Source organism: Paenarthrobacter sp. NPDC090517 (assembly GCF_044769165.1).
Classification (GTDB): Bacteria; Actinomycetota; Actinomycetes; order Actinomycetales; family Micrococcaceae; genus Arthrobacter.
Genome location: NZ_JBIVXN010000002.1, coordinates 346030 through 402333, shown reverse-complemented (window position 1 = coordinate 402333; position 56304 = coordinate 346030). Strand labels below are relative to the sequence as shown.

The 56304-nt window shown below is 62.7% G+C and carries 56 protein-coding genes (2 of these 56 cut by a window edge); 41 read left to right on the top strand and 15 right to left on the bottom strand.

From position 1 onward, the window contains the following. The 14 genes from mmsB to ACIQTW_RS10610 all read left to right on the top strand — a co-directional run. Nucleotides 1-973, top strand: partial view of a multiple monosaccharide ABC transporter permease gene (mmsB, locus tag ACIQTW_RS10675; protein WP_402936777.1) — the 3' portion only. The gene continues 311 nt to the left of window position 1, outside the view; the window shows 973 of its 1284 coding nt (coding positions 312-1284); its start codon lies beyond the left edge, outside the window; it ends in the stop codon at nt 971-973. 99 nt (nt 974-1072) lie between these two features. Further along, the gene (locus ACIQTW_RS10670; protein WP_402936776.1) at nt 1073-2056 is read left to right on the top strand and encodes a LacI family DNA-binding transcriptional regulator; all 984 of its coding nucleotides are present in this window, start codon (nt 1073-1075) and stop codon (nt 2054-2056) included. 5 nt (nt 2057-2061) lie between these two features. Next, entirely contained in the window at nt 2062-2634 is a 573-nt protein-coding gene (pyrE, locus tag ACIQTW_RS10665; RefSeq protein ID WP_091465032.1) for an orotate phosphoribosyltransferase, read from the top strand. A gap of 47 nt (nt 2635-2681) precedes the next feature. Continuing rightward, nucleotides 2682-3806 carry a thioesterase domain-containing protein gene (locus ACIQTW_RS10660; RefSeq protein ID WP_402936775.1) on the top strand — a complete coding sequence of 375 codons (1125 nt, stop codon included), beginning with the start codon at nt 2682-2684 and terminating at the stop codon, nt 3804-3806. A gap of 109 nt (nt 3807-3915) precedes the next feature. Beyond that, the gene (locus ACIQTW_RS10655; protein WP_402936774.1) at nt 3916-4890 is read left to right on the top strand and encodes an ABC transporter ATP-binding protein; all 975 of its coding nucleotides are present in this window, start codon (nt 3916-3918) and stop codon (nt 4888-4890) included. Then, complete coding sequence (locus tag ACIQTW_RS10650; RefSeq protein ID WP_402936773.1) at nt 4887-5801, top strand: ABC transporter permease; 915 nt, start codon at nt 4887-4889, stop codon at nt 5799-5801. The genes ACIQTW_RS10655 and ACIQTW_RS10650 overlap by 4 nt, the downstream gene beginning before the upstream one ends. Before the next feature lie 185 nt (nt 5802-5986). Beyond that, entirely contained in the window at nt 5987-7096 is a 1110-nt protein-coding gene (lxmK, locus tag ACIQTW_RS10645; protein WP_402936772.1) for a class V lanthionine synthetase subunit LxmK, read from the top strand. Continuing rightward, nucleotides 7093-8052 (top strand): T3SS effector HopA1 family protein, encoded by a 960-nt coding sequence (locus tag ACIQTW_RS10640; RefSeq protein WP_402936771.1) that lies wholly within the window; start codon nt 7093-7095, stop codon nt 8050-8052. Before lxmK ends, ACIQTW_RS10640 begins: the two co-directional genes overlap by 4 nt. 113 nt (nt 8053-8165) lie before the next feature. After that, nucleotides 8166-8339, top strand: coding sequence for a hypothetical protein (locus ACIQTW_RS10635; protein WP_166660211.1), 174 nt, complete (start codon nt 8166-8168; stop codon nt 8337-8339). Between the two features lie 104 nt (nt 8340-8443). After that, on the top strand, nt 8444-8617 hold the full coding sequence (locus ACIQTW_RS10630; protein WP_402936770.1) for a hypothetical protein: 174 nt from the start codon (nt 8444-8446) through the stop codon (nt 8615-8617). Between the two features lie 109 nt (nt 8618-8726). Next, nucleotides 8727-9365, top strand: a complete 639-nt coding sequence (locus ACIQTW_RS10625) for a flavoprotein (protein ID WP_402936769.1) — start codon at nt 8727-8729, stop codon at nt 9363-9365. Next, the gene (locus ACIQTW_RS10620; protein WP_402936768.1) at nt 9362-10225 is read left to right on the top strand and encodes a hypothetical protein; all 864 of its coding nucleotides are present in this window, start codon (nt 9362-9364) and stop codon (nt 10223-10225) included. The genes ACIQTW_RS10625 and ACIQTW_RS10620 overlap by 4 nt, the downstream gene beginning before the upstream one ends. Beyond that, nucleotides 10222-11475: a M16 family metallopeptidase gene (locus ACIQTW_RS10615; RefSeq protein WP_402936767.1), complete on the top strand. Its 1254-nt coding sequence runs from the start codon at nt 10222-10224 to the stop codon at nt 11473-11475. The genes ACIQTW_RS10620 and ACIQTW_RS10615 overlap by 4 nt, the downstream gene beginning before the upstream one ends. Next, nucleotides 11472-12389: a hypothetical protein gene (locus ACIQTW_RS10610; RefSeq protein ID WP_402936766.1), complete on the top strand. Its 918-nt coding sequence runs from the start codon at nt 11472-11474 to the stop codon at nt 12387-12389. The genes ACIQTW_RS10615 and ACIQTW_RS10610 overlap by 4 nt, the downstream gene beginning before the upstream one ends. A gap of 13 nt (nt 12390-12402) precedes the next feature. On the opposite strand, the gene ACIQTW_RS10605 is transcribed toward ACIQTW_RS10610, so the two are convergent. From ACIQTW_RS10605 to ACIQTW_RS10590, 4 genes are read right to left on the bottom strand one after another with little or no spacing between them, the layout of a single operon-like run. Further along, nucleotides 12403-13086: a response regulator gene (locus ACIQTW_RS10605; RefSeq protein ID WP_402936765.1), complete on the bottom strand. Its 684-nt coding sequence runs from the start codon at nt 13084-13086 to the stop codon at nt 12403-12405. Nucleotides 13087-13134: 48 nt separating this feature from the next. Beyond that, nucleotides 13135-14373, bottom strand: coding sequence for a sensor histidine kinase (locus ACIQTW_RS10600; protein WP_402936764.1), 1239 nt, complete (start codon nt 14371-14373; stop codon nt 13135-13137). 11 nt (nt 14374-14384) lie between these two features. After that, nucleotides 14385-15098 carry a tyrosine-protein phosphatase gene (locus ACIQTW_RS10595; RefSeq protein ID WP_402936763.1) on the bottom strand — a complete coding sequence of 238 codons (714 nt, stop codon included), beginning with the start codon at nt 15096-15098 and terminating at the stop codon, nt 14385-14387. Nucleotides 15099-15111: 13 nt separating this feature from the next. Then, nucleotides 15112-15933: an HAD-IIA family hydrolase gene (locus tag ACIQTW_RS10590; RefSeq protein ID WP_035761154.1), complete on the bottom strand. Its 822-nt coding sequence runs from the start codon at nt 15931-15933 to the stop codon at nt 15112-15114. Between the two features lie 117 nt (nt 15934-16050). Between ACIQTW_RS10590 and ACIQTW_RS10585 the strand changes: the two genes are divergently transcribed. The 9 genes from ACIQTW_RS10585 to ACIQTW_RS10545 all read left to right on the top strand — a co-directional run bounded on the left by ACIQTW_RS10585 (nt 16051) and on the right by ACIQTW_RS10545 (nt 25792). Beyond that, entirely contained in the window at nt 16051-16578 is a 528-nt protein-coding gene (locus tag ACIQTW_RS10585; protein ID WP_402936762.1) for a PadR family transcriptional regulator, read from the top strand. Beyond that, complete coding sequence (locus ACIQTW_RS10580; protein ID WP_402936761.1) at nt 16575-17288, top strand: ABC transporter ATP-binding protein; 714 nt, start codon at nt 16575-16577, stop codon at nt 17286-17288. The genes ACIQTW_RS10585 and ACIQTW_RS10580 overlap by 4 nt, the downstream gene beginning before the upstream one ends. Nucleotides 17289-17533: 245 nt before the next feature. Further along, nucleotides 17534-19504 carry an FtsX-like permease family protein gene (locus ACIQTW_RS10575; protein ID WP_402936760.1) on the top strand — a complete coding sequence of 657 codons (1971 nt, stop codon included), beginning with the start codon at nt 17534-17536 and terminating at the stop codon, nt 19502-19504. A 231-nt stretch (nt 19505-19735) separates the two neighbouring features. Further along, nucleotides 19736-21013 carry a hypothetical protein gene (locus tag ACIQTW_RS10570; protein ID WP_402936759.1) on the top strand — a complete coding sequence of 426 codons (1278 nt, stop codon included), beginning with the start codon at nt 19736-19738 and terminating at the stop codon, nt 21011-21013. Nucleotides 21014-21069: 56 nt separating this feature from the next. Further along, entirely contained in the window at nt 21070-21756 is a 687-nt protein-coding gene (locus ACIQTW_RS10565; protein ID WP_402936758.1) for a TrmH family RNA methyltransferase, read from the top strand. A gap of 129 nt (nt 21757-21885) precedes the next feature. After that, a complete protein-coding gene (locus ACIQTW_RS10560) occupies nt 21886-23112 on the top strand; it encodes a lipase family protein (protein WP_402936757.1) in 1227 nt (408 codons plus the stop codon). A gap of 136 nt (nt 23113-23248) precedes the next feature. Continuing rightward, the gene (locus ACIQTW_RS10555) at nt 23249-24178 is read left to right on the top strand and encodes a hypothetical protein (RefSeq protein WP_402936756.1); all 930 of its coding nucleotides are present in this window, start codon (nt 23249-23251) and stop codon (nt 24176-24178) included. Nucleotides 24179-24350: 172 nt separating this feature from the next. Further along, a complete protein-coding gene (gene fbaA / locus ACIQTW_RS10550; protein WP_402936755.1) occupies nt 24351-25370 on the top strand; it encodes a class II fructose-bisphosphate aldolase in 1020 nt (339 codons plus the stop codon). Continuing rightward, a complete protein-coding gene (locus ACIQTW_RS10545; RefSeq protein WP_011773312.1) occupies nt 25370-25792 on the top strand; it encodes a DUF3151 domain-containing protein in 423 nt (140 codons plus the stop codon). The genes fbaA and ACIQTW_RS10545 overlap by 1 nt, the downstream gene beginning before the upstream one ends. 118 nt (nt 25793-25910) lie before the next feature. Here ACIQTW_RS10545 and ACIQTW_RS10540 read toward each other — a convergent pair whose 3' ends face one another. Genes ACIQTW_RS10540 through ACIQTW_RS10530 form a run of 3 tightly spaced genes read right to left on the bottom strand, consistent with a single transcriptional unit; the run spans nt 25911 to nt 28872 of the window. Continuing rightward, complete coding sequence (locus tag ACIQTW_RS10540; RefSeq protein ID WP_402936754.1) at nt 25911-26723, bottom strand: ABC transporter ATP-binding protein; 813 nt, start codon at nt 26721-26723, stop codon at nt 25911-25913. Beyond that, entirely contained in the window at nt 26720-27784 is a 1065-nt protein-coding gene (gene fepG / locus ACIQTW_RS10535) for an iron-enterobactin ABC transporter permease (protein ID WP_402936753.1), read from the bottom strand. The genes ACIQTW_RS10540 and fepG overlap by 4 nt, the downstream gene beginning before the upstream one ends. Continuing rightward, nucleotides 27781-28872, bottom strand: coding sequence for an iron chelate uptake ABC transporter family permease subunit (locus tag ACIQTW_RS10530; protein ID WP_402936971.1), 1092 nt, complete (start codon nt 28870-28872; stop codon nt 27781-27783). The genes fepG and ACIQTW_RS10530 overlap by 4 nt, the downstream gene beginning before the upstream one ends. Nucleotides 28873-29020: 148 nt before the next feature. Between ACIQTW_RS10530 and ACIQTW_RS10525 the strand changes: the two genes are divergently transcribed. Continuing rightward, complete coding sequence (locus ACIQTW_RS10525; RefSeq protein ID WP_402936970.1) at nt 29021-30013, top strand: ABC transporter substrate-binding protein; 993 nt, start codon at nt 29021-29023, stop codon at nt 30011-30013. An 87-nt stretch (nt 30014-30100) separates the two neighbouring features. Here the strand turns inward: ACIQTW_RS10525 and ACIQTW_RS10520 are convergent, their stop codons facing one another. Next, a complete protein-coding gene (locus ACIQTW_RS10520; protein WP_402936752.1) occupies nt 30101-30733 on the bottom strand; it encodes a uracil-DNA glycosylase in 633 nt (210 codons plus the stop codon). A gap of 348 nt (nt 30734-31081) precedes the next feature. Between ACIQTW_RS10520 and ACIQTW_RS10515 the strand changes: the two genes are divergently transcribed. The 6 genes from ACIQTW_RS10515 to ACIQTW_RS10490 all read left to right on the top strand — a co-directional run bounded on the left by ACIQTW_RS10515 (nt 31082) and on the right by ACIQTW_RS10490 (nt 35613). Next, nucleotides 31082-31696 (top strand): SipW-dependent-type signal peptide-containing protein, encoded by a 615-nt coding sequence (locus ACIQTW_RS10515; protein WP_402936751.1) that lies wholly within the window; start codon nt 31082-31084, stop codon nt 31694-31696. 3 nt (nt 31697-31699) lie between these two features. Then, complete coding sequence (locus ACIQTW_RS10510; protein ID WP_402936750.1) at nt 31700-32356, top strand: SipW-dependent-type signal peptide-containing protein; 657 nt, start codon at nt 31700-31702, stop codon at nt 32354-32356. Further along, nucleotides 32353-32916, top strand: coding sequence for a signal peptidase I (locus tag ACIQTW_RS10505; RefSeq protein WP_402936749.1), 564 nt, complete (start codon nt 32353-32355; stop codon nt 32914-32916). Before ACIQTW_RS10510 ends, ACIQTW_RS10505 begins: the two co-directional genes overlap by 4 nt. Beyond that, entirely contained in the window at nt 32903-33580 is a 678-nt protein-coding gene (locus ACIQTW_RS10500; protein WP_402936748.1) for a hypothetical protein, read from the top strand. Before ACIQTW_RS10505 ends, ACIQTW_RS10500 begins: the two co-directional genes overlap by 14 nt. Beyond that, nucleotides 33577-34095, top strand: a complete 519-nt coding sequence (locus ACIQTW_RS10495; protein ID WP_402936747.1) for a hypothetical protein — start codon at nt 33577-33579, stop codon at nt 34093-34095. Before ACIQTW_RS10500 ends, ACIQTW_RS10495 begins: the two co-directional genes overlap by 4 nt. 228 nt (nt 34096-34323) lie before the next feature. Continuing rightward, entirely contained in the window at nt 34324-35613 is a 1290-nt protein-coding gene (locus tag ACIQTW_RS10490; RefSeq protein WP_402936746.1) for an adenylosuccinate synthase, read from the top strand. Between the two features lie 28 nt (nt 35614-35641). Here the strand turns inward: ACIQTW_RS10490 and ACIQTW_RS10485 are convergent, their stop codons facing one another. Further along, a complete protein-coding gene (locus tag ACIQTW_RS10485) occupies nt 35642-36346 on the bottom strand; it encodes a DUF2306 domain-containing protein (RefSeq protein WP_402936745.1) in 705 nt (234 codons plus the stop codon). 152 nt (nt 36347-36498) lie between these two features. On the opposite strand from ACIQTW_RS10485, the gene ACIQTW_RS10480 reads away from it, so the two are divergent. The 7 genes from ACIQTW_RS10480 (at nt 36499) to ACIQTW_RS10450 (ending at nt 45217) form a co-directional block, all read left to right on the top strand. Next, complete coding sequence (locus ACIQTW_RS10480; protein ID WP_402936744.1) at nt 36499-37224, top strand: TetR/AcrR family transcriptional regulator; 726 nt, start codon at nt 36499-36501, stop codon at nt 37222-37224. Continuing rightward, nucleotides 37221-38681, top strand: coding sequence for an MFS transporter (locus tag ACIQTW_RS10475; RefSeq protein WP_402936743.1), 1461 nt, complete (start codon nt 37221-37223; stop codon nt 38679-38681). The genes ACIQTW_RS10480 and ACIQTW_RS10475 overlap by 4 nt, the downstream gene beginning before the upstream one ends. A gap of 10 nt (nt 38682-38691) precedes the next feature. After that, nucleotides 38692-39567 (top strand): SMP-30/gluconolactonase/LRE family protein, encoded by an 876-nt coding sequence (locus ACIQTW_RS10470; protein WP_402936742.1) that lies wholly within the window; start codon nt 38692-38694, stop codon nt 39565-39567. Nucleotides 39568-39601: 34 nt separating this feature from the next. Further along, entirely contained in the window at nt 39602-39835 is a 234-nt protein-coding gene (locus ACIQTW_RS10465) for a DUF6480 family protein (RefSeq protein WP_402936741.1), read from the top strand. Nucleotides 39836-39896: 61 nt separating this feature from the next. Further along, complete coding sequence (locus tag ACIQTW_RS10460; protein WP_402936740.1) at nt 39897-40817, top strand: NADP-dependent oxidoreductase; 921 nt, start codon at nt 39897-39899, stop codon at nt 40815-40817. Between the two features lie 59 nt (nt 40818-40876). Continuing rightward, nucleotides 40877-43705 carry an FAD-binding and (Fe-S)-binding domain-containing protein gene (locus ACIQTW_RS10455; RefSeq protein ID WP_402936739.1) on the top strand — a complete coding sequence of 943 codons (2829 nt, stop codon included), beginning with the start codon at nt 40877-40879 and terminating at the stop codon, nt 43703-43705. A 234-nt stretch (nt 43706-43939) separates the two neighbouring features. Next, nucleotides 43940-45217 carry a flavin-containing monooxygenase gene (locus tag ACIQTW_RS10450; RefSeq protein ID WP_402936738.1) on the top strand — a complete coding sequence of 426 codons (1278 nt, stop codon included), beginning with the start codon at nt 43940-43942 and terminating at the stop codon, nt 45215-45217. 62 nt (nt 45218-45279) lie between these two features. Here the strand turns inward: ACIQTW_RS10450 and ACIQTW_RS10445 are convergent, their stop codons facing one another. Genes ACIQTW_RS10445 through ACIQTW_RS10430 form a run of 4 tightly spaced genes read right to left on the bottom strand, consistent with a single transcriptional unit; the run spans nt 45280 to nt 48986 of the window. Continuing rightward, nucleotides 45280-46698, bottom strand: coding sequence for an aspartate ammonia-lyase (locus ACIQTW_RS10445; protein ID WP_402936737.1), 1419 nt, complete (start codon nt 46696-46698; stop codon nt 45280-45282). 41 nt (nt 46699-46739) lie between these two features. Then, the gene (locus tag ACIQTW_RS10440; RefSeq protein ID WP_402936736.1) at nt 46740-47897 is read right to left on the bottom strand and encodes a M20 family metallopeptidase; all 1158 of its coding nucleotides are present in this window, start codon (nt 47895-47897) and stop codon (nt 46740-46742) included. Then, entirely contained in the window at nt 47887-48558 is a 672-nt protein-coding gene (locus ACIQTW_RS10435) for a DUF1028 domain-containing protein (protein ID WP_402936735.1), read from the bottom strand. Before ACIQTW_RS10435 ends, ACIQTW_RS10440 begins: the two co-directional genes overlap by 11 nt. Continuing rightward, nucleotides 48555-48986, bottom strand: coding sequence for a RidA family protein (locus tag ACIQTW_RS10430; RefSeq protein ID WP_402936734.1), 432 nt, complete (start codon nt 48984-48986; stop codon nt 48555-48557). Before ACIQTW_RS10430 ends, ACIQTW_RS10435 begins: the two co-directional genes overlap by 4 nt. A gap of 130 nt (nt 48987-49116) precedes the next feature. Between ACIQTW_RS10430 and ACIQTW_RS10425 the strand changes: the two genes are divergently transcribed. Then, nucleotides 49117-50031, top strand: a complete 915-nt coding sequence (locus tag ACIQTW_RS10425; RefSeq protein ID WP_402936733.1) for a LysR substrate-binding domain-containing protein — start codon at nt 49117-49119, stop codon at nt 50029-50031. On the opposite strand, the gene ACIQTW_RS10420 is transcribed toward ACIQTW_RS10425, so the two are convergent. Both ACIQTW_RS10420 and ACIQTW_RS10415 read right to left on the bottom strand, forming a co-directional pair. Then, entirely contained in the window at nt 50028-50636 is a 609-nt protein-coding gene (locus ACIQTW_RS10420; RefSeq protein ID WP_402936732.1) for a TetR/AcrR family transcriptional regulator, read from the bottom strand. The two genes, ACIQTW_RS10425 and ACIQTW_RS10420, sit on opposite strands and share 4 nt — an antisense overlap. Before the next feature lie 105 nt (nt 50637-50741). Continuing rightward, nucleotides 50742-52712 (bottom strand): primary-amine oxidase, encoded by a 1971-nt coding sequence (locus ACIQTW_RS10415; protein ID WP_402936731.1) that lies wholly within the window; start codon nt 52710-52712, stop codon nt 50742-50744. Nucleotides 52713-52830: 118 nt separating this feature from the next. Between ACIQTW_RS10415 and ACIQTW_RS10410 the strand changes: the two genes are divergently transcribed. The 3 genes from ACIQTW_RS10410 to ACIQTW_RS10400 all read left to right on the top strand — a co-directional run. Next, nucleotides 52831-53304, top strand: coding sequence for a hypothetical protein (locus ACIQTW_RS10410; protein ID WP_402936730.1), 474 nt, complete (start codon nt 52831-52833; stop codon nt 53302-53304). A 20-nt stretch (nt 53305-53324) separates the two neighbouring features. Next, complete coding sequence (locus ACIQTW_RS10405; RefSeq protein ID WP_402936729.1) at nt 53325-54821, top strand: aldehyde dehydrogenase family protein; 1497 nt, start codon at nt 53325-53327, stop codon at nt 54819-54821. Nucleotides 54822-55037: 216 nt separating this feature from the next. Beyond that, nucleotides 55038-56304: the 5' portion of an APC family permease gene (locus ACIQTW_RS10400; protein WP_402936728.1), read on the top strand. 242 nt of this gene lie beyond the right edge of the window; only the first 1267 of its 1509 coding nucleotides appear in the window; the start codon lies at nt 55038-55040; the stop codon falls past the right edge of the window.

Genomic DNA, 56304 nt, shown 5'->3' with positions numbered 1-56304 from the left:
CCTCCTGGTGGGCGCGCTGGTGGGAGCGTGGCAAGGCTACTGGATTGCCTATGTGGGCATCCCTGCCTTCATCGTCACCCTCGCGGGTATGTTGATCTTCCGTGGCCTGACTCTCATTACCCTAAAGAACCAGCAGATCACCCCGTTCCCGAACGAATTGCGCGCCCTCGGTGGCGGCTTCCTCCCGGACATTTCCGGCGGCACGTCCGTCCTGGAATGGTTGACGGTCATCCTCGGCGTCGGTGGTACGGCTGCCATTCTGTTCCAAGCCATCAAGGAACGTCGGGTTCGCCGCAAGTTCAACCTGGAAAATGAACCGATGGCATGGTTTGCCGTCAAGAACGGGTTCATCGCAGTGCTGATGCTCATCATTACCTTCCTCCTGGCCAGCTACCGTGGCACCCCGATTGTCCTGATCGTCCTGGCTGTCCTGGTGATTGTGTATTCGGCCCTGATGAACAACAGCATCTTCGGCCGGCACACGTATGCGATCGGCGGCAACCTCCACGCGGCCGAGCTCTCGGGCATCAAGACCAAAAAGGTCACCTTCCGGCTCTTCGTCAACATGGGTGTCCTCGCCGCCCTGGCCGGGCTGGTCTTCACAGCTCGCCTTAACTCGGCACAGCCTGCAGGCGGCACCGGCTTCGAACTCGACTCCATCGCTGCCGCCTTCATTGGTGGCGCTGCAGTCCAGGGCGGCATCGGAACAGTAGCAGGGGCCATGATCGGCGGCCTGATCATGGGCGTCCTCAACAACGGAATGTCCATCCTTGGCCTGGGAACGGATTACCAGCAGCTCATCAAGGGCTTGGTGCTGCTGCTCGCCGTCGGCTTCGACATCTTCAACAAGAACCGCACCGGTTCCGGTGGAGGTTCTTCCGTGGGCCGTCGCTTCAAGTGGAAGACCACCCCTCCGGCAACCGAAACGTCTACCCCAGCCAAGTCTGAGCCCGTCGTCGTCGACGCGAAATAGTCGCTGATGTCCAGAGGGGGAGCGCCCCGGCCCAGGGCAACGCCCGGGGCCGGGGCGGACACAGCTGCGAGGCCTGACGAAAAGGCGAGGCCTCCAGTCATGGGTGACGTCGCAAAGATGGCAGGAGTCTCGCACCAAACCGTTTCCCGCGTACTGAACAACCATCCGAACGTCAGCGGCAAGACCAAGGAGCGCGTGGAGTCAGCCATCGCGCAGCTTGGGTATCGCCGCAACACTGCTGCCCGCAGCCTGGTCACCCGGCGGTCCCGGACCATTGGCGTGCTTGCCTGCGAAACAGGTCAATTCGGACCCGCGAACACTCTCTTGGGAGTCGAACAAGCGGGACGTGAAGCCGGCTACTTCGTCAGCATCGCGAACCTCCGGGAAGTGACCGACCACAGCGTCAACGATGCCATCGCGCACTTCCGGAACCAGTCCGTGGACGGGATCGTCATCCTGGTTCCGCATCCCGATGTCCTCGCGGTCCTGCGCGATGTTTCCTTTCCCGTGCCGATCGTGGCCGTCGGGGCGGGCACGGGCAACCAGCTGACGGGCGCATCACTGAATCAGCGGCTCGGAGCGCGCCTCGCTGTTGACCACCTGATCGGTTTGGGGCATCGGCGTATCGCCCACATCTCCGGCCCGCCGCACTGGATCGACGCGGCCGAGCGCATCAAGGGATGGCAGGAATCGCTGGCACATGCTGGGTTGGGCGCGGACATCCTGCTCCAAGGCGGCTGGGACGCGGCATCGGGGTACCGCGCCGGGCTGGACCTCATCAAACAACACACCGTTACAGCCGTGTTCGTCGCGAACGACCAAATGGCAGTGGGTGTACTCCGCGCCGTCCAGGAAGCCGGCCTTCGCGTGCCGGGCGACATCAGCGTGGTGGGCTATGACGACCAACCCGAAGCCGAATTCTTCATGCCACCCCTGACCACCATCAAGCAGGACTTCGAGGAACTCGGCCGCCGTTGTATGGAAGCGGTGCTGCAGCAACTGGATGGCGACGGCGGTATCGACGATCAGATCGTCAATCCCCGCTTGGTGATCCGCGCCACCACGTCGGCCCCACTAAACTAGGAGCCATGACTTCCACGCCTGATACTGCTGCTGCCCGCGCCCGCCTCCTTGAACTCATCAAAGAACTCGCGGTGGTCCGCGGCAAGGTAATCCTCTCCAGCGGTAAGGAAGCGGACTACTACATCGACCTCCGCCGCATCACCTTGCACCACGAGGCCTCCAAGCTGGTGGGCCAGGTCATGTTGGCAATGATCGACGACGCCGGCGTGTCAGTTGAGTGCGCCGGCGGGCTCACCATGGGTGCCGACCCCGTAGGTACCGCTGTGATGCACGCCGCTGCCGACGCCGGCCGTGCCGTGGACGCCTTCGTTGTCCGCAAGGCCCAGAAGTCCTACGGCATGGGCCGCCAGGTGGAAGGCCCCTCGGTTGAAGGCCGCAACGTAGTGGTGCTCGAGGATACGTCCACCACCGGCGGGTCCGCACTGACCGCCGTCGAAGGTGTCCGTAAAGCGGGCGGCAACGTTGTGGCAGTGGCCGTGATCGTGGACCGCAACACCGGCGCCAAAGAGAAGATCGAAGCCGAAACCGGCGTGCCGTACCTCTTCGCCTTCGGCAAGGATGAACTGGGCCTCAACTAGGAACTGCAGGGCTGTAAGGCAGTGCCCACGAAGCCTATGCTTGCTGCGTGGACGTTCAAGTAGGGAAGCTCACGGCGCCGCCGGAGGTGAACGAAAACCTCCCCACGCAGGCGACTCCGGAACCGGTACAGGCCGAGGATCCGGGCTCATGGGCCCGGATCCTGCCCTACGCTGCCCGGCTGAAGAAAACGTCCCGCCGCAATTTCCTTATCACCGCCGGAGCCTCCGGAGCGCTCGCCGCGGACATGCTTTTCACCCGGCGCGTACAGGCCGAGCGGCGGGCCACCAAGATCCTCCGCGTCCCGGATCCGTACTCGGACCTCTACTTCCCCAACGCCAGCTGGATCCTCTTCCCCGGCTACAAAACAAGTTGGGAAGAGGCACAGTGGATCCTCAACTCGCTGCGTCCTGCCCTGCATCAGCGGGGCCGCCTTGCCGCCGTCGGGTATTCAAACCTGGGCCTGGACGTGGACGAAATAGTCCGCGAAATCATCCTGCACGTCCGCGAGCTGAAATTGGAGAAGCTGTACTTTTACGGCCACAGCTTCGGCGGAATGCTCGCCACCCAGGTCGCCGCCCGCCTGCTGGAGCTGCACGGTGTCGAGACGCAGGTGATCGTCCTGGATTCAAGTCCGTTCAGCCGCGCCGACGTCTTGGACCAGAGCTGGTTCGACGGCGTGGTGTTCCTTTACGAGAATGGCTTCCGCATCCCGTCTGTCCTGCGCGGCGGCTACGAGCTGGGGGAGCGGGTGGCGCATAAAGATGAGCGCACCTGGCGCCAGATTCTGGACCAAAGCCTGGAACAGCTATCGCCGATCGCCCCGTCCAGCGTCCTGATACAGACGGAGTCGGCGTACATCTACCACTTTGACGGCCTCCGACTGGCGGGGAAAATCGGGGGCACCAAGATGGCTTTCATCGGCAACGCCAAGGATGCCACGGTGGATTACGAGTCGGCACGTGCGGGGTGGAGCAAAGTCTTCGGCGCCAACATGGCAATGCCCACGCTCAGCACGGAAGGCGCGCGGCCCGCACATGCCAGCCCGCAATGGAACGGCAGCATCTACAGGCCGCTGCTGGAACGTGTCCAGGATGAGCTCCAGCCGCTCCCGCCCGAGCCCCAGGAGCCGTCATACCAAGAGCCCAACGGTAAGGTCATCCGCCCGGCCTAGGTGAACTTTCGTACAAGGCAGCTCTGTACTCGAGTACAGGGTGGATATCCCCGATCCTCCGTAGCGTCGTTCTTGACAGGAAACAAGAACGAATTTCGAGGAGCGAAGTATGAACGGCCTACAGCTCACGGGCATCAGCCGCAGCTTCGGTGACCGCAGGGTCCTCCACGATGTGGACCTCACGGTCCATCGCGGGGAGATCGTGGGATTCATCGGCGGCAACGGTGCAGGTAAGACCACCACCATGCGCGTGATCCTTGGTCTGCTGACCCCGGACCACGGCGAAGTCACCTGGGAAGCCTTGCCCATCACAGCCAAGGACCGGAGGCGCATCGGGTACATGCCCGAGGAACGAGGCCTCTACCCCCAGATGCCGGTGAGGGACCAGATCATTCACTTCGCCCTGCTGGAAGGGCACCAAGCCGGCGCCGCACGTGAGGTTGCAGACGAACTCATCGCCTCCCTCGGCCTGCAAGGCCGTGAGCAGGCTTTGGTCCAGGACCTCTCCTTGGGAAACCAGCAGCGCGTCCAGCTGGCCGTCGCCTTAGTGGGGGACCCGGCACTCCTGGTGCTGGACGAGCCATTCTCGGGGTTGGATCCCATCGCCGTCGAAACCATGTCCCGACTCATCCGGGAGCAGGCGGACCGGGGCGTCGGAGTTCTCTTTTCCTCACACCAACTTGAGCTCGTAGAGCGCCTGTGCGACAAGGTCTGCATTCTCGATCGCGGTCGTGTGACGGCGAGCGGCAGTGTCGTGGAGCTGCAAGACGACGGTAAAAGCCGCTGGCGGCTCGCCTTCTCCCGCACGGCAGATTCGTTCGCCGCTGAAGTCTCGATGGCCCGGGGCGTCAACGTGGAGTTCTCCGCCGCCGACCGCACCACGGTCCTCGTCTCGGTGGACGGCTCAGGACGGGACGTGCCCGGCGACATCCTTGCAGCAGCGCAACGGCACGGCGGGCTGAAGAGCATTGTGTCCGCACAGAGGTCATTGGCTGACCTGCTTGCCGGCAAGTTCATTTCGTCCGGTCCAGGTATCACCCCGGGGGCGGAGCGCTCCCTCGACAAAGTTGGAGTATCGCAATGAGCGCAACAACATTTGATCGCACAACCCGAAGCGCCGCTCCTTCTTCCGGGAGTGGACTACGTGAGACGCGCCTGATCATACGGCGCGAGATCCTTACCCGGCTGGGGAACCGGACCATACTCACTGCAACAGGGCTTCTGGCCCTTTTCGCCGGCGCTGTTGCCGGGATCGGCGGATGGTTCCTTGTGGACTCATTTGGCGGGACCGGGGCAATGAGCTTTGACCCCCGCGCCATCTTCGCCACCGCCATGATCAGCGCGTTGCTGGCATCCCTGGTCTACTCGGCATCGAGTCTGACCTCCGGGGTGGTTGAGGAGAAGTCGTCAAGGATCGTGGAGATCCTGCTGACCAAGATCGGCATCGTCCCGCTACTGGCTGGAAAGATGATCGGCATAGGGCTGGTCACCCTGGTTCAACTGCTGGCAATCGGTGGCACCGCCGTGGTGGGGTTCAGCGTTGTGGGAGGCTGGTCCCTCATCAACGTCGCTGTAGGGCCAAGCCTGCTGTGGTTCCTCCTATGGTTCCTCCTGGGCTACGTGATATTCGCAGCCTTGAACACAACTCTCGCTTCCACGGTGTCCCGGCAAGAGGACCTGGGCACTGCAGTCATGCCGCTGTCAGTCCTGCAAATGGTGCTATTGGTGGTCTCCCTCTACGTCCTGCCAATGAACATGGGGAACCCGTGGCTGGAAGGACTGTCCTTCGTGCCGCTTTTCTCCTCCTACCTCATGCCGATGCGCTTCGCACTGGAAGACGTATCCACTTGGGAGATGGTGCTGGCCGCAGGCATATCGGTGGCAGCGATTCCCGCCCTGTTCTGGTTGGCCACCGTGATTTATCGGAACAACGCACTGCGCACCGGCTCACGAGTATCCCTGCAACAGTCCCTGACCTCCGACGAGATGGCCTAGCCCCAACTCGACACTCAGTCCACGGTCCCGGCTCGTCGGGCTCCAGATAGGAAAACCATGTCTGACAACAACAAGCGAAACCAGTCACTGGCCACCAAGAAGCTCCTCCGCAACATAGCCCTTCTGATTGTCGGCATTCTGGCCGCCTATGCGGTAACCACCCTGCTGCTCTGATGGAGACCCTCATGATGACCGCCACAGCTCCGCACCCGCAGTCCACCACTCCGGCCGCGCGCCACGCAGCCGGCCTGGCGACCACTGTCCTTGCAGGCCACGGCCGAGAAGCAGTGGCAGACATCGCCCCGGCCGCTTTCGCCGGCCGCAACGGCACGTGGAACATGAGACTGCGGAGTGGGGAAAAGGTCTTCGTCAAGCAGATCTCAGCGCAGGCTTCCGGCCCGGTGGCCTTCGGCAGGTCGGTTGCCTTCGCCGCATTCGCCGCGCGGTCCCCGGAATTTGTGCCGGCAACGCCACGGCTCATAGGTAGTGACGCTAAGAATGGCCTCCTGGTTTTTGAACACTGCCCCGGAACCAGCCTGGCGCAGTTGTTGGTGGAGGAGTCCATGCCGGACACCTTTCCGGAGGAAGCGGGCGCATTGCTCGCCCGGCTCCACGCCGGCCCTACCTTTGGGTTGGAGCGCTCGGCACCTCCAAGCCCACCCGTGGAAATGCTCGCGGTTGGCGTTCCGCACACTCGCTACCTGGAGTTCACAGTGGCGGAGATGGCCCTCTGGGCAGAACTGCAGAATGACCGGGAGCTGGTTGCCGCTGCGGACCGGCTGAGGGCATCGGAACGGAAGCACCAAGAACGCCCCATTCACGGCGACTTGCGCCTTGATCAGTTCCATCTCCACAACGGGAGCCTGTGTGTCCTTGACTGGGAGGAGTTTGGACTCGGCGATCCTGCCCGGGACCTTGGAATGCTTGCAGGTGAGTGGATCTACAGGGCGGTCCTGGACACTGTGACTACCCGCGGAGGAGCCTCCGCACCCCCAGCCAGGTTCGACGACGAAAGCGCGTCGGCACGCATCGCCGAACGGATGGCTGCCATTGTTCCCTCAGTTCGCCGGATGTGGACCTCCTATGCCGATCATGCCAATTACGAAGATCCGGATCTGCCGGTTCGCGCTACTGCCCACTTGGGATGGCATCTCGTGGACAGAACCATCACCAGGGCTCCCATGGTGTCCCGGCTCCCCGGCATCGAACGGGCAGCTGCGGGCGTCGGGCGGGAGGCACTGCTTTCGCCCGGCCACTACGTCAGCGCCCTCGGTTTCGAAAGGACACCCCGATGACCGTCACACTCGACGCTCCAACACCGACGTCCTTCGGAAATGTATTGGCATCCCTTGAACACAGGATTTCCGTTGACGCCCATCGGCTCACCGCCAGAATAGACTCCACCACACTTCGTGCCACCAGCCTCACCGAGTTGCGCTCGCAGGTGGCCGGGGCGATCTACACACACCTCCATGTCGGGCACCCAGGCATCGAGACCGTGCCAGGAACCGGCCACCAGGACCTTGCTGGGGCACTTATTGAGGCCATTCCGCACCGCACCGTTATCCAGTCGGCGTCGGCGAGGACACAGGTAGAGACGTCCGTCCAAGGAGTTCCGCACCAGGTGGTGGAGCTCTCCGGAGTGAAGGTCCTCTTTCCCGAGGAGGCCCTGGTACGCAACCCTCTGGACGAAATCGTAGGGGTGCGCGTTCCCAGCTGGCGAAGCCGTGCCACCCCCGGATTCCTTCTTGCGCTCGGGGCCCACGGTGCCGTGAACCCCGCGGCTGTTTCAAGGCTGTACGTATCCTGTGCGACGGCATCCGAAGCGCTTGAAGTGTGGCCAAAAGTTCTTGGTGCCCTTGCCGACAGCGGACTTAGCCATCAGGCAAAGGCCCTCTCGTCATCACGTGCATTCCCACGCAGTGACGCGATGGTCATTTACGTGTCAGCCATTGATTCAGACGCTGCGGCTTCCCTCATTCGCACTGTCCTTGAGTCCTTGTCCTGGCGGGAAACGCCCCTGTCTGTTTTCACCCATGGCGTCGGAAACCGCCTGGCACTTGCCATGGAACCAAGGGATCCTCGTCCGGCGTACCGGGGACTCAGCTTCGGGCAGCACCGCTCGAGGGTATTGGCGGACGCACTTCTCCGTGCGTCTGTGGACAAAACCGACCTCGAACCCGCTTGGTTTGAAGAAGCGCAAACAGCCTGCATCAACCCTCACCGGCCTGGATACAACGCGGGCCAGTGACTACTCCGGGCAGTGGCCCGCCGCCGCCCGGGCACCCAAAGACCTCCAATGAGGAACCCAGAAAAGAAAACCCCTTCCCACTCAGATGGGAAGCAAATCAAACAGGAGACACCATGTCCAACGCAATCGTTAACTTCCACCAGGCCGACCTGACCGATCTTGCACGCGCCCACAGCACCTTTGCCGCAGCTGACGAGCTGGGCGGCGACGCTGCCACCGAAGCTCCCGCAACCTCACCGCTGTGCATCGGCATCATTGTTGGCGCAACGCTCGGTGCTGGCTGCTAACCCGCCCCGGCGGCACTATAAGCAACCGCAGTACAGCCAAAAGCATCACTCTTTAGCACCCCAGACGCACCCACCACGTGGGGCCATTAAAAGGAGACATCATCATGACGAACACCATCACTAACGTTCCGCAGGCCGACCTCACCGACTTGGCCCGGGCGCACAGCACCTTTACGGCTGCTGACGAGCTCGGCGGCGACGCAGCCACCGACGCGCCGGCCACCTCGCCGTTCTGTGCAGGGGTGATCATCGGCGCAACCCTGACCATGGGCTGCTAGGCAGGCCTGAACACGGGGAAGGCGCCAGCGAGGTGGTGGAAACATCATCACGCTGGCGCCTCCTGACCCTTTTCTGTCCGACCCACCCTCCTGAATGCTGAGACCTGCCATGACCACCACTGACAGCAGTCCCCGTCCGATATGGGCGGACCTCACCCTCGAAGCCTTCGGATACTCCAAAGTTGCCCTGATTCTCACAGGCTCGGCAGTCACCCAAGTAATGCCCTTCTGGATTGAATGGGCTGTTTCCGCAGCACCGGAAACCGAGTTCAAGGTGATCATGCGGGACTCCGCGCAGCGTTTTATCACCCGTCACAGCATTGAGTCCCGGCTGAAATCCCGTGTACAGGCCGATACCTGGGGGGAAGAGCTCATTGCTGCGCACATCGATTTGGCAGAGTGGGCGGACCTCATCCTGGTCTATCCGGCAACCCTGGACTATTCATCGCGCTTGGCTCATGGCATCGCTGATTCGCCGTCGTTGCTGGCAGCAATGACTACGGAGGCCCAGGTCTGCATCGCTCCGGCACTGCCGCCCCGAGCAATGGCCAACCCAATCGTTGCCGAGACCCTCAGCAAACTGCGCATGCCGGAGAATTTCCTGGTCATTGACCCCGTCCCTGGCCCCAGCGAGTCCAGCGACGTCGCCATGGCGTGGGTGCCGCCGTCGTTCCCCGCCGTGATGCGCCGCTTGGAAGAGCAGCGGCTTCTTCGTGCCGGGATGACCAAAGAAGCGGCTACTGCATGAGCGCCGCAATGGATTCCCGGAAGAAGTCCGCCATCCGCTCCACCCGGACGGACTTGTTGTCCACGGGTGTTTACGCGGTGGGAGGTGCCTATGAATGGGTGCACAGTCTCGGAGTTGGAGCGCCGATTCCCTTCTCTTCCCTGCGCATCAGCGTCGACTCCGTCCCCGGTGACCTCTTGGTAGTAGGCGTCGGTGGTGACCGCCACCGTTCTTACTCGACGCCGGCAGGTTCCACAGTCTTCGACCTCATCACGGCAGGAGAGCTCGTCAACCTCAGGGTGGCGGGGCGGGAATGGGGAACTGCCCTGAGCAGCCTCCATGAAAGTGCGTCCCTCATCGGCGACTTTCCTGAAAGTACTCCACGTACCGTCCAGCGTTCGGAGGCCTGGCTGGGAGGGACATGGGAGCCGGCTCGCGAAGTCCTGGGCGAAGGTGGCCTGCTGGAGATCCGCCGATGGATCCAGTGCATACTCTCCGGTCCTGACCAAGTGGTGGTTCACGGGTATCCCGGAATGGCCCACTGGGTGGTGACCCCCGATGGCGCAGCCGGCTCGCTCCTTACCGGCGAGGACCTCGGGCGTGCCCACCCCAGCTATGACATTGCCTGGGTGCTCGGCGAGATGGCGGAACTCCACGCCTTCCACCCTGTACTACGGCCAGCCCTGGACGAGATGCGCAACGGTTTCCTGGAGACTTGCGGAGCAGCTCCCGGACCGAGGGAAATTGGCCCGGCGCTGGCCTTCAGGATCGCCCAGCATGCCTACGACTGGCACCATTATGCCGGCGCAGGCGAAGCCCAGGCGAAGGGACTGCTTCGCCTCGCTGGCTCGTACTTGGAAACCACCATGGAGGTGCGATGACTACCCCTTCCGCTCTCGGCACCCTGAACGGCCGAGCTGTGTACGGCATGCGTTTGGACGCCGGGACAAGGCTGATCGCCATCCACGATCCTTCCGCCCGCATCATTTCCATGAGTCTCGGAGTGCCGGCCGGAATGCGCCATGAAATGCCGGGAGAGGAAGGCATGCTGCACCTCCTGGAACACATGGTGTACCAGGACAGCGCCGACATTAGCGCGTCCGAACGGCAGGTTTCCGTTCACAAAGCCGGGGGAGTCCTGGGGGGCAATACGCACATGGACTATTCCGAGTTCTACGAGACCGGTCCCATGGGACACCTCGAACAGATCTCCAAACGCCTGGTTGAGCAGGTGTTCCATCCCGCGCTGACTCAACACCAGATAACGGAGCAAATAGATGCCGTTGCGACTGAACGGGCGCAACGTTTGGCTCAAGCTCCGGGGGGAGTCCTGCCCTGGCCCCACCTGACTTCACGCTATTGGGCGGACCACCCCAACGGTCACGACGGCACTGGCGATATAGACCTCGCAAAGCGGGTTACGAGTGAAAAGCTAAGAGCGCTGCATCGCCGCCTTTACCGTCCTTCGGTGGCTGTGTTGACGGCCGTGACATCGGAAGACCCTTTGAAGACACTCCGGTTGCTGTCCGCGCCGTTCTCCGGAAGTTCAGACGAGGCACCCTTGGTTCCCGCGCTCCAAAACTCCGTCCGCAGGGGCGGTTCGACGTCCACGATCTTCTCCAGTGCAGCCAAATCGACGCGCGTACTTTCCGCCACTGCGGCAGCGTGCGGGCACTCCGCATCCCCGGAGATGCTCGGTGACCTCGTGACAGCTGAGCTGCTCTCCCAGCAGGATGGTATCGACGCCAGCGGCGGCTTGTTCGGACCAGGGGACCTGACCCGGGACGACCTGTTTGTCTTGGTCGACGACACCGGGCAGGCCATTGATCCCTGCGAGAGATACCGGGCCCTGGCTATTGCTGATGATGCAGCCATCATGCTTGCGGCCCGTCGTGCACTGCTCCGGATGGAAAGGTTCACTCACGATGACCAACGGCTCGTGCGGACCGTTACTCGTGACGTGCTTCTGAGGGGGACACCGACGTTCGCCGCTGAGCTGGCGGAGTCCCTCGCCGAAATATCCGACGACGCCGCGCGGCTAAGGCCCGTAGTCACCGCCGCGGCACGGCGTCTTGCCGATCAGGACTCCGTGACATTGACCATCCAGCCCTCCGAGGAGTTTCTCCAATGATCACTATTCGCCGATACCTTGGCCAGGTTGACCGGCGTTCCCGCTTCACCACGGTGTCAATCGGCTGGCGGACTGCTTCCGACGGCGTCCCGCGCCTGCGTGATGCCGTTAACCGGGCCGGGGAACACAGCGGGCCAGCCAAGCAGCCGGTTGCCATGACGTGGACACCCGGAGATGGCGCCGTGGTGATGACCGCGACCCTGCCGGAGGTTGCTGCACGGAGTTGGATCGAAAATGTCATGAACACTGAGCAGTTGGGTGTAAGGGAATTTGGTGACCCTGTGCTCGCTGTTGTGGGTTCTGCCAACTTCCTGGAAGATCTTGAAGGCCGCCTGTCGGAACGCAAGGGAGAAGTGTCTCCCTTTCCTCAGCAAGCGTTCCGGAGCACCATGAAGCAGACCACGGCACAGGGATTTGAGCAGACATTGATCATCGGTCAGGACCCGGCCGCGAACGTCGGGTTCGCCGCAACTTTCCTGGCCATTTGCCTGATAGCCGGAGGACCGGGCACCCTGCTGCCCGACGCCATTGAGAAGTCCGGGTACCAAGCAATCCTTCAAGCCGGACGGGGGCTGCAGGGCCATACGGCAACGGTGACGTGGCAAGTCATCGCGTCGCGGCCCAACGGTTCGGCCGTTCTGGAAACGGCGCTGTCAACAGTGGCTGGCTTCAGTGTTGCGGAGCATGCGGAAGCGGCGGAACAGGCCAGGGAATTTGCCCGCACGAATCTGAATCGCGCGTGGCAGTCCCCGCTTGAATTGGCCCGTTCCCTTGCCCATTACGAGGTGATGGGATGGGGTGGCGAGCTCGTCCGCAATCCGGATGCCGCCGTCGACGATGTGGCCCCAGCTGACATCGAGCAGGCCGTCGAAGGCCTGGTCCGCCCCATCAAGGAAATCCTGGGACGCAGTTAGCTTGTCCGGATCCTCACGAGTCTTGCCCTGTCCTCGAACTGGGGCTGAGGTCCACCAGCCCTCCTTCAACAGCAGTCACAAGGATCTGCACCCGATCCCTTACTCCGAGCTTCTCCATGACGTTCACGAACCGTGCCTTGATGGTGGACTCTGTTACGAAGAGCTCTGCAGCCATCTCGCGGTTACTCATTCCTCGTCCGAGTAGCTGGATCACCTCCAGCTCCTTCTTGGTCAGCGCGTCCACGAGCTTCGGGTCCGGAACGACTTCAGCGGGGACGGATTCAGCCAGCCCCGTCACAACATGCCGTGTCACTTTGGAGGATAGTACGGACTCACCCGCCATCACGGTGTGGATGGCGGCAGTGATCTCCTTGGGCAGCGTGTCCTTGACAAGATATCCCGAGGCTCCGGCGCGTAAGAGGTCTACCACGTAGCGATCGGTGGAGAAGGTGCTCAGCCCCAGTATGGCGATTTCCGGGAAGTCTGCATGGATTTGGGCCGTGGCAGCCACCCCGTCCATCACCGGCATCTGCATATCCATGAGGATCACATCCGGGCGAAGCGAGGCTGCCTGGACCACCGCCACACGCCCATCCGATGCCTCGCCTACAACCTCGATGGACGGGTCCGACGAGAGATAATCACGCAGGATCTCCCGCGCCAACAGCTCATCATCCACCAACAACACTCGCGTCATACTGATCCCCCAATGTCAGTCACGGAGCCAATCCTCCCATAAATGCGATCACGAATTGGCAGACGCCAACCCGTCCAGCGGGATGGACACGGCGGTGGTCCAGCGCCCGTCGCTAAGGCCAACGTCCATGAATCCTCCGAACACTTCACAGCGAGCACTCATTGCCTCAAGCCCGGTCCGGGAAGACATGATCGGCTCCGCCGTGGAGACTGTGTTCTCTGATGCAAGTTGCACGCGATCGGCCCCGACAGCCAAACGCAGATCCACTACCCCGGACGGGTCGGCGTGTTTGAGCACGTTGGTCCCCATTTCCCGTACGGTCCGGCGAAGCGCCTGGCGCAGGCTGGCCGGGATCCGGGCTACTTCGCCTTCGACGACGAGGCTCACCTGGAAGCCCGCGCGATCCAAAGCTTCAACAACTCCGTCGAGATCGTGGACCAAGCCAACGGCGGTGGTGGTTTCACCTGACATCGCTGGAGCATCCAGGAAATCAGCGTCCTGTCCTTCGCGGTCCGGTATCTGTGAACCGCCTCCCAGCTCATCTCTCTCCTCTTCCTTAAGGAGGGTCACCAGGCTGCGCAGATCCTGCAGGGTCTGCTGCGCGGCATTTCCAATGCCCTCCAGGATTTGGGAGGTCTTTGCCTGGTCGTTCACGAACTCAGCGCGTCGCGCCTGCATGGCAATGATGGTCACGTCGTGGGCCACGATGTCGTGAAGCTCGTGGGCCAGCCGTGTTCTTTCCTCACTGCGGACTTGTGCTTGTTGCTCCTGCAAATCACGGATGTGGTGTGTGCTCTGCTCGTAACGATGCCGGTAAACGTTGACGCTGCGCCAAGCCGCGGCCGCCAGGAAGACCACCAGGGCCAGCAGCACTGCCGGTTGGTCGGCCATCTCCGGCGTCGATATGTACAGCCCCAGCAAGACGCTAGGCACGAACAGCGAAAAATTGATGGCCAGCTTCCATGGAAGAAGGAAGGAACAGAAAGCCACCACCACCATGGTGGGGAAGATCATCGCCACCACGAGGGACGCATCTCCGCCCAGGACCGTGATCACGGCCAGGGAGAGGCACCAGGCAACAGCCGCTTGCATGGCACCGAGCAATAGCGCGAGAAGCGGCAAATACGGGACTACCAGCTCCAACCAGCCCTGAAATGACGAAAGATCGTGTTGCTGCCAGCGGACTCCCAACCCCAGAAAAAGCAGGGTGGCCAGAACGATCGCCGAGCGAACAACCCACCCTCCGGGAAGGGGTTTGACGTCCGCGAGCCAGTTCGTCCTACTCATCCACCCAAGTATTACAGAGCCAGCGATTCAACCTCGACGGCGGTGAGGCCCGCCTCGCGCAGAAAGCTCCGCACCTGGCCGAACTCCTGAGCGAACCCGGCCAGGAAATGCCGCATCGCAGCTTCGGGGCTCTGCAGAATCATGAGGTCAGGGCTGAAATACTCTGCCGGTGTTGAGGGGACGCTCAGTCGCCATGTTTCTGCCATGACTTCCAGGACGTCCGGCAGGTTGGCTGTGGTGGCCGCGTAGTCCGCCACCACTTGGTCCTCGGTTCCTCCAGCTGCCAGTAGCCCAATCGCCGACACCACACCCGTTCGGTCCTTGCCCAGCGAACAGTGAACCAGGGTGCGTTTGCCGCGAGCGACCGGTCGCAGGGCGTCACCCACCCATTCGGGCCGCAGCCGGATCCATCCCAGATACAAGTCGCCGAGGTCCTCAGCTGTTTCCACGGCCTGGAGAGACCCGGCTATGGCGTTCGGGTCCAGCGGGTTATGGATGAGCTCGACGGCGGGCGGGACGACGGCGGCAGGCCCGCCGCCGTCGTCGTTCCCGTCCTGAACCAGCCACGGAACCAACGAGCGCTCAAGCTCGCTCCGCAGGTCCACAATTGCCTGGATGCCGTGCTGCGCCAGGAATCCCGACGTTGCAGCGGCATCCAAACCGAATGGCTGGCTTCCCCTGAGTATCCGGCCGCCGGCCAAGGGACGCAGATTGAGCACAGCCATGGTTTAGTCCTCTTTAGATCTGGCTCTTGAGGTCGGCCACCGAGTTCAGGATCTGGTTTGGCCGGAACGGGAAGGAGACGATTTCTTCGCGCTGCGTGATGCCGCTAAGAACCAGGACCGTGTGCAGGCCCGCCTCCATGCCGGCCACGATGTCCGTATCCATGCGGTCGCCGATCATCGCCGTGGTCTCGGAGTGGGCGTCGATCTGGTTCATGGCTGAGCGGAACATCATGGGGTTTGGCTTGCCCACAATGTACGGTTCGCGGCCGGTGGCCTTGGTGATCATGGCCGCGATGGCACCGGTCGCCGGCATGGGCCCGTCCTTGGAGGGGCCGGTTGCGTCCGGGTTGGTGGCAATGAACCGGGCGCCGGCCAGGATGTGGCGGACGGCCATGGTGATGGCTTCGAAGGAGTAGGTGCGGGTTTCGCCGAGCACCACGAAATCGGGGTCGGTGTCCGTGAGGATGAAGCCGGCCTCGTGCAGCGCGGTAGTCAGGCCTGCTTCACCGATGGTGTAGGCACGGTTGCCCGAATCAGAGGACTGGACCTGGTCCTTGAGGAACTGGGCGGTGGCCAGCGCCGAAGTCCAGATGTTCTCTTCCGGGACTTCCAAGCCGGACGCGCGCAGGCGGGCCGCGAGGTCGCGGGGAGTGAAGATGGAGTTGTTGGTCAGGACCAGGAAGCGCTTGGACGTGTCTACCCAGCGCTGGATGAGCTCAGCGGCACCAGGAATTGCTTGGTTTTCGTGAACCAGTACGCCGTCCATGTCCGTGAGCCAGCATTCAATTTCGTGGCCGTTCCGGTAAACCGATGTGGACGTGGTTTCTTCTGCCATATTTGCCTCCGGCTGGGGTTGTACATGCACTGCCACCCAGTCTTTCATCAATCTGGCGGCTGGACATCCTGTTCGCCTACTGGCGTAGGACTATAAACTCGGTGTATAGATGGGATGGTGAATAGTTCACTCACCCTTCTGGGCCTCCTGAATCTCGAGGCCAGCTATGGCTACGACCTCAAGCACTCGTATGACCGCTACTTCGGTGCCGGCAAGGCATTGGCATTCGGGCAGGTGTACTCGACGCTGGCCCGAATGGTCCGCGACGAACTGATCCGCGCCTTGGGGGAGGAAGCCGGAGGCGGCCCGGACCGCAAGAAATACGAGATCACTGTTGCCGGTGAGGCCAAGGTTCGCGAGTGGCTGTTCACCCCGGACATTCCCTCAGAGTCCCTGCAAAGCAACCTTTTCGCTAAGACAATCATCGCTTTGCTCCTCGACGACGACGCGGAGCGCCTTCTCGATGTACAGCGCAGCGAACACATGGCCCGCATGCGTGAACTGACCCGAATGAAGAGTGGTGCCGGACTGTTTCAGGTGCTCATGTGCGATCACGGGCTGTTCCACATCGAGGCTGACCTCCGCTGGATCGACCTCACCAGCGCCCGCCTCACCCAACTCAAAAAGGAGCTGCAGAGCGCATGATCATCAACCACGCTGCAACACCCATCATCAGCGCCCGCGGACTGCACCACTCCTTCGGTCGGACCGAGGCACTGAGGGGTCTCGATCTTGATGTCCACGCAGGCGAGGTGCTCGCCGTCATGGGACCTTCGGGCTCAGGGAAATCCACTCTGTTGCACTGTCTGGCCGGAGTCATTAGGCCCGACGGCGGTTCGGTAACCTACCACCCCGGCGGACGAACTCCTGTGGAAATCAGTGCCCTGCTGGAACCGAAAAGGGCGCGGTTGCGGCTGACTGATTTCGGATTCGTTTTTCAGTTCGGTCAGCTGTTGCCGGAGCTCTCAGCGGTGGACAACGTGAGCATTCCGCTCCTTTTGGACGGGGCCAGACGTCCCGAGGCACTCCGTAAATCTGCGGATCTCCTGGAACAGCTGGGCTTGGACGGTCTCGGTTCCAAGTTGCCCGGGGAGCTCTCAGGCGGCCAGGCCCAACGCGTCGCGGTCGCGCGGGCATTGGTCACCGCGCCTGCCGTGTTGTTCGCGGATGAGCCCACGGGCGCGCTCGATTCGCTCGCATCTGAGAACGTCCTGACATTGATGCTCAACCTCGTCCGTGACTCCGGTACAACGGTGGTGATGATCACCCACGATGCCCGAACCGCCGCTTATGCCGATCGGGAAGTCATCGTCCGCGATGGTGCCATGGGTGCCGGCTACCGGGTATCCGCGTGAATGCGGGACTGTTTCGCCTCGCAGTAATCGGCAGCCGCTCTGCCTATGGCCGGCTTGCAGGAATCGCTGGAGGTGTCGCCGTCGGGGTTTGTCTGTTGCTGTTGCTGTGGGGTGGTGCCAACGGGCTGCAAGGGCGTGACGATCGTGGTGCATGGCTACGGGAACAGGGGATGCCCGCTTTTTCGGACACGCAGGATGGCTCTGGACTTGCCAAACCCATTCCGTTGACACCGGAAACAGCGCTCGTGAAAACCCGAGGCACGGAAATCTTCCGCGACCAGCTGATTGAACGCCGTGACTTTGCTGCCCTTCCCTTAACCGCCGTGAAAATTCCAGGCGTCGGCACCCCTCCGGAGCCCGGTAGCTACTTTGCGTCGCCGGAACTGCAGCGCTTGATCGAGTCGACGCCCGGAGACCAACTGGGGAACCGTTTCGGCGAGTTTGCCGGCACAATTGATGACTCTGCCCTGCCGGGCCCGGACTCGTTGGTGGTCATCACCGGCGCAGAGGAAGCCGAACTCCGCCGGGGCGGAAACGCTTCCCTCGTGTCCGATTTCACCAGCAACCCCTACGGAGGCAGCGCGGCCAGCTACACCACAGTGCTGATCATCGGCGCTATCGCGGTGTTCTTCCCGGTTTTGCTATTGATCAGTATTGTCACGGGATTGGGTGCTGCGCAGCGGCGGGAACGCTTTGCTACCTTGCGGCTTATAGGTGCGTCGCCACGCACGGTCTCGCATATTGCCGCCGTCGAAATTGCCATCCCCAGCTTGATCGGCGCAATAACAGGCGTGGTGGCAGCTGCGTTGCTGAGCCCCGTTACCGCGCAGATACCGGTCAACGGGACGCGAATGTTCGCCGAAGACCTTGAGACCGGATGGCTCGCAGCAGCCACAGTGGCGGCCGTAGTGGTGGCAGCCTCCGCGCTGGTGGCCACAGTCCGTACAGCCAAGGCCGACGTCGGACCGCTGGGCGTGAGCAGGGCGGTGCATGAGAAGCGACCGACAGCATGGCGCACTGTGCCGCTGGTGTTAGGTCTCGCCTGCATGGCCGCGGCAGTGTTCCTCATTCGCATCCTGGAATTTCGGCTGCCATGGCTTGAGTCTCCCTTGCTGGTGGGTGGCTTCCTGATGGTTCTCGCAGGCATTGTGGCGATAGGCCCTTGGTTGACTCGGATGGTGAGCTGCATTGGAGCGCGCCATGCCGGGAGCGCTGCCACGGTCATTGCCGCCAGCCGCATCCAAAGGACCCCGGTTGCGACGTTCCGCTCGGTCTCGGGATTGGTCATCGCGGTATTCGTGGTCTCGGTCTTCGCCGGAGCATCAAGCGTCATCCAGTCCACGGATGCGCCAGTGGCCCGTCCTGGACTCCTGCAGCCAACCAGCCTGCACGCCATTTTGGGGACGGGCCAGAGTGCTGCGACTGCCCTGGACGCCGCCACTGCTGCGAAGGAATTGCCGGGGATCCGGAGCGCCGTCGTTGGCTATGGACTCGATGGGCTGTCCGAAAGGGGTGCCGGATCCGAGCTCTTCTTCAACGCCGGGGACGCCAGGGCATTGGGTTTCGAGGACATTCCAGAGTCGGAGACTGTTGCTGTGAAGGGTGAGTTCCTCTACTTCTGGACAGCACAGCCACTGGACTTGGCGCCCGTTCCGAGCGGAAGTGTGGGAGCACTCGTGCCGGTTGTCATGGTGCTCGACACCGACGGCACACCCGAAGCCGTGGACCGCGCCCGGACCGCCTTGGACAGTTCGGGCATCACTGCCACGCCAGCCGCCTCCACTTCAGATTTTCAGCTCCAGTCATCCCGGCGCCTCATCCACGGACTGTCTGTGCTGGCATTTCTCGGCATGTTTGTGGCTGTCGCCATTGCCGGGCTATCACTCGCGGTCGGGACGGCTTCGGCCATCCTGGACCGGCAAAGAGTTCTCGGGTTGATGCGGCTCATGGGCATGCCTCCCTTCGTCTTTCGCCGGATTATCACCTGGGAAGCAGCTGTCCCGCTACTGAGCGTCCTGGTGCTCTCCATAGGGCTCGGGTTCCTCGCGGCCTGGCTCATGGTTACCGCCATCGACGACAGCTATCAAGTGGCGTGGCCGGACCCTGGATACTTTGCCGCACTAGGCTTGAGCCTCGTGCTCGCCTGCTTTGCCGTGGTGGCAACCTTCGGCCTCGTTCGGGGCAGTACGGCCATGACCGCCACGCGGTTCGAGTAAGGCAGCAGCCCACCAGTTCGACGACGTGACTTGCGTTGGGCACGTCTTGCTCGACTACGCTTGTTGCGGCGCTGGGCTTGTTGGCGCTGGCGCGCCACCACCGTGGGTCGGGGGATCGACATGGTGAATCTTTATGTGCCGCCGCATTGTTAGCAGGTCCCCTCGTTCCGGATCGTCCACCAGGTGTCCCCAGAGACATCCCGGTGACCACCGCATGTGAAAGGGCCTGTCATGAGCAACAACAACGGAGTGCCTCAGCCTCCCTTCAACCCGGAGGGCGTGCCGCAGCCGCGATACGACACCGGTAAGGACCAGTACAGCCAGTACCAGCCCGGGCAGACGCAGCCCATGTATCAGCCGGAAGCCCAAACTGAGGCTTTTCCATCACAGCCCGGCCCGACCCAGGCGTTCCCTGCGCAGCAGCAAGGAAACCAGTCGCAGCAGCAAGGAAACCAGTCGGGGCATCCCGATGGCGAGTACGCCGAAACCGTCCATCGCTATCCCCAAGCGCAGCAGGCACAGCCGGGCTTTCCTTCGCCAGGCGGCGGCTACCCGGGGCAGCCAGGTTACCCGGGACAGTCTGGTTACCCGGGGCAGCCAGGTCACCCGGGACAGCCCGGCTACCCGGGACAGCCCGGCGGACCCGGCCAGAACCCGGGCGACCACAACAAGAAGTCGCTGTTCCTCATCCTGGGTGGGGTGGCCGTCGTCGTGATTATTGCGTTGGTGGTGACGTTCACGTGGCTGATTCCGTCCATGACCAAGCCCACCGCCGTTGACACTCCGCTGCCATCGGTGACGTCCTCCGAAAAAGCGTCCGAGGCCGCAGCCGAACCGTCTGCTGAACCTTCCGGTGAGGCCTCGGCATCCTCCGAGCTTCCCGCTGACGCTATCCCCCTGCCCGCTGGATGGGACGAGTTGGCCGGACCCAGCAATGTACCGGCTGACGGCGATCCGCTGTTCAGCAAGTGGGTCACGGGTGAATCCTCCTTCCAGTACCTGGCCGAGTGGACCCACGACGAGTCGTTCGGTATCACCAAGGACCCCACCACCGGAGTAGAAATCCAGAAGAAGGCCCAAGGAACTGTGGAGGCCGACGGGGACGGAATTGCGCTCGCATACGCTTTCTTCGCAGAGTCTGAGGAAGGCAAGTTCGGTAAGGATCCTGCGGAGATCAAGAAGGCCATCCAGGACATCGAAACCCGCTACAAGGGGATGACCGCTACCGAATTGCCCCAGAACCTTGTCGGCCACAAGTGCACGTCGGACTTCAAGACCACCATGCCGGAAATCCGTGAGTTCCGCAGAGGGGCGGCTGTGGTTGTCGGCTTCACCTGCACCAACGCCCGCGGCGAAGAAATCCAGGCAGTGAACCTGTTCTCCGTGACACCGTGGGGTACCCCGCAGATGCTCGGCGTCAGTGGCCACAAAACGTACTGGGACGCACACCCCGGGCTCTTCGAGCAATTGGGTAACTCGTACCGCATCAACAAGTGGAAGATGGGCTGACAACGGCTCGGCTCAGCGCGCTCAGGCGGGCAACGGGGCAGGGCTAAAGTTGAGGGGTGACTGACCTTCCCCCCAATACAGCCCTGCCCACGCCTGCCGAAACCACACCGGAAGGCGAGGCGGAGGCGAAACCCGAGGTCGGCGTCGGGCCATGGGAGGGCGAGTGGCCGGTTGGCGAGCACTGGGACCCGGACCTGTTGAGGGATGGTGACCGCCGCAATGTGGTGGACCAGTATCGCTACTGGAAGCACGAGGCGATCGTGACCGACCTTGATTCAAAGCGGCACGACTTCCACATCGCGATTGAGAACTGGCAGCACGACCTCAACATTGGCACCGTAGTGCGGACGGCCAATGCCTTTCTCGCCAAAGAGGTGCACATCATCGGCCGACGGCGGTGGAACCGTCGCGGGGCGATGGTCACCGACCGCTACCAGCACGTCCGCCACCACCCCACCGTTGAAGATTTCGTCCAGTGGGCTGAGGATGAGGGTCTTGCCGTGATTGGCATCGACATCTTCCCGGATTCCGTGCCTTTGGAGACCTATGACCTTCCCAAGAACTGCGTGCTGGTGTTCGGTCAGGAGGGCCCCGGCCTGACGCCTGAGGTGCACGATGCCGCCGTCGCCACGCTTTCAATTGAACAGTTCGGCTCCACCCGGTCAATGAACGCAGCCTCAGCGGCGGCCATCGCCATGCACGCTTGGGTCCGCCGGCACGTGTTCCAGCAGCCCGTCTCTTAGCCCTTCCGCCCCGCCCTGCCGCCTCGCGGCAAGAAATATTCACTGAATCGCTAGGCCAAGTTGTTACTCATCAGTAACATCTGGCGTGAACCGTGCTCAACGAGGAGCACGGCTACTACTGGAGGTTCAATGAAGCATCCTTCTCTTCGCCTGTCTTCAGCTTTCATCGTTGCTCTTCTTCTCGCGGCGGGCAGCGGTGGGGCTGCCACTGCGGCCCCGGAGCCCGCCGACTTTTACGCGGCCCCGGCCACGCTTCCACCCACCAATGGCGACGTGATCCGGACCGAGCCGTCGGTCTTCTACGTCGATCCACTTAAGACCATCAGGGCGCAGGCCGCAGTGCAGCGCGTCATGTACCGATCCGTTAACAGCGCCGGCGTTCCCGTCGCAATGACCGGCACCGTCCTGGTTCCGTCCACACCCTGGATAGGTGCGGGCGCGCGTCCGCTGGTGGGGTACGCCGTAGGGACCCAAGGACAGGGCGACCAGTGTGCGCCGTCCCGGGCCATGGCTGCAGGCGAGGAGTACGAGGGCGTGTTCATCGCCGGCTTGCTCGCGCGGGGATACTCCGTTGCGGTGACCGATTATGAAGGGCTGGGCACGGCGGGCAGCCACACATATATGGCTCGCGCATCGCAGGCACACGCAGTGCTCGACGTCGTCCGTGCGGCCCAGCGACTTGGGAACCCCCAGCTCGTGGCCGGGGGACCGGTGGCCCTTGCCGGATACTCCCAGGGCGGTGGCGCCTCGGCAGCCGCCGTCGAGCTTGCAGTGCAGTACGCACCGGAACTGAACCTCAAGGGCGCCTATGCCGGTGCCGTCCCCGCGGACCTTCCGGCAGTGGGGCTCAACCTCGACGGCGGGTTGTACACCGGCTTTCTTCTCTACGCCGTGACGGGCATGAGTGCTGCCGGCGGACTGGATCTTAGCCCTTACCTCAGTAGTGCCGGCCAAGCGAAAATCGCCGCAACGGACCATGAATGCACTGTGCAGTCCATTGCCTCCAGTGGCTTCCTGGACACCACCAAGCTCACAGTGTCAGGGGAAAAACTGAGTTCCCTGTTGGACCTGCCGCAGGTCAAGCCGGTGATCGCGGAGCAGAAAATCGGCAACGGGCGCGCACCCACGGTTCCGGTTCTGCTCTCCCACAGTGTGTTGGACGACGTCATTCCTTACGATCAGGGCCGCCAGTTGGCCAGGCGTTGGTGCGCGGCGGGTTCGTCGGTGTATTTCGACACCACCGCCGGTGCTACCCACGTTGGAGGGTATGCGGCGGCGATCCCGCAGGCCTTCCTCTTCCTGGAGCGCCGCTTTGCGGACAGGAGCCCGACGAGCAACTGCTGGCTGTACGGATAACTCACCTCCCGCCGAACTGGCAGATAACCCCCATGTTCGAGCCCAGCATGGGGGTTATCTGCCAACTCGCGGGGCTGAAGAAAGCGGCACCTGTGGATAACCTCACGGCGCTCCCGGGGGCAGGCCAGAATGAGGAATGCGCAGGACAAACCTTCCGGACCATCTGACCACGGGCTCGTTTTCCTTGCGTGCATCGGACAAGGCCGGCGTACCCCGTAAGCGCACTGCTGCCAAGGACCTGGTGACAGTTTCCCGCGGTGTGAGGGTGCCGGTCCTGTCCGGTGCCTCGGGGGCGGCAGCCCTTCGCGCCTACACGGATCTGGACGATGCGTCCGTGCTTGTCATGCTCAGTGCCGCCCGGCTATGGAACGTTCCGTTGCCCGGTTATGTCAGCGGGGATTGGCGGATTCACCTGGCACGGCGGAGGGGGTTCAGTTTTCCCCGACGGGTCAACGTGGCCGGGCATTCGGATGACGTGGGAGAGTACGACGGCGTCCGGCTCACCTCGCCTGCGCGGACTTGGCTGGACTTGGCTTCCGTACTGATGCTGGAAGACCTCGTTGCAGCGGGCGACTCGCTAGCGTGTTCCCACGGGCCTGAATTCCCGGTGCCCAAGGACGCCCTGTGCAGCATCGAGGAGCTGAGGGCCGTCGTCGGGAAGCACCCTGGCCGGCGGGGAGTGCGCACGGCCCGGGCAGCTTTGGAACTTATCCGGGTCGGCGCCGACTCGGCTCCGGAAACTCACATGCGGTTGGCTTTGATCGACGCGAACCTGCCTGAACCTGAACTGAACCACGTGGTCCGCAATCACCTCGGCCTGCCAGTCCTGTGGCCGGACGCCGCGTACCTCGAGTGGAAAGTCTCGCTTCAGTACGACGGCCAACACCATGGCGGCGCCCAACAACACCTCAGGGACATCGAACGCCAGGAACGCTCCCTGGCCTATGGCTGGCTTGAGGTCCGGATCTCCAAGCACGACCTCGAAGGTGAGAGACCCGCCGTCGTACATAAAGTCCGCCGCGCGCTCCAAAGCCGAGGCTGGAAGCCGCGCCGAGATGGCATTTGAACCCAATGCTTGGCTGCAACATGGGGTTTAAGTGCCAACTCGGCGGAAGTGTTAAGAACCCTCAGTGACCCGAAACACGGCGTCCCGGCGGATATCGCTAGGATGGGTGCTAGCCGTAAGCGGTCTACTCCAGGGTTACCAACCCACAGACGAATTCAGCATAGGAGTCACCATGCCCATTGCAACCCCAGAGATTTACTCCGAGATGATCGACCGCGCAAAGGCTGGCGGATTCGCTTTCCCCGCGGTCAACGTGACGTCGTCGCAGACTCTGAACGCTGCGATCCGCGGTTTCGCCGAGGCAGAATCCGACGGCATCATCCAGGTTTCCACCGGTGGCGCAGCATACTGGTCCGGCGCGTCGGTTAAGGACATGGTTGCCGGTTCCCTCGGCTTCGCCGCGTTCGCCCGCGAAGTTGCCAAGAACTACAACGTCAACATCGCCCTCCACACGGACCACTGCCCGCAGGACAAGCTGGCGGACTTCGTCCTCCCGCTGCTGGCCGCTTCCGAGGAATCCGTCAAGGCCGGCAAGGACCCGATCTTCAACTCGCACATGTGGGACGGTTCGCACGAAGCCCTCTCCGAGAACCTGCGCATCGGCCGCGAGCTGCTGGAACGCGCCGCAGCTGCCAAGATCATCCTCGAAGTTGAAATCGGCACTGTCGGTGGCGAAGAGGACGGCGTTGAGAACGAAATCAACGAGAAGCTGTACACCACCACCGAAGACGCCCTCGCAACCATTGAGGCCCTCGGAGCCGGCGAAAACGGCCGCTACCTTACCGCGCTGACCTTCGGCAACGTGCATGGCGTATACAAGCCGGGCAACGTGAAGCTCCGCCCGGAACTGCTCAAGCAGATCCAGTCCGAGGTTGGTGCGAAGATCGGCAAGGAAAACCCGTTCGACCTCGTGTTCCACGGCGGTTCGGGCTCCACCGAGCAGGAAATTGCTGACGCTGTTTCCTACGGTGTCATCAAGATGAACATCGACACTGACACCCAGTACGCCTTCACCCGCCCGGTTGCCGGCCACATGTTCTCCAACTACGACGGCGTCCTCAAGGTCGACGGCGAAATGGGCAACAAGAAGACCTACGACCCCCGCGTCTGGGGCGCTTCCGCGGAAGCCGGCATGGCCGCGCGCATCGTGGAAGCCGCCCAGCAGCTCGGATCGGTTGGCAAGACCTTCTAATGTCCGACGAATTCCGGAAGAACCTGATGGGGCCGGAGCCCACGCTCCTGCCCGCCGAAACCGAGATCTACCAGCACCTGGCACTCGGCAACGAAGCGCTGGACCTGGTGGCGAAGAACCCCACGTCGTCTCTTCTGTGGGCCATCCTCGCGGAGGAAGCATGGGCTGAGGGCCGGACCATTGAGTCCTACGCCTACGCCCGTGTTGGCTACCACCGCGGCCTGGATTCCCTGCGCCGCAACGGCTGGCGCGGTGTCGGACCCATCCCGTGGGAGCACGAGCCCAACCAGGGCTTCCTGCGGGCGCTCTACGCGTTGGGTCGCGCCGCTTCCGCAATCGGCGAGGCTGAAGAGCCGGAGCGGATCGAGAAGTTCCTGAACGACTCGGACCCGAAGGCCAAGGCAGCGCTCGAAGCCCGCTAGGGACTCAAGCAAACGACGACGGCGACCCTCACCGAAAGGCGAGGGTCGCCGTCGTCGTTAACCCAAGTAAGTAACAGATCAGGTCGTTATGAGAGCTCAAAACGACCTGATGTGTTACCTAGTTGGCTAGCCGTGGCCTGCCTAACGGAACCACCAGCGGTGTGTGCGTCACGGGGTCCTCGATGATCCGGCAAGCCATGCCGAACACTTCTTCCACCAAGGATTCAGTGATCACGTCCGCGGGAGCGCCTTCGGCCACCACCACGCCGTCCTTCATGGCGATGATGTGGTCCGCATAGCGGCTGGCATGGTTGAGGTCGTGCAGCACGGCAACCAAGGTGTGGCCCTTGTCCAGGTTCAGCTCGCGGAAGAGTTCCAACAGCTCGATTTGGTGGGCGATGTCGAGGAACGTGGTGGGTTCGTCCAGGAGCATGAGCGGCGTCTGCTGGGCGAGGACCATGGCCACCCACACACGCTGCCGCTGGCCGCCGGAGAGTTCGTCCACCAGTCGGCCGGACAAGGATGCGACGCCGGTGGCCTCCATCGCTTCCACGACCGCAATCTCATCGGAGACGGACCACTGCCGCAGCAGCTTCTGGTGCGGGTAGCGGCCGCGGGCTACGAGGTCGGCAACGGTGATGCCATCGGGCGCGATGGAGGATTGCGGCAGCAGCCCCAACCGGCGGGCAAGTTCCTTCGCGGGCAGTGATGTCACGGATTTCCCATCGAGCAGAACCTGACCGCTGCGGGGTTTGATCAGCCGGGCGAGGGCGCGCAGCAGCGTGGATTTTCCGCAGGCGTTCGGCCCGACGATCACTGTGAACTGGCCCTCGGGGATGCGCACATTGAGGTTTTCGGAAATGATGCGTTGCTCATAACCGATAGTCAGTGCTTCAGCGTGGAGCTGCGGCGCAGCTGTGGTGAGGCTCATGATTTCCTTGCTTCCCTGGCCAGCAGCCATACGAGATAGATACCGCCAATACACACCGTCACCACGCCCACGGGTAGCTGGATCGGGGCGAACAAGCGTTGGGCCGCGAGGTCGCTTGCCACCAAGAGGAAGGCGCCCATCATCGCGGAGGGCACCAGCGTGATACCGGCGCTTCGGGTAAGACGACGTGCAAGCTGGGGTGCCGCGAGGGCTACGAACGCGATGGGACCAGCCACGGCGGTGACGGCCGCAGTCAGTGCGACGCCCAGGATGAGCAGCAACAAACGGGTAGGTTCTGCCCTGACGCCCAAGGCGCGTGCGGCGTCGTCGCCCATTTCCAGGAGTTGCATCCGGCGTGCGACCGCCAGCGTGGCCAAGCCAACCAATACAACCACGACGGCGGCAGGCGCCGCTTGCTCCCAGGTGATGCCGTTGAGGGACCCCGCTCCCCAGACGGCTGCAGCCAGGGCGGCCTCGAGTTCGGCCTGCAGGATCAGCCAGTGGTTGAAGGCGGCAAGCATCGCACTGATGCCGATGCCCACGATGATGAGCCGGAAACCTTGGGAGCCGCGCCGGTAGGCAAGCAGATAGACGGCCAACGCTGTGAGGATGCCGCCCACCAGGGCTCCTGCAGCAATGCCAAGGTAGCCACCGCCAACGGTCAGCATCACGATCAAGGCTCCCGTGTAGGCGCCTGTGTTGAAGCCGATGATGTCCGGGCTGCCCAGTGGGTTGCGGGTCATGGATTGGAAGATGCCGCCGCTCATTCCCAAGGCCGCGCCGAACACCAGCGCCGAAAAAACGCGGGGGAGCCTCCACTCCATGACGATGGTTTGGGCCAGTCCCGGGGCGTCGCCCGTGAAGGCTTGCAGGACTTGCTGCACGGTGACCTCGTAGTCGCCGGTTGCCAGGCTGACGATCGCCACCGTAAGGGCTGCGAGGATCAAAGGAATACAGACCAAGATGCTGCGGACGTCGAACAGGAGGCTCAGCCCACGGTTGCGGACCAGGACTGTGGGCCGGCCAAAATCCACGCGGCTCCTTGGGTCTAATTGGCTCATAGCCCACTCACCTTCCGGCGCCGAGCCAACGCGATAAGCACCGGTGCGCCGATGAACGCCGTGACCACACCCACTTGGAGCTCGCCGGGCGCGGCAATCCTGCCCACCACGTCCGACACCAGGAGCAGGATAGGGGAGAGCACCACTGTGGTGGCCAATATCCAGCGCTGGTCCGGGCCAACGATCCACCGGGCCACGTGCGGAATCATGAGCCCCACAAAACCAATCGCACCGGCACCCGCGGTTGCTGCTCCGCTGAGGAGGGTAATAGCCACGACGCCCAGGATCCGGGTCCGGTTGACGTTGGCGCCGAGGGAGGTGGCGAGGTCGTCGCCCAGTGCCACGGCGTTGAGCCCGCCAACGCAGAACACGGCGATGATCAATCCCACCACCATGAACGGCGCCACGGTCATGACCGACTCCATGCTCCGGGTGTCCAGCGAGCCGATGCTCCACGAGCGCAAGTGGTCAAAGGCCTTGGGGTTCAGGAGGGTGAGACCCGAGCCGATACCGGTGAGGACCGCGCCCAGGGCAACACCGGCCAGGGTCAGCCTGATGGGATTCACCACGTTCCTACCGGAGGTGCCGATCAGGTAGACCGCTGCGGTGGTCAGGATTGCCCCGGCGAACGCGAACCAAATGTAGCCGCTGAGGGACCCGATACCAAAGACGCCGATGGCAATCACAATGGCAAACGAAGCTCCGGCGTTGACACCCAGGATGCCAGGATCGGCCAACGGATTCCGTGTGATCGCCTGAATGAGCGCGCCGGCCACGCCAAGGGAAATGCCGACGGCGATGCCCATCAATGTACGCGGCAGCCGATTCTGAAGGATGATCGCATGATCCGCGGTGTCCTGGGGGTTGGTGAACGCTTCCAAGACCGTTGTCGCAGGGATGAATTTCGCTCCCACACCGAGGCTCAGGATCGCCGCGCCAAGAAGGACCACTGCCGCGAAGGCCAGAAAGAGGATCCGCCAGCGGGATTTATTGACGACGCCGGAACTGGCAACTGTGCTTGCAGCCGGAAGGGCGGGAGCGGCTACTTGGGACATAACGCCGTCGATGGGGACACAGCAGGGGACCATTTCGAAGAGGGGCAGTAATATGACGGCCATTCCGTGACCGTCGTCACAACGTCACGAATGTGTGTCTTAATTAGGTTAGCCTTACCCAGTGAAAAATGACGATTTTGAAGTGCAGCCGCGTAAGGCATCCCGCGTGCGTAAGCTCGCTATGAAGGTGGCCGGTGTCGCCTTGGTGGCCGGCCTCATTGCGGGCTGCGGCACCAGTGGTGGGTCAGGTTCGGCTGCCGGCAACGCCGATGTTGCCACGGGCGGTTCCAAGTTCACCACCGCCGACCAGGAAACGGCCAAGCTGGGCACGGACGCTGCCCCCGGTGTTTTCCCGCGGACCCTCAAGCACGCCAACGGGGAGACCACCCTGGAGAAGAAGCCCACCCGCGTTGTGGTCCTCGATACCGGCGAGTTGGACGACGTCGTGACCCTCGGCGTCACACCGGTGGGCATGGCCACCACAGAGGGCGCCAACCCTGTCCCCACTTACCTGGCTGACAAGGTCAAGGATGTGGTTTCCGTGGGAACCATCCAGGACCTCAACCTTGAAGCAATCGCAGCTCTCAAGCCGGACCTCATCCTGGGCAGCCAGCTCCGCGCCGACAAGCTGTACAAGCAGCTGTCCGCCATCGCTCCCACGGTCTTCAGCATCCGCCCCGGCTTCCCGTGGAAAGAAAACTTCCTCCTGGTGGGCAAATCCCTGGGCGAAGAGGACAAGGCCGTCAAGGCGCTCAACGATTACCAGACCGAAGCGGATGCCCTCAAGGCAGACGTGAAGGGCGATCCCAAGATTTCCCTGGTCCGTTTCCTGCCGGGCAAGATCCGCCTGTACGCGAACAAGTCGCTGATCGGCGTCATCCTGAAGGATGCAGGCCTGGCCCGCCCGGAGAACCAGGACATCGATGAACTCGCTGCCGAGATTTCAGCCGAGAACATCGAGCAAGGCGACGCGGACTGGATCTTCTACAGCAGTTACGGCGATCCCGCGGCAACAGGCGAAACCTCCGTGGTTGAAGGCGCGGTTTGGCCCAAACTTGGCGCAGTCAAGGCTGGACAGGCAAAGCCAGTCAGCGACGACGTTTGGTTCCTCGGCCTCGGCCCCACAGGCGCCCAGCTGATCCTGAAGGATCTCCGCAGCATGCTGGTCGGCTAAGGCCTCCAGTCCGGCACAAGCACCCCAACGACGACGGCGGCCCTCACCAAAAGGTGGGGGCCGCCGTCGTTATGCGTGCGTTGGTAACTAGGCCTTGCGGGGAATGCCCGTCCGAGCCATTGCCTCGGCGTAGGCGCCGTGGATGGCGTCCAAGTATTCCTGCTGGCGGGCAGGGGTGCCAGCGAAGGAACGGCCACCCAGTGAACGGACCTTGAAGGTCTTGAATCCGCGGCGGGCGATGCTGGCCGGTGCGGCCTTCATGAGCTGATCGGCCAGGCGGTGTGCCTCGTTGCCGTGTGCCACCAGGGCGGACGTGCGCGGCAGGAGCTGCAAGAGACGCAGGAGCGGCTTGAGGCCTTCGGTGATGTTGGCCGGAGTCAGCTTGCCCGGTTCCTCGGACGGCTCGATCCACGGGTACGCGTTCCACGGCATCATGAGCTCGGGACGCAGGCCCAGCTGCCACTGCATGCCGAGCATGCGGGTGTTGGCTTCCTCGTCACCCGGGGTGATGAAACCTTCGCCGGTGTTGGTGCGCTGATTGGAGAAAAGGCTGACGATGCGGCAGTCATCCATGCTGTGGGCGGGGTCGATGTAAAGGACCTCGCTGCCCGGCTTCTGCTCCTTGATGGAGTCGCACAGCTCGTTGACCTCGGCGATGTGCGGTTCGTAGCGGCGGTTCCAGAGGATTTCTTCAGGTGATTCAGTCGCCAGTTCTTGCATCAGGGGTTAGGTCTCCTAGGTGTTACAGCGCACCGTTCCAAGGTGCTGCGGGCATGCCGCAGCCAAACCTCAAAGGGTGCTGTTGGGGGCTAACTAACCTTACCGGACTATGGGGGTGAACGGGTGCCGCTTCGGCGCGCCCCCGAATGCGACACGGCGTGTTGCCCTGGAACGTGGCGGGTGTCTCGCCGGGGTCGAACCTGAACATTAACCCATTTGTGCAGGTCAGAGCCGTTGACTTTGACTTGCTCAGATGATGGGTTGGGGCTATTGGTTTTGGGGGAACCGGTTCTGAAATCCCCTGACTCCATGCACCGGTCTTCGGCATCATCTACCTCGGGGGTAAACGTGGTTGCATCAACAGAAGCGTCGCCAGAATCAGGTCAGGGGCCGGGCAAGGCTCCAAGAGTCCGTGCGATCCTGGCGGGTGGTCTGGTCCTGGGAGTGGGTGCGGCCATCACCTTGGCCGCGTGGAACAGCTCCGAGTTTGCCCAAGGCACCTTCACGGCAGGATCTTTCAATCTCCAGGGCAGCACCAACGGAACCACGTTCACTGAGAATCCAGTGGGCTCGCCTGCCACGTTGGCATTCACCACCAACCCGACAAACTTGTCGCCGGGCGATGTCGTATCCGCTCCGTTTGCTGTCAGGTTGGATGCGGCGTCAAGCTATGACGCCACGGTGACCATCTCCACGGAAGGTTCCACAGGATCCCTGGCAGGCCTGACGTACGAACTCACGCAGTCTGATGCTTTTGGTTGCGCCGAAGCTGTTACGGAAACACTGGTGGCGGCCGGACAAACGGTGGGGACGACGCCGGCAAGCGTCACCTTTCCCTTGACTCAAGGAGCCGATACTGACCCCGGAGCGCCCGTGAACCTCTGCTTCAGGGTGACCGCCGGGGCAGTCGACCAAGCCCAAACCGGGTCCACGACGTGGGAATTCGCCGCGCAGTCGCAGTAATCCATGGGTCATCGACGAGCAAAAACAAGACGCGGTGTAGCTTTCCTTCGTGTCCGGGCACTCCTCGCAGGGGCATTGGCGCTGGGACTCGGCGGCTCCGTCACCCTCGCCTCGTGGACGGACAGCAATTTCGCAAGCGGTTCGTTCGGAGCCAGCGTGTTCCAAACTGAATCCAATGTGACCAAGCCGTATGACGCCTTGGGTACTTGGAGCACCAACGACGTTTCGCCCGGTGCCACGTTGGTGTTCAATGCCACCGCCATGAGCCCGGGCACCGTGTTCTATGCGCCGTTCGCCATCAGGACCAAAGTAAATTCCGTGGCGGGCGAGGTGGTGCTGGGCATTCCCTTGGTGGCCAGCACCGGAACCGGGACCGCAGATCTGGGTGCTGCGCTGCGGTACCGGGTGATCCGATCAGCTACGTGCCAGGCGTCGTCGTTCACGGGGAGTCCGGACTTTGTGGTTGGTAGCGATGGCGTCAAGCCGTTGACCGTGGGCCAGGCCGCAGGCGTCGTGAATTCGCTGGCGGCGGCCACGACCCTGCCGGGAGCAGCCACGCAATTTTGCTTCGAAGTGTCGCTTCCGGCGGGGGCAAACAATGCGTTGCAGGGTCAGACGGCAACCGCGACCTGGCAGTTCACTGCCACCTCAAGCTCATGAGCACACCACCGATCCGGGCTGGCCGGTTTCAGCACCGCTTAAGGGAGATGCTGCTGAACCTGGCTGCCGCAGGCGGTGCCGTATGCCTCATCGCCGTGGTTCTCGCGGTGGCATTCAACATCACCCTGATCCTCTTCAAAACCGGATCCATGTCGCCAACCATCCCGGCAGGTTCGCTGGCCGTGGTTCGCGGGATTCCGGCTGCCGAGGTAAAAATTGGCGACGTTGTCACAGTGGACCGCCCCGGAAAGCTGCCCATTACGCACAGGGTCCAAACCGTTGAACCAGCGGAGGGTGCTGCCCGGGCCATCACCATGAAAGGTGACGCCAACGTCGAGGCCGATCCGGCGCCCTACGTCGTGGAGCGGGTCCGGATTGTGCTCTGGTCCGCCCCCGGGCTTGCGTATCCCCTGGCCGCTGTCGCCAACCCGGTGGTGTTGGGTGCAACTACCGTCTGCGTCGCGGCGCTTGTGAGCTGGGTGTTGTGGCCCCGAGACGGATCCCGGAGCGGCTCAGGGCGCGGACAGCGCCGCAAAAGGGGGCAACATGCTGCTGTCTAGGTTGGGGGCCTTGGCCGGGCTGCCCGCTCTCTTTTTGTTGGCTGCCATTCCGGCCCACGCGCAGGAAGGGCCCTCCGGATGGTTGGAGCTCGACGCCGGTCCGGCCGGGGAGGTGCACCGTCTCAACCCGGGTGGGAGGGCGGATTGGGCGGTAGACGTCTACGCGCGGGGTGAGGCTGCCGGTTCCCTGGAAGTGTGGATCCAGCCGGCCGAAACTCCAGGTCCGGACAGTGAATCCAAGGGACTCCGGGACTTCCTTAGTGTGCAACTACGATCCTGCGAACTGCCATGGGAGGGCACCTCGTGTGCGCACGGCGAAGAGAACTTGCTTGGGCCCACGGGACTAAATCTTGCCGAGGGCTTGCGGATCGACCTCATGAAAGACGGCAGCACCTGGTCCAGGGGGACATACGTCCTTGTGAGCGCGGCGCTCTCGGAGGACGTTCCTGAGGAGGTACAAGGGAGCCGCACGCAGATTGTGGTGGGCGTCCATGGTTCGGGCGACGCCGCTGGAGATGGTGCTGCCACAGGACGCCCGGGCGGGCCGCCGTCGTCCGTTGGCTTGGCTGGTACTGGTGCCAGATTGGCTGGCTTCGCGGCTCTGGGGGTCTTTGCGGTTGCGGCAGGGTTCGCATTTGTGCGGTTTCGGGGTGCGCGGGCATGAGGAAACGGCTCGGCTGGTGGAGTTCCACGGCGTTGGCACTGGCCCTGCTGATCTCCGTCTCAAGCCCGTCACCCGTGACTGAGGCTTCCTGGCAGCGGAGCGAGTTCAGCAGGGGGAGCTTCGGGACCATCACGATTCCGCCCGCAACCCTCAATGGCGCCTGCCAGTACAACGCTGGGTTTCTCGGCACAGACGCTAACGTCAGGGTTTTTTGGAAACCGCCGGCCACGTACCCAAACCTGACGGACGCCCTGATTGATGTTCACCTGCTCACGGCCGGATCCCCGGTCACGACACTCCAGGGATATCCCGGAGCTGCGAATACCACCGGGTCATCATCGACCGGCTACACCACAGAGATTCCGGCTACGCTTCTTGGCGGCATTTTGGGGTTCAACACGCAGTTCCAAGTGGATATCTACATCGCCGCGGCCGGGTGGAAGTCCACGCCTGTGTCGGTAAGGGCCAATGCAGGCCTGATTGCCGGCGCCGGCGGATCCTGCACCAATCTCTGAATCGTCATCCCGGGTAGTCCAAAACTTGGGCAAAACGTCGCGGAACGCCTCCTTGACACCAGAGAAACCGCTGTCATCGGCTAAACTTGGCTGGTAAGAGCCCCGAAACTCTTGCGTATGCCGTGCCTTGCGGCCGGCTGCACCAGCTAAGTCGGGGCATTCTCATGTACGGCGTCCCGTCCTGGTCATCCGGCTGGGTCCGGGCCCGAAAGAATGGGGGAGGATCCCATGCCCGCTATCGTGATCGTCGGAGCCCAGTGGGGCGACGAAGGCAAAGGCAAAGCAACCGATCTGCTCGGTGGCCGCGTTGACTACGTGGTTAAGCCCAACGGCGGTAACAACGCCGGGCACACCGTGGTTGTTGGCGGTGAGAAGTATGAGCTGAAGCTCCTTCCCGCGGGCATCCTAAGCCCCAACGCAATACCTATTATTGGCAACGGCTGCGTGGTGAACCTGGAGGCCCTCTTCCAGGAAATCGACGGTCTTGAAGCCCGCGGTGCAGACACATCCCGCCTGCGGGTCTCGGCCAACGCCCACCTGGTTGCTCCGTACCACCAGGTCCTGGATAAGGTGACCGAGCGCTTCCTTGGCAGCCGGGCCATCGGCACCACAGGCCGTGGCATTGGGCCTGCGTACATGGACAAGGTGGCCCGTCTGGGTATCCGCGTCCAGGATGTCTTCGACGAATCGATCCTCCGCCAGAAGGTGGAAGGTTCGCTGCGCCAGAAGAACGAACTCCTGGTCAAGGTTTACAACCGGCGCGACATTTTGGTGGACGAGATCGTGGAGTACTTCCTGTCCTTCGCCGAGCGCTTGCGCCCGCTGGTCATCGACAGCACTCTTGTCCTCAACAATGCCCTGGACGAGGGCAAGGTTGTGCTCATGGAAGGTGGCCAGGCAACGTTCCTGGACGTCGACCACGGAACCTACCCGTTCGTCACCTCGTCCAACCCCACAGCAGGCGGCGCGTCCGTTGGCTCCGGCATTGGTCCCACCCGCATCTCGCGGTCCATTGGCATCATCAAGGCCTACACCACGCGTGTTGGCGCCGGTCCGTTCCCCACGGAACTGTTCGACGAGATGGGTGTTTACCTGCAGAAGACCGGCGGCGAGTTCGGCGTGAACACCGGCCGTCCCCGCCGCTGCGGTTGGTACGACGCCGTCCTGGCCCGCCATGCTTCCCGCGTCAACGGCTTCACGGACTACTTCGTCACCAAGCTGGACGTCCTCACGGGCATCGAGCAGATCCCCGTGTGCGTTGCCTACGACGTTGACGGCGTGCGCCACGATGAAATGCCCATGACGCAGACCGAGTTCCACCACGCGGTGCCCATCTTTGAGTACTTCGACGGCTGGACCGAGGACATCACCGGCGCCCGTACCCTGGAAGACCTCCCGGAGAACGCGCGCAACTACGTGCTGGCCCTCGAAAAGCTCTCCGGCACGCGCTTCTCCGCAATCGGCGTCGGCCCGGATCGCGACCAGACCATCGTTGTTCACGACCTGATCAACGACTAAGTACTGCTACATCCACGACGACGGCGGGTCACCTTGGTTCCTCATGGAACCGAACGGTGGCCCGCCGTCGCCGTCGGATGACGTACTCGGCCACCGCGAGATTAATGACCCAGGATGCGCCCATGAGCACTGCCCGCGTTGTCTCATCGGTGGGGCCGGCCACCAGCATCCAGGACAGAACCACGAAAGCCTGCGTTCCCGCGCCCAGCGCGATGGCGTAGGCACGCGTCATCCAGGCGCCATGAGCGGCGTAGTCCCGCCGGCGGATGGCTAACAGCCCCGCGATGATGCTCGCAACCATGGCGGTACCAAAGATCAGTCGAAGAACCAGAAGGGCGTCACCGTCACCCTCTGGTAGGGCGTAGAACATTGACATCCACAGACCTGACACGCCTGCCAGCAGGCCCGCCGGCACCAGGATACGTCCGGCCATTTGGTGCCACGTTTTCCTGCCCCGTCGAGGTGCGGAAACTCGTCGAAGTGTGGGGACGAACTGAAAGGCTCCCAGAAGGCTGTACACCGTAACTGTGACGATGTGCGTTACTACCGGGATGGGTGAAGCGAAGAACCGGGCGTTCTGCGGAGTGACGTTCGCGCCACCCGTCAGTTCGGTGAGTCGCGCCGCGCCGGCAAAAACCGGAATGAGGCTGAGGATGATCAGCGCCACGGGCACGGCCCATTTTGTGCGGCTGCGGCCGTGGCTCCGGATGGGTGCGGTCTTTTGAGATGTCATGACTCTGCCTGCGTTCTGGGTGGATGACGAAAGGGAGGGGTGCCAAAACTACAAGGTGTACGCTGTACACCTTCGCGATTCAAACACTAGGTGTACGCTGTATACCTGTCAAGGCATACCCGGATCTTGGCTGTGTGCAGAAGGGAATTTGCATGACCCAGCTAGCGGAGGCAGCTCGGCGCGCACCCCTGAACCGTGACCGCGTCCTCAGCGCCGCAGTCACGCTCGCGGACGAGGGAGGTATTGAGTCGCTCAGTATGCGTCGTCTCGCCCAGGAACTAAGCGTTGTTCCAATGGCGCTGTACAAGCATGTTGCCAACAAGGAAGAACTCCTCGGCGGCATGGTGGACACCATCGTTGGCGAGATCGGCCCACCTGTTCCGGACGTTCCGTGGAAGTCCGCTGTCCGGCTCCGGGTCCTTTCGGCCAGGCAAGTGCTCCTGCGGCATCCTTGGGCACGCCCTGTAATTGAGACCCGCACCAACGTGACCCCCGCAGTCCTCGGGTATATGGACGGCTTCGCCGGGATGTTCCTGGCGGGCGGATTCTCAGTGGATCTCACGCATCACGTCATGCATGCCATGGGAAGCCGAATGTGGGGTTTTACCCAAGAAGTTTTCGATGACTCTGCTGGGCAGGCTGGGAACCAGCAACCACAGGTGCCGGCGGAAGTCCGGGCAACCATGGCCCAACAGATGGCCGAAAACTTCCCAAATCTCTTCAAAATTGCTGCAGCGGCAGCGCATGAGGACGAATCCGTGGTGGGGAACGGCTGCGACGACCAATTCGAGTTCGAGTTCGCGCTGGACCTCCTCTTGGAGGGCTTCGAGCGACTCCACCAGGAGAACTGGACATCAGGCGGGGGCAAGGGCAAATGACTACGGCCACTGACGAAGGGGTCGGGTTCCGTTCCCGGCGCGGGCCCATACTGATTGCGCTGATGCTCGCAACGGGCCTGGTAGCGATCGATGCCACCATAGTTGCTACCGCAGTGCCCTCCATCGTGGAGGACATCGGCGGCTTCGCCTCGTTCCCGTGGCTCTTTTCCGCCTACCTGCTGGCACAGGCCGTCTCCGTGCCCGTCTACGCCAAACTCTCAGACGTCGTGGGCCGCAAGCCAATCATCCTCGGTGGGATTGGCCTTTTCCTGCTTGGCTCGATTCTCTGCGGGCTGGCTTGGAGCATGCCTGCGCTCATTGCCTTCCGAGTGCTCCAGGGGCTGGGGGCGGGCGCAGTCCAGCCTGTGGCAATCACGATTGCGGGTGACATTTACACCCTTGCAGAGCGGGCAAAAGTCCAGGGATATCTGGCCAGCGTGTGGGCCGTCTCTTCCGTAGTGGGACCAACTCTGGGAGGCGTCTTCGCATCATTGGGAATCTGGCGGTGGATCTTCCTGATCAACATCCCGCTGTGCCTGATCGCAGCCTGGATGCTCCTCCGAACTTTCCACGAGAACGTCGAGCGAACCAAGCACCGGATCGACTACGCGGGAGCCGGGCTGCTGACGATTTCTTTGAGCCTGCTCATCCTCGGGGCCCTCCAAGGTGGTCAAGCCTGGCCTTGGGATTCGCCTGTCAGCTTCATCGTCTTTGGCGGAGGGGCCTTGTTGTTCGTTGTATTTCTTTTGGTGGAAAGGAAGGCAGCGGAACCGGTCCTGCCACCGTGGGTTGTCTCCCGCAGGCTGCTGGCGACGACGGCGATGGTAGCTTTCGGTGTAGGCGCGGTCATGCTCGGCATCACAACCTACGTCCCGACGTTCCTGGAAGGGTCCTTGAAGACCTCACCCCTTCTGGCCGGGCTCGCGTTGGCGGCGTTGACCATCGGCTGGCCCATCAGCGCGTCGCAGGCCGGCCGTTTTTACCTCCGGATCGGGTTCAAAAACACGGCCATCATCGGCATCGTGATTACGGTGATCGGCTCGGCCATCCTTGCCCTCACTGCCCCGACGCCCAATATTATTCTGGTGGCAATGGCATGCTTCGTCGTCGGGCTCGGACTGGGGCTGGTGGCAACGCCTAGTCTCATTGCCGCGCAGACCAGTGTCGAATGGAATGAGCGCGGCGTGGTCACCGGAACCAACCTCTTTGCCCGTTCAATCGGGAGCTCCATCGGCGTTGCAGTTTTCGGTGCCATTGCCAACGCCATCTACGCCAACGGTCCCAGCGGCGGTCCCGATCCGCAAACCACCGTGCACGCGTCCACTGCCGTCTTCCTGGCCGTGCTCGTCAGCGCCGTCCTTACTGTTGTGGCGGTCCTGGTGATGCCCGCTGACGAAGGAACGCACAGGACCAAGCAACGGGCTCACAAGCCCAGCTCGGAACCTGCCAACGACTAGTCTCGAACGTATGGAAGAACTGATCGTCGGCACCTTGGAAAAGTTGTTTGAAGGAACCGTCTGGGCCGAAGGCCCTCTTTGGATTCCACAGTCGCAGACCGTTCGCTGGAGCGACATCCCCAACAACAGGATTCTTGAGTACTCTCCTGCCACCGGCGCGACGCGCGAGTATGCCACCGGCGTCGAATACACCAACGGCCGGACGCTTCACCCGGACGGCAGCGTGGTGCAGTGCAGCCACGGACGCAGGCGCGTAGAGCGGGACCACGACGGCGTAGTGACGCCGATGGTTGAAACGTTCGGCGGGCATCGGCTCAATTCGCCCAACGACGTTGTGGTGGCCGGCGACGGCACGGTCTGGTTTACCGATCCTCCTTACGGGATCCTGCCCGGGACGGTGGAAGGACATGAGGGCGAGCAGGAATACGGTGGCTGCTACGTCTTCCGTTTCGACCCCGAAAGCCAGGAAATCACTCCGGTGGTCACGGATTTGGTGCATCCCAACGGCCTTGCGTTTTCCCCGGATGAATCGCTTCTCTACGTATCGGACACGGCGGGTCGGAGCCGTGGAGTGCCGTTCCGGATCGCCGTCCATCCGGTGAGCGATGGCGCGTGCGGAGAGGGCGGAACTTTTGTTGAGCTCGAAGACGACGCGGCTTCGGACGGGTTCAGAGTGGACGTCGAGGGCAGGGTGTGGACGTCCGCGGGAATGTCAGTGCGTGTCTATGCGCCCGATGGCACCCTGCTCACCGCGATGGATGTTCCGGAAAAGGTGTCCAATCTCTGCTTTGGCGGAGTTGACGGACATGACCTCTACATCACGGCTACGACCTCCTTGTACAGGGTCCGGACATCAACGCGGGACACGACCATGAGAGTAATCTGAAGACAGCACCAGCACTGCGATCGAGGGAGTGAATGTGTCCGGAAGCAACCCCGACCCGTATGAGGATAAAATCACCGGCTTGGAGCCGGGCGGGGGAGTGCCCCCTGGAGAAACTCCTCCCGGCGAATCGTCAACAGCCGGTCCCCAAGGCCATGACGAGGGCGGCCCCAGGAAAGGCATGCAGTTCCTGTGGCTCGCAGCAATCGGTGCTGGCGTGCTGCTCACGCTGCTTTTCTTCATCGGCTACATCGTCGGCTTTTTCGACTAGGCGGCAGGTCCCCGTCGTGCCCCAGCGGAATACACGGCACTAAACGGGAGTTGGCGCTCATATGAAGGCAATTACTTATAGCGAATACGGAAGCCCGGACGTGCTGGAACTGACCGAGCAGCCCATGCCAAAGGTTGGGCCGGGAATGGTGCTGGTCAAGGTGAAAGCAGCCTCGGTAAACCCGGTTGACTGGAAGATCATGGCCGGCTACCTGGATTCATTCATGGACCTTCAATTCCCGGCGATCCCCGGCTGGGACGTGGCGGGCGTTGTGGAAGCTGTTGGTATTGACGCTCCCCACTTCAAACCCGGTGAAGAAGTCATCTCCTACGGCCGCAAGGACTACGTCCACGGCGGCAGTTTTGCCGAGTACATTGCCCTGCCGGAGCGGTTGCTCGCCCGTAAGCCGGAGTCATTGGAATGGAACGAGTCGGCAGGGCTTCCCTTGGCTGGGCTCACCGCTTTCCAGGTCCTCAACCGCTTGGGACTCACGTCCGGCGAGACTGTGCTGATCCACGGCGGATCCGGCGGAGTCGGGTCCCTTGGAATTCAAATCGCGGTGGCACGCGGCGCGAAGGTCATCGCGACTGCGTCGGAGAAGAACCACGACTTCCTGCGGTCGCTGGGTGCCGAACCCGTTGCTTATGGCGAGGGGCTCGTTGATCGGGTGAAGGCGCTGCATCCGGATGGAGTGGACGTCGTAGCCGACTTCGTAGGCGGCAATCTTGAGGCAACGTTGGAGGTCCTGGCCGGGACCGGACGGCATGCTTCCATCGCCGACAGCGAGGTGGAAGCCCACGGCGGCACCTGGATGTGGGTCAACCCGGTGGGGGCCGAGCTGCAGCAGCTCGCCGATCTGGTGGACGAGCACAAAATCCGGGTGGAAGTGGCTACCGCATTGCCTTTGGCCGAGGCCGCTGATGCCTTCCGGCTCAATATGGAAGGACATACGCGCGGGAAAATTGTGGTCACCGTCCCTTAGGGCCGATGGGCTGCTGACATAATGCAATCCACTCCCGTACTGGATTGGATGGTGCCCTAGTGGCTTCTCTTGACCTCTCAAGCTTCCGTGCTGCGGTGCAGGATCCGGCCGTTGTAAGTACCCGGGCGATTGATCTCCATGCCAATGCCCATGATGCCTCGCATTTCCTGTTGATTCCGCAGGCGGTGGTCACGGCGAAGAGCGCTGCGGATGTTGGTGGGTTGCTGCGTGCCAGCGCAACCCAGGGAGTGCCGCTCACGTTCCGTTCCGGCGGTACCAGCCTGAGCGGGCAGGCCGTCACCGATGGCATTCTGGTGGATGTTCGCCGGAACTTCAGGGATATTGAAGTGCTCGACGACGGCGGCCGGGTCCGCGTCCAGCCGGGCGTCACTGTTCGGGCACTCAATGCGAGGCTCGCGCGCTACGGCCGGAAGTTCGGGCCGGATCCTGCCAGCGAAGCTGCTTGCACCATCGGCGGGGTAGTAGCCAACAACTCCTCCGGCATGAACTGCGGCACCGTGGACAACACGTACCGCACTCTGGAGTCGCTGACCGTAGTGCTGCCGTCGGGGACGGTCATTGACACCGGGGAGTCGGACGCCGAGCAAAAGCTCCGAACCCTTGAGCCGGCGTTGTACGAAGGCCTGGTGAAGCTGGCGGAGCGGGTCCGGAACAACCCTGACTCCGTTCGGAGGATCCGACAGCAGTTTTCCATGAAGAACACCATGGGGTACGGGCTGAACTCCCTGCTGGACTTCCGGAATCCGGTAGACATCCTGGCGCACCTGATCATCGGCAGCGAAGGCACTCTGGGATTCGTTGCCGAGGCGGTCTTCCGCACCATTCCGCGGCTACAGCACGCTGCAGCGGGTCTGTTGGTCTTCCCGGATCTTGAGGCAGCAAACGCTGCTCTTCCCGCGCTGGTGGAAACGGGAGCCGCGACCATCGAACTCATGGATGCCTTGTCACTCAAGGTGGGCCAGACGCTCAAGGGGACGCCCGCCGTCGTTCATGACATAGCTGTCCAGGACCATGCCGCACTTCTGGTGGAGTACTCCGCAGGAAGCGCCGCCCAATTGGAAGAGCTTCAGGCCGGCGGTTCGGAAATCCTGACGGGCTTTGGTCTGTCAGCTCCTGCGCAATTCACCGCAGACGCCAGGGAGCGCAGTCAATTGTGGCAGCTGCGGAAGGGACTCTATGCCTCCGTGGCGGGGGCGCGTCCCCAGGGCACCACGGCACTGTTGGAAGACATTGTGGTGCCGGTGCCCGTGCTGGGCCGCACCTGCCGTGGCCTGATAGGGCTCTTTGAAAAGTACGGCTACAGCAACAGTGTGATCTTCGGCCACGCCAAGGACGGCAACGTCCACTTCATGCTGACTGATGGCTTTGCTTCCACGTCCGAACTGGACCGTTACAGCGCGTTCACCGAGGACATGGTGGATCTGGTGCTTGCCGAAGGAGGCTCGTTGAAGGCGGAGCACGGCACGGGGCGGGTCATGGCGCCTTTCGTTCGCCGGCAGTACGGCGACGAGCTCTACGACGTCATGCGCACCATCAAGCACCTCTTCGACCCCTCCGGGATGCTCAACCCGGGGGTGGTGATGGAGGAGGACCCCATGGCCCACCTCCGGCACATCAAAACAACCCCACCGGTAGCGGAGGAAGTGGACCGCTGCGTTTCCTGCGGCTATTGCGAGCCGGTTTGCCCCAGCAAGGACATCACCCTCACGCCGCGCCAAAGGATCGTCACGCTGCGTGCCATCGAATCCGCGCGTTTGGCCGGGGACATGGCGTTGGTGAAAGAGCTCGAGCGGGACTACGAGTACGCATCGGTGGACACCTGCGCCGTGGACGGTATGTGCCAAACAGCGTGCCCGGTGGATATCAACACAGGTTCGCTGGTGAAGCGCCTCAGGAGGAACGACGCCGGCAAACTCGCCAATGGTGCGTGGAACGCCGCCGCCAAGCATTGGGAAGGAGTCACCCGGGGAGCGGCTCTTGCGCTGACCGTGGTGGACAAGCTCCCATCAGCTGTCGTCACTCCGCCCAACAAGGCAGCGCGGGCAGTCCTTGGGGCAGATACCGTACCCCTCTACTCCCCGGAACTGCCGGGAGGAGGCTCAGCGCGAAAACGCCCGATCCCTGCAGGGCACGTGGACGCGGTGTACTTTCCGGCCTGCGTGAACACGATGTTTGGAGCGGCAGGGTTCGACTCGCCCGGAGCTACCGGGCGCGGCGTGCAGTACAGCTTGGAGCAGCTTTCCGCCCGGGTAGGCCTCACCCTCCTGGTGCCGCAAGGCATTGACGGCCTGTGTTGTGGAACGCCGTGGTCCTCCAAGGGGATGGCTGACGGCCAGGAAACCATGAGAGCGAAAACCTTGGCAGCGCTTCGTCAAGCAACCCGTGACGGTGACCTACCTATCGTCTGCGATGCGTCATCCTGCACGGAAGGCCTGCGCCATGCGGTGGAATCCGACGTCCCGGCGGAGGGTCAGCTTCCCTTGCGCATCGTGGACGCCGTGGACTTCGCAGTCGAGCGGATCCTGCCTTGCCTGCCTGAGTACCAAAGGCTTGGTTCTCTGGCGCTGCATCCCACCTGTTCGTCTACGCGGATGGGCTTGAACGATGCCCTCAGCGTGGTGGCCGGTGCCGTGGCGGATCGTGTGGACATTCCAGAAAACTGGGGTTGTTGTGCGTTCGCCGGCGACAGGGGCATGTTGCATCCTGAACTGACGGCATCGGCAACCGCACGCCAGGCAACGGAGGTAGCGGACATGCGCGCTGCTGCCCATGCCTCCTGCAACCGGACCTGCGAGCTTGGCATGACGCGCGCCACGGGCTCCCAGTACCGGCACGTGTTGGAGTTACTGGAGGAGCTCTCCCGGTAGTCGACGAGGCAGTTACCTCAGACATCATCAAAATTTCCGATGCGGTTGCGCGGTTTTATTCGCTATGCAGATGCACTTTGTGCGCGTGAGAATGAAATGACCGTCACAGAAAAGGGCCGCAGCGTCCGTCATATCAGCCGGCACTCCCAACGAGGGGAGCGGCAACGGGGACGACACCTTGAAGTCGTTCCCCGTCGATGAGCGCTGTGACCTTTCGCTATATAGGGAGATCACATGTCAAGCCAAGAGGTTGAGGTCCTCGTCGTAGGGGCAGGCCAAGCCGGTGTAGCGATGAGCGAGCACCTGAGCGAGCGGGGAATTCCCCACATCGTTCTTGAACGCCACCGCATTGCCGAGCGGTGGCGTTCCATGAGGTGGGATTCCCTGGTTGCCAATGGGCCTGCCTGGCACGATCGTTTCCCGGGCCTGGAATTCACCGACATCGAGCCCGGCTCTTTCCCCTCCAAGGAGCAGGTAGCCGACTACTTCGTGGCGTATGCCGAGAAGATCGGTGCGCCCATCCGCTGCGGCGTGGAAGTAAAGTCCGTGCGCAGGAACGTCGGTGCGCCTGGCTTTCACGTGCAAACGTCCGATGGTGAGTTCAACGCGCGCTATGTCGTAGCCGCCACCGGGCCGTTCCAGCGTCCGGTGATTCCCGCCGTCGTTCCCGAAACCGCCGGACTTATGCAGATGCACTCAAGCTCGTACCGCAACCCTGGCCAACTGGCCCAAGGGGCCGTGCTGGTGGTCGGGGCTGGTTCATCGGGCGTGCAGATCGCCGCGGAAATCCAGCGCTCGGGCCGGCAGGTATACCTCTCGGTGGGGCCGCATGACCGTCCTCCGCGGAACTACCGGGGACGGGACTTCTGCTGGTGGCTGGGGGTCCTCGGCAAGTGGGACGCCTCAACCCCGGCTCTGGGCGCAGAACACGTAACCATAGCGGTCAGCGGGGCAGACGGCGGACACACGGTCGATTTCCGCGCGCTCGCCGGGAACGGGATCAAACTCGTGGGACGGACAACGGCGTTCCTGGACGGCACAATGCGCTTCGCGGATGACCTCCGCACCAACATTGCGAACGGTGACGCACACTACCTGGAGTTGTTGGACGAAGCCGACGCGTATGTTGAACGCAACGGCCTGGATCTTCCTGAGGAGCCCGAGGCCCGTTTCCTTAGGCCGGACCCGGAGAGCCTCACCAACCCCATCCGCGAGTTGGACCTCGCGGCGGCCGGAGTCACCTCCATCGTGTGGGCAACAGGCTTCGCAGTGGACTACAGCTGGCTGCAAGTGGACGCCTTCGATGACAAGGGAAAGCCGCTGCAGCAACGCGGTGTCTCCACCGAGCCTGGCATCTACTTCCTGGGCCTGCCATGGCAGTCCCGCCGTGGGTCCAGCTTCATCTGGGGTGTCTGGCATGACGCCAAGTACGTGGCCGACCAGATCACCATCCAGCGGAGCTACCTGGTCCACAACGAGCAGGATGCGCTGGTGGCAAGCGGCGCCGTCTGACGTTAGAACCGCAAAAGGGGGACCACGCCACTGGCGTGGTCCCCCTTTTGCGGTGGGTGGCTTTAACCGAGCCCAGCAAGCGACCTGGCCGAAAGGGCCGCCTCCATTTTCTGCGGGTCAAGCAGTCCGCGCTCAATCACCAATTCGGCAATGCCTCGCTGGGTTGCGAGGGCCTCCTTGGCCAGTTCTGCGGCGGCGGCGTACCCGATCAAGGGTGCCAGTCCGGTGACCACGCTGATGGACTCCACCATCCGTTGCTGCAGCATCTGCGTATTCGCCGTGATGCCGTCCACGCAGTGCGTCCGGAGCTGGCGGCAGGCCACTGTGAGCCAGGCGATCGACTCAAGCAAAGCGTCAGCAATGACCGGTTCGAAGGCGTTGAGTTGGAGCTGCCCTGCCTCCACGGCCATGGTCACAGTGGCATCCGCGCCGATCACCCGGAAGGCTACTTGGTTGACCATTTCCGGGATGACCGGGTTGACCTTACCGGGCATGATGGAGGACCCGGCCTGCACTGCGGGCAGGAAGATCTCTCCAAACCCCGTCTGCGGACCGGAGGAGAGCAAACGGAGGTCGTTGCAGATCTTGGAAAGCTTCACCGCCGCCCTCTTCAAGACGCCGGAGACGAGCATGAAGACGCCGGTATCGCTGGTTGCCTCCACGAGGTTGGTCGCGGAGGTGAGCTGCAGGCATGTGATGGAACTGAGCTCGCTGATCACCGATTCCCGGTAGCCGGGGGAGGCCGTGATGCCGGTGCCGATGGCCGTGGCTCCAAGGTTGGACTCCCGCAAGTGGGGAAGGAGTTCAAGGAGCCGGTGGCCATCCTCCCGGAGGGTGTCAGCGAATGCCCCGAACTCCTGTCCCATGGACATGGGTACAGCGTCCTGCAATTGGGTGCGGCCCACTTTGATGATGCCGGCGAATTCCGCGGCTTTGGTATCAAATGCCTGGATGAGCCTGGAGTGCTCCGCGCAGAATTCCGATATTTCCCGCTGCAGCGCAATCTTGATGGCCGTCGGATAGACGTCGTTGGTGGACTGGCTGCGGTTCACATCATCAATGGGATGAAGCGCAGAGTAGTCTCCCTTGCGGCGTCCCATCAGCTCCAGCGCACGGTTGGCAATCACCTCGTTGGCGTTCATGTTGGTGCTGGTCCCGGCACCGCCTTGGATGGTGTCCACCACGAACTGGTCATCAAAGAGGCCATCCATGACTTCCACGGACGCCTTTTGGATGGCTGCGGATTTGTCCGGATGAAGGAGGCCCAGGCTTTCGTTTGCCCGTGCTGCTGAGTATTTCACGGCACCCAGGCTCCAGATGAGGGAACGCAGGGTGCCGATGGTTCGTCCGCTGACGGGGAAGTTGTCCACGGCCCGGTGCGTGCTGATGCCCCAGTAGGAAGCCTCGGGAACGTCCGCGTCCCCGAGGCTGTCGTGCTCTCGTCGTACTCCCAAGCAGGGAGGAGATTCTTGTTGTGTCATGGTCCTGTTCCTGGAAAATGCTCCCGACGCCGGACTCCTGGCTACGTTGCCAGGTAATCCAGTGCCGTGAGCGCCAAGGCGGCTGCGCCGTCGTGAATGGCAAGGTTGGCTGCGTCACCGACGCAATGCGCGGCGAACTCGGGTTGGTGATTGGCCGCCGGGAAGCAGCCAAGTCCTATGTAGGGGTGGATGGCCGGAACCACTTGGGAAACATTCCCCATGTCCGTGGAAGCCCGGTTCATGGTGGCTTGCTCAGGCGGGGCACTGAAATCGCGGCCAAGAGCCTCCGCATGCTTCACATAAAGCTCCAGTGCCCGCTCGTCCGTGCGGAACTCCGAATAGGGTTCGGATTCCGGAGTCACCGACAACTCGCAGCCGGACGCCACAGCCCCGGCTTCGAAACACCGCTGGACACGCTCCTCCAGCTCACCCAACCGGGCAAGTGATTCTGCACGGACGTACCAGCGGCCCTCCGTCTTTTCAGGGATCGCGTTGGGTGCTTCGCCGCCGCGTGTTTGGATTCCATGGACCCTGGTACCGGGAGGCAACTGTTGGCGGAGGAGGCCCAACGCCACCTGCGCAACAATGAAGGCGTCATTGGCATTGACGCCCTGATCGGGATAGGCAGCGGCGTGGGCTGATTTGCCCCTGTATTCCACATGGTTGTGGGCCACCGCGTAAGGGCGGGCCTCGGCGGAGTCGACGGGGCTGGGATGCGCCATCATGGCCAGGTCCAGGCCGCGGAAGGCCCCCTTTTTGAGCAGCTCGATCTTTCCGCCCCCGCCTTCTTCTGCCGGGGTTCCATAGAGTTCCACGGTGAGGTCATGCTCGGAAACGAACTGGGCCAAGGCCACAGCGGCACCACATGAGATAGCCGTGATGATGTTGTGGCCGCACGCGTGGCCCAGGCCTGGAAGGGCATCGTACTCAGCCATGAGTCCAACGCGGCGGGAGCCCGTTCCGAAAACAGCCCGGATCGCAGTGGGGAAGCCCAGGTACTCCCTTTCCACCTCGAAGCCGTGCGCGGACAGGTACTCCGCGGTCCAGCCGGCGGCACGATGTTCCTGCCATCCGAGTTCGGGATTGGCGTGCAAGGTTTCGGAGAGATGGATCAGCTGCGGCTGCTGCTCGCTGACGGAATCCAGTACCCGTTGGCCTTGAACCGCTGGAGTGGTGGTGGTTGCCGGTTCAGCGCTCATCGCCGGCAACTCCATAACTCACGGAAGCTGCGGGATCCAAGCCGCGGACTACGTAGTCCTCCCGCTGCGGAAGCCAAACCCCCAGGAGCTCCTCCAGTTGCGCGATCGGGTGGTCATGCCAGTCCACGCGGAGGTCCGTGTCCCTCCAGCCGTGTCCGGACACCACCGAAATGCCGGCCGACCGCACGGGTCCGGCTTCGCCTCCGGCTGCCTCGGCCGCTCGAAGGGCAGCCATGAGCCGCACTTCAAGTTCTCCGGCCGTGGCTTCGAAGGCGTCGCAGAGGGCTTGAGCAACACCCGGATGAGTGAGCATGTTGCCGGCAGCCACACTGTTGGCACCCCGGCCCTCACCAAACACGCCAAGGGTATGGTCACCACTGAACACTGCGGATCCGCCGCTTGCGTCCAGGACCACGAGCTGGCGATAGTCCACCGCAGGTGATTCCTGCACGACGGCGTCAATCGCCTCTTGTGCGGAATAGCCGGCTTGCAAGCGGTCCAGCAATGCTGTCCCCAGCCGGGGATCAGTGATGTTCTGGGAGCTGACGGCGCCGATTCCGTCGCGCAGGTGCGCGCACCGGGCAGCGACAGCGGGGGAGGACGAGGAGACGGCTATGCCGAACCTTCCGTGGCTGTCCGTGGCGGCAATACTGAACGTCATGCGCGTCCCTCCGAGGCAGCCGTGGAGATCACTGCAGTAGCGTCGATTTCCACGAGCCATTCCGGGCGTGCAAGAGCTTGGACAACAATTCCAGTGGAAACCGGGAAGACGCCTTTGAGCCAACGGCCCATGGTGCGGTAGACGGTCTCCCGGTAGCGCGGATCCACAAGGTACACGGTGACCTTGACGATATCTTCAAGGCTGCTGCCGGCCTCCTTAAGCAACATGTCGATGTTGGCCATTGCCTTCTCCGTCTGGGCTTCGACGTCGCCGATGCCCACGGACTCGCGTGTCTCAAGGTCTTGCCCGATCTGGCCCCGGAGGTAAACCACCCCGTTGGCCACAACGGCCTGGCACAGGTCGTTATCCAAGTTCTGCTCCGGATAGGTCTCTTTCGTGTTGAACGTACGGATACGCTGGTGCCTCATGTCGCGGTTTGCCTTTCAGTTCTTGGACGGTGCTCGTCTTCTTCAGCTTCCTTCGGTGCTCTAAATCTGTCCAACAGTTCTTTTAGAACGATTGCATCGACTTTTCCGATGAATGGCGTAGCCTCTTCTCATGGATGTGACACTCACGCAGTTGCGCTACTTCGTGGAAGCGGCAGCCCAGCTGTCCATGACAGGGGCAGCCGTTCGGCTCAACGTGGCCCAATCAGCAGTCTCGGCGGCCATAGCTCAGCTGGAGCGGCACGTTGGGACCCAGTTCTTCATCAGGCAGCGCTCAAAAGGCCTGGTGCTCACGCCGGCCGGCGAGCTGTTCGTCAGGGACGCCCAAGCCATCCTTGCCCAGGTTGAGGAGAGCATTGACCACGCACGCGGAGAACACCAAAGCGTCTCCGGGAGGATCCGTCTTGCCTGCTTCAGCACGCTGGCGCCTTTCCTGCTGCCCGGAGTCCTGACCAAACTGCGGGAAGACCACCCCGCCCTCGAAGCGGAAGTCATCGAAACCGACACTTCGGGCTGCATCGCCGCATTGCTCAGCGGGCAGGCGGATTTGGCGCTGTGCTACGACCTCGACCTGCCCGACGCGATAGCCAGTTCGGTAGTGGATACTGTCAGGCCCTATGTGGCACTTCCGCCAGATCACAAGCTGGCAGGGTCAAAGGCAGTTCAGCTATCCGCATTGAGCGGTGAACCCTTCGTGCTGCTGGACCTGCCGCACACCCGCGACCTCATGCTCTCCATCGCCAGGCTCGGTGGCCGGGAGCCCGACATCAGGTTCCGTTCGGCCAGCTATGAAACGGTGCGAACTTTCGTAGCCCGGGGCCTCGGCTATTCCATCCTTCACCAGCGGCCACAACACCAGTTGACGTACGACGGCGGCCAGCTGGCCGCCGTCGAAATCCGCGACGACGTGCCGGAACTGAAGACAGTTCTGGCGCACCTTAAGTCCCATCGCCCCACAGCGAGGGTGCGTGCAGTAGCGCAAGCAGTGCGCCACCAAATCGTTGCCGCGCGCTCTGCCCGAAGCTAGGCCGGCTGTTTCCGGACAGCCAACCGCGCCAGCGCACGCTCCACCAGATGCCGCTGCCGGGAACCAGTGACGGCATCCGGATCCAGCATGGAGGTCACGTGCAGGCCCATCATGACGTTCAGCAGCTCATCAGCAACCGCATCCGGGTCCGCCAAAGGTTCGCATTCGCCGTCGTGCTCTGCTTGGGTAAGGAATCCCATCACCAGCCCACGCCAGTGCAACAGGGCCTCCCTGCCCACGGAGCGCAGCGCGTCCTCCGTCTGCGCGCGCTGCCAGAACGAAACCGCAACGCGGGCTTCCACCACCGTAAGGGGGTCGGCCGGAATGATTTCCAGGCACAACCTCCGAAGGGCCGGAAGCCCGCGGCGGCCAGCCGTGCCAGCCGCGATGCGTTCGTTGGTGCGTTCGCAGATCAACTCGTAGGACGCCAGCAGCAGGGCGTCCTTATTGGGGAAATAGTGGGCCAGCACCCCTGGTGCCGCATAGCCGCACTCCCGGGCGATGTCCCGCATGCTGGCGTTCTCGATGCCCTGCTCCGCGATCAGCCGCCAAGTGGTCTCGATGATGGAACGGCGACGTTCCTCGTGATCAACCAAGCGGGGCATGCTGCTCCTTCATTCGGGCGGGTGGACATGGCGGACCGTGAGCACCCTACCACCGCGGGAACGCCGGGGCGCGCGACCCCGCAGGGGCAACCGGGGATGAAACCGTCAGTGTCCGCAGCCGCCGGCGTTCTGCCCTGCAGGTGCGCAGTGCCCGGCGGCAGACGATGGCACGTTGAGCGTGGGGTTCTGGTCGAAGAAGCCGTGCGGCTTCAGTGTGAAGCCGGTGGTGTCAACGGGCATGATGGGCCAGTCCTCTGGACGGGGGAAGTGGGTCAGGCCAAAGGAGTGCCACACCACGAGGTCCTGGCCATCGATGTCGCGGTTTTGGGCCACGTAGCTGGGAAGCCCTGCACCTCCTGGGTGCTGGTTGACGAAGTCGCCTGCGGCGTAGAGCTCGTCTTCGGCGTGCTGGGTAACCCAAAGGTGATGCTTAGCGAAGGCGGCCCGCGAGGCAATGGAGGAATCATCGGCCATTGCCAGCGTGGGGTTGCCCTCCGGGTAGAGGGTGTAGCCCACAGGGTGGCCAAGGTGGTTCAAGGAGCGGGGGTTGCTGATGTGCCACACCCTTCCCTTGGCGCCGTCGGCATCGCGGACTGCCTCCGATTCACGTACCAACACGGTGCGCTTCTGGGTGAAGGCATTGCCGTGCGGGTTCCCGGGGCCTTTGGGAAGGCGCACCAGATCCAGTTCCTCAACCCGGTTCGTGTCGCCGTCGATCATCATGTCCAGCCGGGCGCTGAAGAGGTGCTGGTGGTAGGGGGCGCCTAGTCCAGGCGCGATCTCTGAAGCGTAGGCGTAATCCTTATCCGGCAATGCTGCCGTGAACACGATGCCTGTCGCCTTCGCCTCAAACTCGATGGTGCCGTCCAAGTAGAGGTACCAGTAGAAGCCGTAATCGTAGTTCCCTACGGTGGTGAAGAAGGAGACCACCAGCCTGCGGTTGCGTCGTACCTCGTTGGAGCCGGCCCACTCGTCCGTATGCTTCCACAGGATTCCCGCGTCTTCCTCGTGGATGCAGATGCCGTTGTCGATCACGCGGGGATTGCCGAAATCATCAGCTACCACAGGGGACATGTAAGTGATGTCGCCCAAGCAGTCGCAACCCAGCTTGAGCGAGTTGGCGTCCCGGCCCACCAGGTACTCGCCGGAATCGAAGTAGTTCTGCCAGCTTCGGTAGGGAGACGGATCGCCATACGGGACCACCATTTCGGAGATGGACGCGCGGTGGACCACCGGCCGACGCTGTCCCTGGTGCGAGTGGTGCAGCTGGTGGAGCACCAATCCTTCGCGCGCGTCGAAGCCCACGCGCAGGTCCCAGCCTGCCCACTTCAGGTGATTGCCCTCCAGCGTGAAGCTGGGGCCTTCCGGTTGAGTGATTTCTATCGGCTTCAGGTCCGTGCGGAGCTCGCCGTGAATTGCGGGGTCGGTGTAGTTGCCGTTGACCTCCGGTACTGGCACGGGGCCGTCGTCGATCAAGTGGTTGACTCGGCGGTTTTCCACGTCCACGAAGGCCACCAACCCGTCAATCGGGTGGGCCCACGGGTGGTCCGCGGCGTGGTCCTGTCGGAATCCGAGGCCGCGAAGAAGCCGTTTGCCTTCCTCGTTCCCGTACTCGAACACGCCTGCCGACAGTGGAGCTACGCGGACCTGCGCCGGGGTCAGGCCACGGCTGGCCAGTGCTGCGTTCCATTGTGGATCTACAGCCAGGATTTCCTCGATGATCCCGAATTCCTCCAGCAGGACCGGCAACTGGCCGTCGATTGCGGGGTTGAGTTCACGCGTATCAAGGACGAGTCCTGTGGTCAGGGACAGCCTGACATCGAGGGAGCGCGACTGTGCCGCGTCCCAAAGCATGGTCCGGACCAGGCGGGGGGCATCTGCGGCATCTCCCCGAAAGGCGGTCTTGGGCGGTTCGATCAGGCCGAGGTAGGCGAAGCGTGTGGTCTCTGCGACGAGGCCGGTCTCTGCCAGAATCCGGCGGGCCTGTTGGATCTCCCCCGCCGAGAGCTGCTCAAGCGGATGCTGCCCCAGCGGAGCCTGCGTCGTTGCGGCCAAGGGGGTGGTCTGAAGGGTCATGGCACTTCCTGAAGTCGTTTTTTGATGGTACAACTGTTCAACCAACGCTTTGATTTTACCCACCTCACAGGCTGGCGTAAAGTCCTTGACCCAAACGTCGCCGGCGACCAGGAGAACCATGAACCAGCAATCCCGCCTACCCGGGCGGCTCGGCAAAACCATGCCCATTCCCGCGGGCCTGGTGGGCGTTGCCGCTGCGGGCAGCGCTATAGCCCACGTGACGGCGGCGGCAGGTACTCCGGCAGGAGTCATGGCTTGGTGGATGGCGGCGATGGGTGCTGCGTGCTTGACCTGCACCGCTCCCATGGCTTGTTCTCTCATTGGGCGGAGGTTCCGGCTCTGCGCCCGACAGGCTGCGCCACGTGCCGCCAGCCACCTCTTGGCCATGAGCGCGGCAATGATCCTCATCCACCTGGTCCTTCTGTTGGGACCTGGCGGCGGGCACCACGGTTACACCCGGCGCGCATCCGTTGCTGGGCACCAAGCAGCCATGCTCACCCTCATCGGCGTTGAACTTCTTTGCCTCCTGGCTGCTTCCGCAGCCCTCCGCATCGCCCGCACCTCCACACCACAGCTGAATCCCCACCACTAAACCCCACACCAGGAGTCACCATGAACACCACCTCAACCACGCTGTCCTTGGACTGGCACGGCCGTGCCGACGCCCTCGCGATCGATGGCAGGGCTTTCGTCGATGGGCGCCGGACAGCGTCAAGCGCGGAATTTACCCGCCCTACGATCAGCCCGATTGATGGTCGCGTCCTCGCTGAGTTGGCTGCATGCGGAACCGATGACGTAGACCGCGCGGTAGCGGCAGCCAGGCGAGCATTTTCCGCGTGGGCCCGATCCGGGGCCGAGAAGCGAAAGGGCCTGTTGCTGGCGTTGGCTGCCTTGATGGAGCGCCATTCCGATGAATTGGCGCTCTTGGAGACGCTGGACAGTGGAAAGCCAATCCTGCAGACCACCACTGTTGACGTGCCCGGTGCCATCTCCACCCTGCGCTGGTACGCGGAAGCTGCGGATAAGCAGAACGGTGAACTGCCGGCAGTTCCGCCGGGAGCGACCGCCCTGGTGACCCGCGAGCCCCTGGGTGTGGTGGCCGCAATCGTGCCGTGGAACTTCCCGCTGGAAATCGCGGTGTGGAAACTGGCTCCGGCGCTGGCTTCCGGAAACACCGTGGTGCTCAAGCCTGCCGAGCAAACCTCGTTGAGTGTGCTGCGACTCGCCGAATTGGCCACGGAAGCGGGACTTCCGGATGGCGTGTTGAACATCGTTACGGGGACAGGGCGGGAAGTAGGCGCGGCCTTGGCGCACCACATGGACGTTGATGCTCTGGCCTTCACGGGCTCCACCGCCGTCTCCCGCACCCTTTTGGAAGCCTCGGGTCGCAGCAACCTCAAACGGCTTAGCCTCGAGGCGGGCGGCAAGAGCTCCAACATCATTTTTGCCGATACGGCAGACCTGCGTGAAGCAGCAGCCAAGGCGGCCTTCGGGGCCTTCTACAACCAAGGGCAGGTCTGCTCTGCGAACTCACGGATCCTGGTGCAACGGGATATCCATGATGAGTTCGCAGCCCTCCTCGCCGAGGAGGCGGCAGGCTACCGACCCGCGGATCCGCTGGCCGGCTTGGAGGGCAACGGCGCCCTGATCAGCAGCGCCCACGCGAACGACGTCGAGGGCTGGATTCGGCGCGGCCGCGCCGAAGGTGAGGTGCTTTTCGGCGGTGAGCGGCGCGAGATCCGGGGATCAGATGCTTACCTGGAACCCACCTTGTTGGGCGGCCTGGGTGCGGATCACGACGTCCACCGCGAGGAGATTTTTGGACCCGTGGCTGTGTTGCACGCCTTCGACACGGAGGAGGAAGCGGTGCGTTTGGCCAATGCCACAGACTATGGGTTGGCTGCGTCGGTGTGGACGTCGAACTTGTCCCGCGGGCATCGCGTGGCAGGGGATCTCCTTGCTGGAACAGTCTCCGTCAACACCGTGGACGCGCTGGGAAATACCACACCCTTTGGCGGCTTCAAGCAGTCCGGGTTCGGGCGGGACCTCTCCCTGCACGCGTTCGACAACTACACCGCGCCGAAGACCACGTGGATCCAGTTCGGCTGATCTGATTCATCTGGAAAACCGCTGATATGCATCGCTATTCAATGGTTTACGTGATGCAGTTCACAAGCCTACGCTGGGGCTCAACAAGGACCGGATATGGCGCGTCAAAGAAGACGAGTCCCGACCATCCCTCCCCATCGCACCCGTCGCCAAGACACCCTCCCTTCCCACCCTTCTTGCTCAGTAGCAAACTTAAGCAGTAGCAAAGGATCGATCATGGATCAGCCAGTAGCCTCAACGCGGCTCGCGCAAGAGCAAAGCAAGCATCTGCAAAAATCCCTGGGCCGCTTCGACATCCTGTTGTTGGTGGTCGCCGCGGTCATCTCAGTGGAGGTCCTGGGCCAGGTCTCCGGCTTCGGCGGGGAAACCTTCACCTGGACACTCATCCTGGCCGTCACGTTCATGGTGCCCTATGGACTGATCTTCGCCGAGACCGGCGGTGCCTTCACCGAAGAGGGTGGCGTCTACGTGTGGACAAAGATGGCGTTTGGCCGTGTGGTTGCAGCAATCACTTCCCTTTTCACCTGGGTGACGCAGCCCGTCTGGGTCGGGGGCGCCATGGCCTTCGTCGCAGTGGAAACCTGGTCCGAGTACGTGGGTCACGTGGACGCCGGCAGCCCGGCCGATTACATCTTCAAGCTGCTCTTCATCTGGATCACGGTGACCTCAGCGATTATCAGCTTGAAGCACGGCAAATGGTTGCCCTCACTGGGCGCCATCCTCAAGGTCGCGTTCCTGACCTTCTTTATTATTGTCACCATGGTTTACGGGCTGCAGCACGGCTTCAACGGTTTGGATCTGGGCTTCTTCTCGCCAACACTTGCCGGCTTCCTGGGTGTGACTCCACTCCTGCTGTTCTCATTCCTTGGATTCGAGTCCGGAAACAGTGCCGCCGGGGAAATGAAGAACCCGGCCAAGGATGTTCCCATCTCGGTGGCCCGGTCCTCCATGATTGCCGCCGCAAGCTACCTGCTCCCGATCCTTGCCATCCTGCTCGTGGTACCGCTGGACCAAATCACCGGCATTGGCGGGCTGTTCGGAGCAATAGCCACGGTCTACACAGTCTTCGGTCCCGCCGCTGAAATCATGCTGTCCATATCCGCCGTCGTCTTCTGCTTCATCCTGGTCTCGCAAGGTGCCGCATGGATGATCATCAGCGACCGCATGCAGGCCATGGCCGCGGCAGACGGCTCCTTCTTCGGAGGCTTCTTTGGGCGCTTCCATCCCAAGCTGGGCACGCCCATCCGCGTCAATACACTCTCCGGTGTGGTGGCAACGCTATTCATGCTCGCAGCCATGCAGCTGAGCGGCACCAGCAGCGCACTGTTCGGAGTGGTCCTCTCCATCGCGATCTCAACGTTCCTGCTGAGCTACCTGTTTGCCATCCCGGCGGCGGTGAAGCTTCGGAGCAAGTATCCCCACACTGATCGGCCCTTCAAGGTTCCTGTCTCCGACACGGGTTTCCGCATCCTCGGCTACATCT

Coding starts and splice junctions, on each gene's coding strand:
- ACIQTW_RS10670 (WP_402936776.1), top strand. CDS start 1,073: ATGGGTGACGTCGCAAAGATGGCAGGAGTCTCGCACCAAACCGTTTCC.
- pyrE (WP_091465032.1), top strand. CDS start 2,062: ATGACTTCCACGCCTGATACTGCTGCTGCCCGCGCCCGCCTCCTTGAA.
- ACIQTW_RS10655 (WP_402936774.1), top strand. CDS start 3,916: ATGAACGGCCTACAGCTCACGGGCATCAGCCGCAGCTTCGGTGACCGC.
- ACIQTW_RS10650 (WP_402936773.1), top strand. CDS start 4,887: ATGAGCGCAACAACATTTGATCGCACAACCCGAAGCGCCGCTCCTTCT.
- lxmK (WP_402936772.1), top strand. CDS start 5,987: ATGATGACCGCCACAGCTCCGCACCCGCAGTCCACCACTCCGGCCGCG.
- ACIQTW_RS10640 (WP_402936771.1), top strand. CDS start 7,093: ATGACCGTCACACTCGACGCTCCAACACCGACGTCCTTCGGAAATGTA.
- ACIQTW_RS10635 (WP_166660211.1), top strand. CDS start 8,166: ATGTCCAACGCAATCGTTAACTTCCACCAGGCCGACCTGACCGATCTT.
- ACIQTW_RS10630 (WP_402936770.1), top strand. CDS start 8,444: ATGACGAACACCATCACTAACGTTCCGCAGGCCGACCTCACCGACTTG.
- ACIQTW_RS10625 (WP_402936769.1), top strand. CDS start 8,727: ATGACCACCACTGACAGCAGTCCCCGTCCGATATGGGCGGACCTCACC.
- ACIQTW_RS10620 (WP_402936768.1), top strand. CDS start 9,362: ATGAGCGCCGCAATGGATTCCCGGAAGAAGTCCGCCATCCGCTCCACC.
- ACIQTW_RS10615 (WP_402936767.1), top strand. CDS start 10,222: ATGACTACCCCTTCCGCTCTCGGCACCCTGAACGGCCGAGCTGTGTAC.
- ACIQTW_RS10610 (WP_402936766.1), top strand. CDS start 11,472: ATGATCACTATTCGCCGATACCTTGGCCAGGTTGACCGGCGTTCCCGC.
- ACIQTW_RS10605 (WP_402936765.1), bottom strand. CDS start 13,086: ATGACGCGAGTGTTGTTGGTGGATGATGAGCTGTTGGCGCGGGAGATC.
- ACIQTW_RS10600 (WP_402936764.1), bottom strand. CDS start 14,373: ATGAGTAGGACGAACTGGCTCGCGGACGTCAAACCCCTTCCCGGAGGG.
- ACIQTW_RS10595 (WP_402936763.1), bottom strand. CDS start 15,098: ATGGCTGTGCTCAATCTGCGTCCCTTGGCCGGCGGCCGGATACTCAGG.
- ACIQTW_RS10590 (WP_035761154.1), bottom strand. CDS start 15,933: ATGGCAGAAGAAACCACGTCCACATCGGTTTACCGGAACGGCCACGAA.
- ACIQTW_RS10580 (WP_402936761.1), top strand. CDS start 16,575: ATGATCATCAACCACGCTGCAACACCCATCATCAGCGCCCGCGGACTG.
- ACIQTW_RS10570 (WP_402936759.1), top strand. CDS start 19,736: ATGAGCAACAACAACGGAGTGCCTCAGCCTCCCTTCAACCCGGAGGGC.
- ACIQTW_RS10560 (WP_402936757.1), top strand. CDS start 21,886: ATGAAGCATCCTTCTCTTCGCCTGTCTTCAGCTTTCATCGTTGCTCTT.
- ACIQTW_RS10555 (WP_402936756.1), top strand. CDS start 23,249: ATGCGCAGGACAAACCTTCCGGACCATCTGACCACGGGCTCGTTTTCC.
- fbaA (WP_402936755.1), top strand. CDS start 24,351: ATGCCCATTGCAACCCCAGAGATTTACTCCGAGATGATCGACCGCGCA.
- ACIQTW_RS10545 (WP_011773312.1), top strand. CDS start 25,370: ATGTCCGACGAATTCCGGAAGAACCTGATGGGGCCGGAGCCCACGCTC.
- ACIQTW_RS10540 (WP_402936754.1), bottom strand. CDS start 26,723: ATGAGCCTCACCACAGCTGCGCCGCAGCTCCACGCTGAAGCACTGACT.
- fepG (WP_402936753.1), bottom strand. CDS start 27,784: ATGAGCCAATTAGACCCAAGGAGCCGCGTGGATTTTGGCCGGCCCACA.
- ACIQTW_RS10530 (WP_402936971.1), bottom strand. CDS start 28,872: ATGGTCCCCTGCTGTGTCCCCATCGACGGCGTTATGTCCCAAGTAGCC.
- ACIQTW_RS10525 (WP_402936970.1), top strand. CDS start 29,021: ATGAAGGTGGCCGGTGTCGCCTTGGTGGCCGGCCTCATTGCGGGCTGC.
- ACIQTW_RS10520 (WP_402936752.1), bottom strand. CDS start 30,733: ATGCAAGAACTGGCGACTGAATCACCTGAAGAAATCCTCTGGAACCGC.
- ACIQTW_RS10510 (WP_402936750.1), top strand. CDS start 31,700: ATGGGTCATCGACGAGCAAAAACAAGACGCGGTGTAGCTTTCCTTCGT.
- ACIQTW_RS10505 (WP_402936749.1), top strand. CDS start 32,353: ATGAGCACACCACCGATCCGGGCTGGCCGGTTTCAGCACCGCTTAAGG.
- ACIQTW_RS10500 (WP_402936748.1), top strand. CDS start 32,903: ATGCTGCTGTCTAGGTTGGGGGCCTTGGCCGGGCTGCCCGCTCTCTTT.
- ACIQTW_RS10495 (WP_402936747.1), top strand. CDS start 33,577: ATGAGGAAACGGCTCGGCTGGTGGAGTTCCACGGCGTTGGCACTGGCC.
- ACIQTW_RS10490 (WP_402936746.1), top strand. CDS start 34,324: ATGCCCGCTATCGTGATCGTCGGAGCCCAGTGGGGCGACGAAGGCAAA.
- ACIQTW_RS10485 (WP_402936745.1), bottom strand. CDS start 36,346: ATGACATCTCAAAAGACCGCACCCATCCGGAGCCACGGCCGCAGCCGC.
- ACIQTW_RS10480 (WP_402936744.1), top strand. CDS start 36,499: ATGACCCAGCTAGCGGAGGCAGCTCGGCGCGCACCCCTGAACCGTGAC.
- ACIQTW_RS10475 (WP_402936743.1), top strand. CDS start 37,221: ATGACTACGGCCACTGACGAAGGGGTCGGGTTCCGTTCCCGGCGCGGG.
- ACIQTW_RS10470 (WP_402936742.1), top strand. CDS start 38,692: ATGGAAGAACTGATCGTCGGCACCTTGGAAAAGTTGTTTGAAGGAACC.
- ACIQTW_RS10460 (WP_402936740.1), top strand. CDS start 39,897: ATGAAGGCAATTACTTATAGCGAATACGGAAGCCCGGACGTGCTGGAA.
- ACIQTW_RS10450 (WP_402936738.1), top strand. CDS start 43,940: ATGTCAAGCCAAGAGGTTGAGGTCCTCGTCGTAGGGGCAGGCCAAGCC.
- ACIQTW_RS10445 (WP_402936737.1), bottom strand. CDS start 46,698: ATGACACAACAAGAATCTCCTCCCTGCTTGGGAGTACGACGAGAGCAC.
- ACIQTW_RS10440 (WP_402936736.1), bottom strand. CDS start 47,897: ATGAGCGCTGAACCGGCAACCACCACCACTCCAGCGGTTCAAGGCCAA.
- ACIQTW_RS10435 (WP_402936735.1), bottom strand. CDS start 48,558: ATGACGTTCAGTATTGCCGCCACGGACAGCCACGGAAGGTTCGGCATA.
- ACIQTW_RS10430 (WP_402936734.1), bottom strand. CDS start 48,986: ATGAGGCACCAGCGTATCCGTACGTTCAACACGAAAGAGACCTATCCG.
- ACIQTW_RS10425 (WP_402936733.1), top strand. CDS start 49,117: ATGGATGTGACACTCACGCAGTTGCGCTACTTCGTGGAAGCGGCAGCC.
- ACIQTW_RS10420 (WP_402936732.1), bottom strand. CDS start 50,636: ATGCCCCGCTTGGTTGATCACGAGGAACGTCGCCGTTCCATCATCGAG.
- ACIQTW_RS10415 (WP_402936731.1), bottom strand. CDS start 52,712: ATGACCCTTCAGACCACCCCCTTGGCCGCAACGACGCAGGCTCCGCTG.
- ACIQTW_RS10410 (WP_402936730.1), top strand. CDS start 52,831: ATGAACCAGCAATCCCGCCTACCCGGGCGGCTCGGCAAAACCATGCCC.
- ACIQTW_RS10405 (WP_402936729.1), top strand. CDS start 53,325: ATGAACACCACCTCAACCACGCTGTCCTTGGACTGGCACGGCCGTGCC.